Origin of the sequence: Hymenobacter canadensis, from assembly GCF_027359925.1 — a bacterium.
GTDB classification, from domain to species: domain Bacteria; phylum Bacteroidota; class Bacteroidia; order Cytophagales; family Hymenobacteraceae; genus Hymenobacter; species Hymenobacter canadensis.
The window spans coordinates 4,464,470-4,522,140 of record NZ_CP114767.1 but is presented as its reverse complement, the minus strand read 5'-3'; the positions used below and the strand labels follow the sequence as shown (position 1 = coordinate 4,522,140).

The 57,671-nt window shown below is 62.0% G+C and carries 46 protein-coding genes and 1 tRNA gene (2 of these 47 running past the window's edge); 15 read left to right on the top strand and 32 right to left on the bottom strand.

Annotated features, from left to right (window positions below; all coding sequences use genetic code 11):
- From O3303_RS19350 to asnB, 7 genes are all read right to left on the bottom strand, one after another.
- A protein-coding gene (locus O3303_RS19350; RefSeq protein WP_269560009.1) for a hypothetical protein crosses the window boundary here: on the bottom strand, window positions 1-662 show its 5' end (the start). Its footprint begins 877 nt before the window's first position; 662 of the gene's 1,539 nt are visible here — the first part of the coding sequence; it begins with the start codon at window positions 660-662; its stop codon lies beyond the left edge, outside the window.
- A 293-nt stretch (window positions 663-955) separates the two neighbouring features.
- The gene (locus O3303_RS19345) at window positions 956-1,909 is read right to left on the bottom strand and encodes a hypothetical protein (RefSeq protein WP_269560008.1); all 954 of its coding nucleotides are present in this window, start codon (window positions 1,907-1,909) and stop codon (window positions 956-958) included.
- Window positions 1,888-2,286, bottom strand: a complete 399-nt coding sequence (locus tag O3303_RS19340) for a sugar 3,4-ketoisomerase (RefSeq protein WP_269560007.1) — start codon at window positions 2,284-2,286, stop codon at window positions 1,888-1,890. The genes O3303_RS19345 and O3303_RS19340 overlap by 22 nt, the downstream gene beginning before the upstream one ends.
- 518 nt (window positions 2,287-2,804) lie before the next feature.
- A complete protein-coding gene (locus tag O3303_RS19335; protein WP_269560006.1) occupies window positions 2,805-3,380 on the bottom strand; it encodes a hypothetical protein in 576 nt (191 codons plus the stop codon).
- 74 nt (window positions 3,381-3,454) lie between these two features.
- Window positions 3,455-4,441 (bottom strand): UDP-glucuronic acid decarboxylase family protein, encoded by a 987-nt coding sequence (locus O3303_RS19330; RefSeq protein ID WP_269560005.1) that lies wholly within the window; start codon window positions 4,439-4,441, stop codon window positions 3,455-3,457.
- A gap of 105 nt (window positions 4,442-4,546) precedes the next feature.
- Complete coding sequence (locus O3303_RS19325; protein ID WP_269560004.1) at window positions 4,547-5,887, bottom strand: UDP-glucose dehydrogenase family protein; 1,341 nt, start codon at window positions 5,885-5,887, stop codon at window positions 4,547-4,549.
- Window positions 5,888-5,940: 53 nt separating this feature from the next.
- Window positions 5,941-7,851: an asparagine synthase (glutamine-hydrolyzing) gene (gene asnB / locus O3303_RS19320; protein WP_269560003.1), complete on the bottom strand. Its 1,911-nt coding sequence runs from the start codon at window positions 7,849-7,851 to the stop codon at window positions 5,941-5,943.
- A 126-nt stretch (window positions 7,852-7,977) separates the two neighbouring features.
- Here asnB and O3303_RS19315 point away from each other — a divergent pair, with 126 nt between their 5' ends.
- Window positions 7,978-8,463: an acyl-CoA-binding protein gene (locus O3303_RS19315; RefSeq protein ID WP_269560002.1), complete on the top strand. Its 486-nt coding sequence runs from the start codon at window positions 7,978-7,980 to the stop codon at window positions 8,461-8,463.
- Window positions 8,464-8,576: 113 nt separating this feature from the next.
- Complete coding sequence (locus tag O3303_RS19310) at window positions 8,577-10,550, top strand: peptidylprolyl isomerase (protein WP_269560001.1); 1,974 nt, start codon at window positions 8,577-8,579, stop codon at window positions 10,548-10,550.
- A gap of 87 nt (window positions 10,551-10,637) precedes the next feature.
- On the opposite strand, the gene O3303_RS19305 is transcribed toward O3303_RS19310, so the two are convergent.
- Window positions 10,638-10,976: a cupin domain-containing protein gene (locus O3303_RS19305; protein ID WP_269560000.1), complete on the bottom strand. Its 339-nt coding sequence runs from the start codon at window positions 10,974-10,976 to the stop codon at window positions 10,638-10,640.
- Window positions 10,977-11,171: 195 nt separating this feature from the next.
- Between O3303_RS19305 and O3303_RS19300 the strand changes: the two genes are divergently transcribed.
- Together O3303_RS19300 and cysK are read left to right on the top strand one after the other, a co-directional pair.
- The gene (locus O3303_RS19300) at window positions 11,172-12,011 is read left to right on the top strand and encodes a serine O-acetyltransferase (protein WP_269559999.1); all 840 of its coding nucleotides are present in this window, start codon (window positions 11,172-11,174) and stop codon (window positions 12,009-12,011) included.
- A gap of 124 nt (window positions 12,012-12,135) precedes the next feature.
- A complete protein-coding gene (gene cysK, locus O3303_RS19295) occupies window positions 12,136-13,056 on the top strand; it encodes a cysteine synthase A (protein ID WP_269559998.1) in 921 nt (306 codons plus the stop codon).
- Window positions 13,057-13,161: 105 nt separating this feature from the next.
- On the opposite strand, the gene O3303_RS19290 is transcribed toward cysK, so the two are convergent.
- From O3303_RS19290 to O3303_RS19275, 4 genes are all read right to left on the bottom strand, one after another.
- A complete protein-coding gene (locus O3303_RS19290) occupies window positions 13,162-13,764 on the bottom strand; it encodes a porin family protein (RefSeq protein WP_269559997.1) in 603 nt (200 codons plus the stop codon).
- A 225-nt stretch (window positions 13,765-13,989) separates the two neighbouring features.
- Window positions 13,990-14,066: transfer RNA gene (locus O3303_RS19285), tRNA-Ala, on the bottom strand.
- Between the two features lie 145 nt (window positions 14,067-14,211).
- Complete coding sequence (locus O3303_RS19280; protein WP_269559996.1) at window positions 14,212-17,706, bottom strand: TonB-dependent receptor; 3,495 nt, start codon at window positions 17,704-17,706, stop codon at window positions 14,212-14,214.
- A gap of 148 nt (window positions 17,707-17,854) precedes the next feature.
- On the bottom strand, window positions 17,855-18,460 hold the full coding sequence (locus O3303_RS19275; RefSeq protein WP_269561934.1) for a C40 family peptidase: 606 nt from the start codon (window positions 18,458-18,460) through the stop codon (window positions 17,855-17,857).
- Between the two features lie 105 nt (window positions 18,461-18,565).
- Between O3303_RS19275 and O3303_RS19270 the strand changes: the two genes are divergently transcribed.
- Window positions 18,566-19,987: an FAD-binding oxidoreductase gene (locus O3303_RS19270; protein WP_269559995.1), complete on the top strand. Its 1,422-nt coding sequence runs from the start codon at window positions 18,566-18,568 to the stop codon at window positions 19,985-19,987.
- Between the two features lie 140 nt (window positions 19,988-20,127).
- Here the strand turns inward: O3303_RS19270 and O3303_RS19265 are convergent, their stop codons facing one another.
- The 3 genes from O3303_RS19265 to O3303_RS19255 form a co-directional block, all read right to left on the bottom strand.
- Window positions 20,128-21,180: a glycosyltransferase family protein gene (locus O3303_RS19265; protein ID WP_269559994.1), complete on the bottom strand. Its 1,053-nt coding sequence runs from the start codon at window positions 21,178-21,180 to the stop codon at window positions 20,128-20,130.
- A gap of 241 nt (window positions 21,181-21,421) precedes the next feature.
- Window positions 21,422-22,987, bottom strand: a complete 1,566-nt coding sequence (locus tag O3303_RS19260) for a T9SS type A sorting domain-containing protein (protein ID WP_269559993.1) — start codon at window positions 22,985-22,987, stop codon at window positions 21,422-21,424.
- Between the two features lie 46 nt (window positions 22,988-23,033).
- Entirely contained in the window at window positions 23,034-23,561 is a 528-nt protein-coding gene (locus tag O3303_RS19255) for a redoxin domain-containing protein (protein ID WP_269559992.1), read from the bottom strand.
- Window positions 23,562-23,803: 242 nt separating this feature from the next.
- On the opposite strand from O3303_RS19255, the gene O3303_RS19250 reads away from it, so the two are divergent.
- Complete coding sequence (locus tag O3303_RS19250; RefSeq protein ID WP_269559991.1) at window positions 23,804-24,721, top strand: hypothetical protein; 918 nt, start codon at window positions 23,804-23,806, stop codon at window positions 24,719-24,721.
- Between the two features lie 209 nt (window positions 24,722-24,930).
- Here the strand turns inward: O3303_RS19250 and O3303_RS19245 are convergent, their stop codons facing one another.
- Window positions 24,931-25,686, bottom strand: a complete 756-nt coding sequence (locus O3303_RS19245; protein ID WP_269559990.1) for a TerC family protein — start codon at window positions 25,684-25,686, stop codon at window positions 24,931-24,933.
- 396 nt (window positions 25,687-26,082) lie between these two features.
- Here O3303_RS19245 and O3303_RS22115 point away from each other — a divergent pair, with 396 nt between their 5' ends.
- Window positions 26,083-26,481, top strand: coding sequence for an XdhC family protein (locus O3303_RS22115; protein WP_434086409.1), 399 nt, complete (start codon window positions 26,083-26,085; stop codon window positions 26,479-26,481).
- Between the two features lie 122 nt (window positions 26,482-26,603).
- Here the strand turns inward: O3303_RS22115 and O3303_RS19235 are convergent, their stop codons facing one another.
- From O3303_RS19235 to O3303_RS19200, 8 genes are all read right to left on the bottom strand, one after another.
- Window positions 26,604-27,203, bottom strand: a complete 600-nt coding sequence (locus O3303_RS19235) for a DUF4136 domain-containing protein (protein ID WP_269559988.1) — start codon at window positions 27,201-27,203, stop codon at window positions 26,604-26,606.
- A gap of 104 nt (window positions 27,204-27,307) precedes the next feature.
- Window positions 27,308-27,892 (bottom strand): hypothetical protein, encoded by a 585-nt coding sequence (locus O3303_RS19230; RefSeq protein ID WP_269559987.1) that lies wholly within the window; start codon window positions 27,890-27,892, stop codon window positions 27,308-27,310.
- 35 nt (window positions 27,893-27,927) lie between these two features.
- Window positions 27,928-28,497 carry a hypothetical protein gene (locus O3303_RS19225; RefSeq protein WP_269559986.1) on the bottom strand — a complete coding sequence of 190 codons (570 nt, stop codon included), beginning with the start codon at window positions 28,495-28,497 and terminating at the stop codon, window positions 27,928-27,930.
- A gap of 69 nt (window positions 28,498-28,566) precedes the next feature.
- Window positions 28,567-29,025 carry a GNAT family N-acetyltransferase gene (locus tag O3303_RS19220; protein WP_269559985.1) on the bottom strand — a complete coding sequence of 153 codons (459 nt, stop codon included), beginning with the start codon at window positions 29,023-29,025 and terminating at the stop codon, window positions 28,567-28,569.
- Between the two features lie 45 nt (window positions 29,026-29,070).
- Window positions 29,071-29,334, bottom strand: a complete 264-nt coding sequence (locus O3303_RS19215) for a hypothetical protein (protein ID WP_269559984.1) — start codon at window positions 29,332-29,334, stop codon at window positions 29,071-29,073.
- 99 nt (window positions 29,335-29,433) lie between these two features.
- Window positions 29,434-29,700, bottom strand: coding sequence for an FUSC family protein (locus O3303_RS19210; RefSeq protein ID WP_269559983.1), 267 nt, complete (start codon window positions 29,698-29,700; stop codon window positions 29,434-29,436).
- A 178-nt stretch (window positions 29,701-29,878) separates the two neighbouring features.
- Entirely contained in the window at window positions 29,879-30,577 is a 699-nt protein-coding gene (locus tag O3303_RS19205) for an SH3 domain-containing protein (protein WP_269559982.1), read from the bottom strand.
- Between the two features lie 97 nt (window positions 30,578-30,674).
- Window positions 30,675-32,555 carry an ABC transporter ATP-binding protein gene (locus tag O3303_RS19200; RefSeq protein ID WP_269559981.1) on the bottom strand — a complete coding sequence of 627 codons (1,881 nt, stop codon included), beginning with the start codon at window positions 32,553-32,555 and terminating at the stop codon, window positions 30,675-30,677.
- A 164-nt stretch (window positions 32,556-32,719) separates the two neighbouring features.
- On the opposite strand from O3303_RS19200, the gene O3303_RS19195 reads away from it, so the two are divergent.
- The 6 genes from O3303_RS19195 (at window position 32,720) to O3303_RS19170 (ending at window position 45,846) form a co-directional block, all read left to right on the top strand.
- Window positions 32,720-34,285 carry a hypothetical protein gene (locus O3303_RS19195; protein ID WP_269559980.1) on the top strand — a complete coding sequence of 522 codons (1,566 nt, stop codon included), beginning with the start codon at window positions 32,720-32,722 and terminating at the stop codon, window positions 34,283-34,285.
- A 108-nt stretch (window positions 34,286-34,393) separates the two neighbouring features.
- Window positions 34,394-35,584 (top strand): MFS transporter, encoded by a 1,191-nt coding sequence (locus tag O3303_RS19190; protein WP_269559979.1) that lies wholly within the window; start codon window positions 34,394-34,396, stop codon window positions 35,582-35,584.
- A 129-nt stretch (window positions 35,585-35,713) separates the two neighbouring features.
- Window positions 35,714-37,744, top strand: coding sequence for a DUF3858 domain-containing protein (locus O3303_RS19185; RefSeq protein ID WP_269559978.1), 2,031 nt, complete (start codon window positions 35,714-35,716; stop codon window positions 37,742-37,744).
- A gap of 185 nt (window positions 37,745-37,929) precedes the next feature.
- Window positions 37,930-39,987, top strand: coding sequence for a DUF3857 and transglutaminase domain-containing protein (locus O3303_RS19180; RefSeq protein WP_269559977.1), 2,058 nt, complete (start codon window positions 37,930-37,932; stop codon window positions 39,985-39,987).
- Complete coding sequence (locus tag O3303_RS19175; protein ID WP_269559976.1) at window positions 39,984-41,948, top strand: DUF3857 domain-containing protein; 1,965 nt, start codon at window positions 39,984-39,986, stop codon at window positions 41,946-41,948. The genes O3303_RS19180 and O3303_RS19175 overlap by 4 nt, the downstream gene beginning before the upstream one ends.
- A gap of 274 nt (window positions 41,949-42,222) precedes the next feature.
- Entirely contained in the window at window positions 42,223-45,846 is a 3,624-nt protein-coding gene (locus O3303_RS19170; RefSeq protein ID WP_269559975.1) for a reprolysin-like metallopeptidase, read from the top strand.
- A 220-nt stretch (window positions 45,847-46,066) separates the two neighbouring features.
- Here O3303_RS19170 and O3303_RS19165 read toward each other — a convergent pair whose 3' ends face one another.
- From O3303_RS19165 to O3303_RS19155, 3 genes are all read right to left on the bottom strand, one after another.
- The gene (locus tag O3303_RS19165; protein ID WP_269559974.1) at window positions 46,067-48,253 is read right to left on the bottom strand and encodes a ComEA family DNA-binding protein; all 2,187 of its coding nucleotides are present in this window, start codon (window positions 48,251-48,253) and stop codon (window positions 46,067-46,069) included.
- Window positions 48,254-48,318: 65 nt separating this feature from the next.
- Complete coding sequence (locus O3303_RS19160; protein ID WP_269559973.1) at window positions 48,319-49,173, bottom strand: PorV/PorQ family protein; 855 nt, start codon at window positions 49,171-49,173, stop codon at window positions 48,319-48,321.
- A 249-nt stretch (window positions 49,174-49,422) separates the two neighbouring features.
- Window positions 49,423-51,729: a S46 family peptidase gene (locus O3303_RS19155; RefSeq protein WP_269559972.1), complete on the bottom strand. Its 2,307-nt coding sequence runs from the start codon at window positions 51,727-51,729 to the stop codon at window positions 49,423-49,425.
- A 137-nt stretch (window positions 51,730-51,866) separates the two neighbouring features.
- Here O3303_RS19155 and yidD point away from each other — a divergent pair, with 137 nt between their 5' ends.
- Entirely contained in the window at window positions 51,867-52,088 is a 222-nt protein-coding gene (gene yidD, locus O3303_RS19150) for a membrane protein insertion efficiency factor YidD (protein ID WP_269559971.1), read from the top strand.
- 103 nt (window positions 52,089-52,191) lie between these two features.
- Window positions 52,192-53,127 carry an SdiA-regulated/phytase-like domain-containing protein gene (locus O3303_RS19145; protein ID WP_269559969.1) on the top strand — a complete coding sequence of 312 codons (936 nt, stop codon included), beginning with the start codon at window positions 52,192-52,194 and terminating at the stop codon, window positions 53,125-53,127.
- A 112-nt stretch (window positions 53,128-53,239) separates the two neighbouring features.
- Here O3303_RS19145 and lgt read toward each other — a convergent pair whose 3' ends face one another.
- The 5 genes from lgt to rnc all read right to left on the bottom strand — a co-directional run.
- On the bottom strand, window positions 53,240-54,136 hold the full coding sequence (gene lgt, locus O3303_RS19140; RefSeq protein ID WP_269559968.1) for a prolipoprotein diacylglyceryl transferase: 897 nt from the start codon (window positions 54,134-54,136) through the stop codon (window positions 53,240-53,242).
- Window positions 54,137-54,229: 93 nt separating this feature from the next.
- Window positions 54,230-54,469, bottom strand: coding sequence for a hypothetical protein (locus O3303_RS19135; protein ID WP_269559967.1), 240 nt, complete (start codon window positions 54,467-54,469; stop codon window positions 54,230-54,232).
- The gene (locus O3303_RS19130; RefSeq protein ID WP_269559966.1) at window positions 54,462-55,088 is read right to left on the bottom strand and encodes an RNA polymerase sigma factor; all 627 of its coding nucleotides are present in this window, start codon (window positions 55,086-55,088) and stop codon (window positions 54,462-54,464) included. The genes O3303_RS19135 and O3303_RS19130 overlap by 8 nt, the downstream gene beginning before the upstream one ends.
- Window positions 55,089-55,418: 330 nt before the next feature.
- Window positions 55,419-57,353, bottom strand: a complete 1,935-nt coding sequence (nadE, locus tag O3303_RS19125) for an NAD(+) synthase (protein ID WP_269559965.1) — start codon at window positions 57,351-57,353, stop codon at window positions 55,419-55,421.
- Window positions 57,354-57,516: 163 nt separating this feature from the next.
- A protein-coding gene (gene rnc, locus O3303_RS19120) for a ribonuclease III (RefSeq protein WP_269559964.1) crosses the window boundary here: on the bottom strand, window positions 57,517-57,671 show its 3' end. 469 nt of this gene lie beyond the right edge of the window; the window shows 155 of its 624 coding nt (coding positions 470-624); its start codon lies beyond the right edge, outside the window; the stop codon is at window positions 57,517-57,519.

Here is a 57,671-nt window from a genome sequence, read left to right as displayed (position 1 = left end):
GCACAGGCTACACTACAACCCACAGCCCATAGGATACTCAACGGCTTGTTATCCTTTGTTGACAAACGCGTATTCGCCGGCACCAGCAATAACACCAGATTACAGAAGAGAGCCGTTGGCCATACTGCCAGAGAAATCAATGCCGTAATAAAGAGAAGGCCATTGCGCCCGGCCAGATGATAGTACACACTCATAATGCCTACTAGCAGTGCTGTGCGGTCATAGGTGAATGGTACGTACGTATCGTATTTCAGAGTAGCGAAATTGCAAAGCAGCCCCAGGTATCCTATCCACGTAGCCGCATCACTTAGCTTCAACAACCGGGCAGTGCGGTGCCAGTAGCCAATAATCAGCCCGGCTATAAGAATATTATATAGCTCAAAATAGCGAAGCATGTTGCTATCAGTGAAAGGCAGTCCAGTTAAGCGAAACACATAGTGCAGCAAACCAAACGGCAGCACCCGCTGAATGCTGTAGGAATTTGTGCCATCAATGAAAATGGATTTATAAAAATCCTTGGCAACAGCCTCATAAAACATGGCTCCCTCAAATCCCAACCCTCGATTAATTGGGATGATATCTGGGAAAAAGATATACCAGCCTGAAACGAACAGTATAACAACCGCGAAAAACGTTCCTGGCCGTTGATAGAATAGTTGCATTGAAAAAGGGCGTGTAACCATTACATGAGCCGCAAGGCTGCTTCTACTAGTCTTGCAGCTATTAGAGCAGTCTATATCGGTTTCGCGAACAGTGTACTCCATCAATCCGCTACGTAGCCCAGGGCTTCAGCCCTGGGAGGCCTGAGTCAAGGTACATGGTTCGCTAAACCGCTATAAGCAAGCTGACAGGGCGCTGTTGTCGCGCGGGAAAACCATACAGCAGTCGGCCGCTGGGCGGCCGAATCCCCTGCTCGCAAAACGACTATAAAACTTGTTCTTTATGCAAAAAGACGTTAGTACTCTGCGGGCAACGGGCAGGAAAGAATGTGCGAAACGGAGCCTAATGAGAAACCTAGCTTCTCCGCGTTTCGCACTACAGCCCCATTGGTTGCCTGTGTGGTCATGAGCACGAATTGGGCGTTCTGCTCCCGGGCCCGGTGTACTATTTCGCTAACCAGACGCAGGTGCCAGCCCCGGTTTGCCGGGCCCACTGCTGTCAGCACCACCCGCGACAGGCCCACGCCCAATAGCGCGGCATCTTCTGCCAGGTCGCTGATGGCCAGAAATGAATCTATCGGTACGCCCTCAACAGCGGGTACCAGCACAGCATCGCAGTAGCCTTCGGTGGCACTGGTGGCATAACGCGCCAGAAAAGCATCCGCCTGCTCGTCGCCAAACCACGGGTCGGCATGGAACCTGTCGTGGTCGTTGCGGGCGGCAGCGGCCACTTGACCGATATGAGCGGCCTCCATTGGCAATGCTGTCCGAACCGGATAACGGGGCTCGGCGTAGGTGGCTAGGTTGGCGCGGTAGTAATGCAGACGGGTCTCGTTCCAGCGCCAGCTAGCCTGCGTGAGGGCCTGCAGTAAACGGATGTCCTCGGGCGGCACCTCCACAAAACAGTAACCCTGCCCTCGCTGTGCCAGTTCTGCCTGGAATGCCTGAACAGCGCGTGTCAGCTCGAGCAGCGTTGTAGCAGAACCAAACAACACCGAAAACAACCGGAAGACAGGTGCGCCAAAAAACGCTGAGTCCCAGGCTAGCTGCTCGTACAAAAACTGTACAGATTGAATACTGAACACTTCTTCAGCTGGCTTCTGCCCAAACCTGACAGCCCGGCCTGTGCCGAAGCGTTCCTGTTGCACGTCTGCAGACAACTCCCGCAGAAAGTGATAGGGCGAATGCCGCAGCAGTATGGCAGCTCGCTGGCCTACCAGTTCGGCATCTATCGCTGCAGTGTGTTCCATATCTCCTTGAACTTCTCGTAATTACGGATATAGTCTTTCTCGTCGTAAGGCAGCGAGGCGAAAACCAGTTGCACTGCAGAGTGCGAATATTGCATAGTGTGCCACGCATTCGGGGGCACATACAGCCCGACATAGGGGTCCTCCAGCCGGTACACGCTGACAGTGCCATTTGGCATTTCCGTTGTCACAGTAATACGGCCCGCTACCGCAACCAGTACCTGCTCAGTGGCATGGTGTGCATGGCGGCCGCGCACGATGCTTTCGGGCGTGTAGTACGTCCAGAACGTACGCTGCACTTCGAACGGCAGCTGCTTCAACTGCTCGGTAACAGAAATGTAGCCAATCTCGGGAGCCCCTAGCTTGGGAAACTCAATCAAATGTGGACTAGGATACTCAGGCATAAAAAGTTGAATTTATACCGCTTCGTGCAGTCACGGGGCTGGTCAGGCAAAGGTAGCAGATCACAGCCAACTCCCACATTCGTTTAGTTTCAGCAGTCTCAACGGTAATCATCTGCCTATGGCTACGTGGGATGGCTGAGATGGTCGATAACCTATCGGAGCGTGCATTTTCAGTTATTAGCAGCGGCAAATAAGACTTGTCGCTTTCCATCCCAGCCAGATCACCTCAATAAATTATGTAAAAGAGTCAAGGGAGTGAGATACTGGCTTACTCCTACAAATTCCCCAACAACTTACCGCCCCACTCACCATTCATAATGATGAGCAGACGCCAGGAAAGAAGGCTATCCTGATACCAACAGCATGCCCACCCATTAGTACATTTCCCTGCTGCCTCCTCCGCCCCAACCCCCTGTCTGCTACAGCCTGCCTACAGGCTCGCTACAGGCTAATGCTCATTAGCTCCGATTAGAGAAAGACAAACCAGTATAGCACTATTTCAGGTCTACCACCATTTCAACCTCATTGCCCGGCTGGTCCTGGGCCAGTATCCGCAGCTGCTGAGCGGCGGCAACTTGATGAGTCTGCTGCGTTTTATAGGCCCACCAATTGTCTCCTACCGGCCCGGCCTCCCCTTCTTCCAGTACTTGTCCGGTAGCCGCCAGCACCTGCACCCTCACCGATGTCACTCCGCAGGGCTTGTGAGCCTGCACACGTAAAAGCTCGCCCATCTGGCCCTGATAACTACCCGTCTCCGCAGCCAGCAGCTGCGGCGGCTTGGTGAAGTCGGCTAAAGCCGTACGGTACACACTGCCAAACCTACCCGGTTGCACAAAGGGCTGGTAATAGGCCCGCCCTTCTGCGCTGGCCTGCTGCTCCCGGCCATACCTGGCCGCCACCCCGAACACCCGTCGGTATTCCTGCTGCGCCGCTGAGCCGGGCTGCTTCTTGCCGGCCGGAGCCTGCTGCAGGTAAGTGGTGCCATCGGCACTCATCCGAAATACCAGATTGCCAACACGCCCGCTGATGCCGGAAATGCCCGAACCTGCTTCCACCTTCACCCTTGCCATATCTTGTAGCCTTTTAACAGGCTACAAGATATAGCGTCAGGAAGTGAGCTCAAAAAGCATGGAATACTGAAACGCTAGAAAGTGCGTGGCGTGTTATCAATCGACCCAGCGGTTACCTCGCTGATGTGCTCTTTGAAGTATTCCAGCGTGCGACGCAGGCCTTCCGCACGGTCTATTTTGGGCTCCCAGCCCAGAATCTCGCGGGCCTTGCTGATGTCCGGCTTACGCTTCATCGGGTCGTTCTGGGGTAGCTCCTGGTAGGTGGGCTTGAACTCTACGTTCATGAGCTTGGCAATTTCTTCGCCGAACTCCTTGATGGTGATTTCGTCGGGGTTGCCGATGTTCACGGGCAGCGCGTAGTCGCTCAACAGCAGGCGGTAGATACCGTCCACCAAGTCATCCACGTAGCAGAACGAGCGGGTCTGTGAACCGTCGCCGAATACGGTCAAATTCTCGCCGCGCAGGGCCTGGCTCAGGAATGCCGGCAACACGCGGCCGTCGTTGAGGCGCATCCGCGGGCCATAGGTATTGAAGATGCGGACGATACGGGTTTCCAGGCCGTGGTGATTGTGGTAGGCCATGGTAATAGCCTCCTGGAAACGCTTGGCCTCATCGTAGCAGCCACGGGGGCCAACGGGGTTTACGTTGCCGAAGTACTCCTCTACCTGCGGGTGAACTTCCGGGTCGCCGTACACTTCCGACGTGCTGGCAATCAGCATCCGGGCACCTTTCACGCGGGCCAAGCCCAGTAGGTTGTGCGTACCCAGGGAGCCTACCTTCAGGGTCTGGATCGGAATCTTTAGATAGTCGATCGGCGAAGCGGGTGAGGCGAAGTGCAGGATGTAATCGAGCTTGCCGGGTACGAATACGAACTTCGACACATCGGCGTGATGGAACTCGAAGTCCTCGCGGCCGAACAGATGCTCGATATTGCCTAAATCCCCGGTGATGAGGTTATCCATGGCAATAACATGGTAGCCTTCAGCCAGAAACCGCTCACACAGGTGAGAGCCTAAGAAGCCGGCCCCGCCGGTAATAAGTACGCGCTTTTTATCAGACATGATGCAGTTGTTTAATGGTAGTAGTCAGTTGTCACAAGAGATGATAGGCTACTGCTGTCGACCGTCAGCTTGGCTGAGATGCGGCAGCAACAACCTATCTGACAACTAAACAGTCGGCTCGTGGTGGGCCGTACGAATACCGATGCAATGGTAGGCAAAGCCCGCCTCCTGCATCTCCTTGGGGTCGTAAATATTACGGCCGTCGAAGATAACCTTCTGCTTGAGCAGCTTACCCACTACTTCGAAGCTGGGCGAGCGGAACTCCGGCCACTCGGTCACCACCAGCAGCGCGTCGGCGTCTACCAATGCTTCAAACTGATCCTTGGCGTACGTGATGGTGTCACCGAGCGTGTGCTTGGCTTCGGGCATGGACACCGGGTCGTAGGCCGACACAGTGCAGCCTTCAGCCAGCAGCTTCTCGATAATCACCAGCGACGGCGCTTCCCGCATGTCATCGGTCTTGGGCTTGAACGACAGGCCCCAGATACCGAGCTTCTTGCCTTTCAGGTCGCCGCCGAAGTGCTTCTTCACTTTGTCGAACAGCACTTCCTTCTGGGCCTCGTTCACGCTTTCCACAGCCTGCAGCACCTGCATCTGGTAGCCGTTTTCCTGAGCCGTCTTGATTAGCGCCTTCACGTCTTTGGGGAAGCACGAGCCGCCGTAGCCGATGCCGGGATAAATGAACTTCGTGCCGATCCGGGCATCAGAGCCGATACCCTTGCGCACCATGTTCACATCGGCGCCCATGATTTCGCACAGGTTGGCAATGTCGTTCATGAACGAAATTTTGGTCGCCAGCATGGAGTTGGCAGCGTATTTCGTCATCTCCGCCGACGGAATGTCCATGAAGATGATGGGGTGGCCGTTGAGCAGGAAGGGCTTGTAAAGCTTGCTCATCACCTCCTGGGCCCGCTCCGACGATACGCCCACCACAATGCGGTCAGGCTTGAGGAAGTCGTCGATGGCAGCGCCTTCCTTGAGGAACTCCGGATTGGACGCAACGTCAAAATCGATAGATGCGCCACGCTTGGCCAGTGCCTGCTCCAGCTCTGCACGCACTTTGGCAGCCGTGCCAACTGGCACCGTGCTCTTGGTGACGATAACGCCGTAGTCGGTCATGTGCTCGCCAATGCCGCGCGCAACGGCCAGCACGTATTTCAAATCGGCAGAGCCATCTTCGCCGGGAGGGGTACCTACAGCAATAAAGGCTACATCCGCATTCTTGATGCCTTCAGCTAGGCTAGTGGTGAACTGAAGGCGGCCGGCGGCCACATTGCGGCTCACCATTTCTTCCAGGCCGGGTTCATAGATGGGCAGAATACCCTTCTTCAGGTTATCAATCTTTTTCTGGTCAATATCAATGCAGGTTACTTCAATGCCGACTTCGGCGAAGCAAGTGCCAGTAACCAGACCGACGTATCCGGTGCCTACTACAGCTATTTTCATGGAATCTGGAAGAGCAGAAAATTCTTGTTGAATAACAATTTTGGCAGCCTGTGCTACTGAGCCATCATGTAGCGCTTGTACCAGTGCTGAAACACGATGAGAGCCCAGATACGGGCGTGTACGTCACCGGGGCTGCGGGAGAACAGCTGGATTTTGAGGGCGCGGATGGCATCTACGTCGAACACACCTTGGGCTTCGATGAAGGCATCGGAGAGTAGGTCATCCTCGATGAGTGGGCGTAGCTCGCCGCGGAACCACTTGAGCAGTGGCACCTCGAAACCGTGCTTGGGGCGCTTGTACAGCTCTTCAGGCAACAGTGGGCGGAAGGCATCCTGCACGATGCGCTTCTTCATCTTCGCGTCGATTTTGCTTTCGACGGGCAGCGAGAAGGCAAAGCGAACCACGTTGGGGTCGAGGAAGGGCGGGCGCACCTCCAGGGAGTTGGCCATGCTCATCATGTCCACCTTGGCCAGCATGTCGTAGGGCAGTACCAGCGTGGTGTCGGTGAGCAGCACCTCGTTCAGGTCGCCGTCGGCGTGGATGCCCTCGAGGATATCCTTACGGCGCTTCTCAGCCAGTTTCTTGCCCACCTTGCGGCGCGAGGCGGCACTGAGCAGGTTGCGGGAGTCCTTTTCCGACGTGAATGAGGCCCAATCGTAATACCGGTCTTTGGGGCCGCTGAGCATGCCGCGCGAGAAGCGCTGAAACTGCCGCACCCGGTTGCCGAAAAACGTATTGCGCGACTTGGGCAGAATGTCCCAGAGCAGGTTGAGGCCCGTTACGGCTTCGGCCTTGAAGCCGCCCTGCCGCACCTGGAACTCGCCCATGTGCTTGTTGTAGCCGGCAAACAGCTCGTCGGCACCGTCGCCGCTCAAAGCTACGGTAGCCTTTTCGCGGGTGCGCTTGCTGAGGATGTACACGGCCAGCGCCGAGGAGTCGGCAAAGGGCTCGTCGATGTAGTCCAGCACATCGAAAATATGGTCGTAGAGGTCCTGGTTGGTGAGCGAGAAGACCGTGTGGTTGGTCTTGTACTTCTCGGCTACCAGCTTGGCGTACTTGGTTTCGTCGAAGAACGGCTCATCGGCAAAGCCAATGCTGAACGTATTCAGGTGGTCGGTATGGCGCGTGGCCAGGGCCACGACTACGCTCGAATCAATACCGCCGCTCAGGAAGGCGCCAATCGGCACGTCGGCTACGAGGCGGCGCGCGGTGGCGTCGTCCATCAGCTCCACCAGCTTGGTTTTCTGCTGCTCGTAGGTGGTCTTGTTCTTCTCAACGCGCTTGGCGTCGTACGGAATCTTGTACCAGCGCTTGCGCACCACTTTCTTGCCCTTGATGAACAGGTAGTGGCCGGGCAGCAGCTTCTTGACGCCCTTGAAAATGGTGGCGGGCCCGGGGATGTAGTTCAGCTGCAGGTACTGGCTCAGCGCCACGTAGTCCATCTTGCGCGGGATGCCCAGCGCCAGCAGCGACTTCATTTCCGAAGCAAAGAACAACTTGTCCTCGTCGCGGTAGATCAGCACGGGCTTCTCCCCCATCCGGTCGCGGGCAATGAAGAGCGAGTCCTCTTCCTTATCGTAGATGGCCAAGCCGAAAAAGCCGTTCAGCTTCTTCAGAAAGCCACGGCCTTCGGTGATGTAGAGCCGGAGAATGACTTCCGTATCGGTCTGGGAATGGAAGTGGTAGCCCTTCTTGATCAGGCGCTGGCGCAACTCGCGGAAGTTGAATATTTCCCCGTTGAAGACGATGGTGTAGCGCCCCGACTCATCGGTCATGGGCTGGTTGCCGTCGGCCGAGAGGTCGAGGATGGCCAGGCGCCGGAAACCCAGGCCGCAACGGTCGTACACAAAGTGTCCCTGCGAGTCGGGGCCGCGGCTGACAATGGCGTCGGTAGAGGCCGGCAGGGCGGCCAGCGCGCTGCGGCCCGTGTCGGTGAAGGCAAATAGTCCGGTAATTCCACACATAGAGCGGACAAAAGTACGAAGGATCGGCAGACTTGTTGACGGAAAAGACGAACAAGCTCGTCGCGCAACCAAACCCACGCCAGCTTAGTACACCCCTTAGTTTTCACCCTCAGCTTTCTGACTGTTATGAATCTGCAAGAAAATATGACCCTCCTGAAGCAGTTTGAAGCCGCCGTAGCGCGCGTAGACACCCTGCCGGCTGACAAAGCGGCCGCCCACATGACGGACCTTTACGGCTTGTATAAGCAAGCTACTGAAGGCGACCATGACACTGAGAAAGACGTGGTAGGCGATGATACCCCCTCCAACCCCAGCGGCCCGGAAGGTATGTCGCAGGCCCAATGGGATTCGTGGAGCAAGTTCAAAGGCGTAAGTGAAGAGGATGCCCGCCGCCAGTACGTTCAGAAAGTAGAAGAAATAGCCGGCCCGGTAGGCGAAAAAGCCACCATCATCACCGGCAGCGGCCAGCCTGCTACCGGTTCACAGATGAACAGCAGCAGCCCCGCCGCCGAAGCGCAGCAGCAGGCCGGCGTATCGCAGGGCGGCCTGCGCGGCGACCTGTCGGGCGGTGCGCCCTACGGCGGCGAAGACCAGCTGAAAGACCAGCAGTAGTCTACCGCAATTACGCTACTAGCGCCCGTTCTGCAGCTTGCGGAGCGGGCGCTACTTTTTTGGAGGCTGGACGGTAGGCTGTGAGCCGGGATTTTGGCTATTTTCGGCCAGCCATGACCCAACTTCTCCCTCCGTACGCCGGCCTGCGCCTGCTTGGTGCTGCTTGCCTGTTCAGCGCCTGTGCGCCGGCCGTACCCCGCCAGATCACAACTGCCACCGCACCACCCAACCAGTTTGCCGACGCCACACTTCGCCTGATCGGCACTGCCCAGGACGAGCGCAATACCCCTACCCTCCTGCCCTACCTCACCAATCCCGCCGCCCGCTACCGGGCGGCAGCCGCTCTGGCGCTGGCTTCGGTGCAGGACAAGCAGGCCACGGCTCCGCTGCTTCCCCTGCTCCAGGACCCGGACGCGGCCACCCGGCGGGCGGCCGCCTACGCCCTGGGCCAGACCGGTGACAGCACAGCCGCCGAGCCCTTGGCGCTGCAAATTCCGGCAGCCGGCAGCGCAGCACAGCGGCGATACCTGTATGAAGCGCTGGGCCGCTGCGTCACGCGCAGCTCTTTGCGGCTGCTATGGCGCAATGCGGCCCCGGCTGATACCAGCTTTTCCACCGGCCTGGCCTGGGGGCTAATGCGGGCAGGGCTGCGCGGGCTGACGTCGGAAGCGGCGGTAGCGCGGGTGGTGGCGCTGCTGCAGCCGCGGCAGCCGCTGGCGGCGCGGCAGGGCGCGGCCTTTGCACTGGCCCGCACGCCCCGCCTCGACCTCACACCCTACCAGACGGCCCTCACAGCCGCCGTGGCTGACCCGGATCCGGTGGTGCGGGCGGCCACCGCCAGCGCTCTGGGCAAAGTAAAAAGCCCCACTATTGCGCCCACGCTTATCGGGCTGGTGCGGCAGGATACCGACTACCGGGTGCGGGTGAGTGCGCTGCGGGCCATGAATGCCACGATGTACGCGCCGGTGAAGGAAACCGCCTGGGATGCCCTTACGCAGCCCAACAGCCAAGTAGCCGTGACGGCTGCCGAGTTTTTCCTGGCCCACGCCAGCGGCGAGCCGGGCGGGCAATTCCTGGAAAAAGCCGCCCGCATCACCGACTGGCGGGTGCGGGCTACTCTGCTGGCAGTAGCCCTGAAGCTGGGCGGGACCGAGCAGGGTGCTATCCGCACGGCCATTGAACAGCGGTTTGCGGCCGCTACCGACCCGTATGAGAAAGGCTATCTGCTGAAAGCGCTGGCCGAAGATCCGGCCGCCTACGCTTTTGTGGAGCAGGCGACATTTGCGACGGGCCAGCCGCTGGTGGTGGGCTCCTACGGCATGGAGGCCTTGGTAGCCATGCGTCGCCTGCCGGCTTTCCCCGAGGCGCAGCACGGCGCGTTTGCCCTCACACTGCGCCGGGCGCTGCGCGGCGGCGACGTCACGATTATGGGCACGGCCGCCGAGGCCCTGCGCGACCCGCAGCTTAACCTGCGCCGCCTGCTGCCCGACGCCGGTTTTGTGGTGGAAGCCCGCGACAAACTGCTATTGCCCCGCGACCTGGAAGCCTGGCAGTCGTTGCAGCAAACCATCGACTATCTGCAGAACCGGCCGGCTACGCCCGTGCCAGTAGCCAAGGCTGCTGCGCATCCCATCGACTGGGCCTTGGTACAGCGGATTCCGGCGCGGCAGCGGGTGCTGGTGCGCACCAGCCAGGGCGACATCACGCTGCAATTACACATAGAAGACGCGCCGGGCTCGGTGGCCAGCTTCGTGCAGCTGGTGGAACAGGGATTTTATGATGGTAAGACCTTCCACCGGGTGGTGCCCAACTTTGTGGCACAGGGCGGCTGCCCCCGCGGCGACGGCTCGGGCAGCACCGACTACAACCTGCGCTCCGAGTTCGGCGACCTACGCTACGGCGAAGGCGCCGTGGGGCTGGCCTCGGCCGGCAAAGACACCGAAAGCTGCCAGTGGTTTATCACCCACGGCCCCACGCCCCACCTCGATGGCCGCTACACCATTTTCGCGCAGGTAATGCAAGGCCTGGATGTGGTGCCTAAACTAGCCATCGGCGACAAAATCCTGAAAGTAGAGCTGGTGCGCTGATCCGGTGCCGCTACCCACCAGAAAGCCCCCGAAACGCCTGCAGTATCCTGCGGGCATTTCGGGGGCTTTCTGGTGGGTGAGAAGCGCTTACTTGTCGCGGCCGTGCACCTGAGCGGGTGGTGCGGTGGCTTCCACGGCCGAGAAGGTTTCCAGAATCTTGTAGGTGTGCGAAGCACCGTTGCCTACCACCCAGGAGTTACCCGGCTCCAGGATTACTACCTGACCTTCCAGGTGCAGCTCGGCGCGGCCTTTCAGCACGTAGCCGACCGTTTCGTAAGGACGGGTAGTGGGTTCCTTGGCGTCGCCGGGCTCTTCGTTTTCCCAGAGGCGCATGGAAACCTGCGCGCCGGAAGCCAGGTACTTTTCGCCCTCAGGGCCTTTAGGCGAATGCGCGGAGTCTACTTTGGTGATGGATGTATCAGCCATAATACAGAAGCAAAAAAGAGGAATAACTACACAGGGCTAACCAACCGGCCAGCTGCTTTTGCAAACGCAGGCCCTGGCTCGCTGGTTGTCGCCAGTGGCCAACTATAGCGGAAACCTTCCGGGCAACGCCCGGTTACCCTACCTTGCGGCAGCTGCGCCTTCGGCGCCCCGGCGTGCCTGCTTACTTGCTCTCCTATGTCGTTTTCTTCTGACTCTCCTTTTGTGCGGACGCTGGCCCGGGCGCACCAGCAGGTAGCGGCGGCACTGCCGGGCGCGGCTTTCTGCCAGCTCACCGAGCAGCTGCTGCAGGTGCTGTTCCCGGAACGTACCCCGCAGCCCCTGCGCCACCCCGATGCCGTAGCTGCCACGCTCACGCAGCTGCAGCACGATCTGGCGGCCCTGCTGTCCCACGTAACCCTGCCCGATGCGCCGGCTGCCGTAGCGGCCGCCTGCATGGCCCGCCTGCCCGCCCTGCGCGACCTGCTGCTGCGCGATGCCGCTGCCATTCTAGCCGCCGACCCTGCCGCCCAAGGCCTCGACGAGGTTATCAGCACCTACCCCGGGTTCTATGCCATTGCCCTGCACCGCATGGCCCACGCGCTGTACCAACTGCAGGTGCCCCGCGTGCCGCGCCTGATCAGCGAGTACGCCCACCAGCGCACCGGCATCGACATTCACCCAGGGGCCCGCATCGGCTCCTCGTTCTGCATCGACCACGGCACGGGCATCGTTATCGGCGAAACGGCCGTTATCGGGGCGCACGTCAAGATATTTCAGGGCGTGACGCTGGGGGCGCTAAGCGTCACGAAGGCACTGCAGGGCATCAAGCGCCACCCCACCATCGAAGACCACTCGGTTATTTATGCCGGCGCCACTATTTTGGGCGGCAGCACCGTCGTTGGCAGCCACAGCATCATCGGCGGCAATGTGTGGCTCACGGAGAGCGTTCCGTCGCATTCGCGCGTATATCACCGGGCCCAGTTGCACGTCACGCGCACCGAAGACCCCACCGCCGACCTCATGTTTTCTATCTAGACCTGAGAGAATGAGAAGTACGACATGAGACTTCTGTTTAAGTGACGAGTTGCCAGCACGAAAGTCTCATATCTCGCTTCTCATTCTCTCACTTCTATCTTTCTAACTTCTTACCTCTCCGAAAATGAAAGCCAACACCATCCTCGATACCATCGGGCGCACGCCGCTGCTGCGCCTCAACAAGCTGTTCGCTCAACGCCCCGACGTGGAAGTGTGGGTGAAGCTGGAACGCGCCAACCCCGGCGGCAGCATCAAAGATCGTATTGCCCTGAGCATGATTGAGCAGGCTGAGCAGGACGGCATCCTCACTTCCGACTCGCTGATTGTGGAGCCTACGTCCGGCAACACCGGCGTGGGGCTGGCCATGGTGGCCGCCGTGAAAGGCTACAAAATCACGCTGGTGATGCCCGAGTCGATGTCGATTGAGCGGCGGCGCCTGATGGCCGCCTACGGCGCCAACCTGGAACTGACGCCGCGCGAGAAAGGCATGAAAGGCGCCATCGAGAAGGCCCACGAGTTGGTGCGCGACACGCCCGGCGCCTGGATGCCCATGCAGTTCGATAACCCGGCCAATATCCGCGTGCACGTGGAAACCACGGCCCAGGAAATTCTGGAAGATGCCCCCGAAGGATTCGACTACTACATCACCGGCGTGGGCACCGGCGGCCACCTCACCGGCGTGGCTGAGGTACTCAAGCCCAAGTTTCCGAACATGAAGACCTTTGCCGTGGAGCCCGAAGCCTCGCCCGTTATCAGCGGCGGCGCGCCGGGCCCCCACCCTATCCAAGGCATCGGCGCGGGCTTCATCCCCGAAAACCTGCACACCGACATTCTGGACGGCACTATCCAGATTTCGCAGCAGGAAGCCTTCGACATGGCCCGCCGCGCCGCCCGCGAGGAAGGTATCCTGGTCGGCGTATCGTCGGGCGCTTCGCTGGCCGCCGTGGCCAAAAAGCTCGACGAGATACCGCAGGGTGGCCGCGTCCTCACCTTCTGCTACGATACCGGCGAGCGGTATCTGTCGGTGGAAGGTTTGTTCGTGTAGTCAGGCCCGCACAGTCGGTTCAACAAAAAAGCCGCTCCAAGGAGCGGCTTTTTTGTTGAATCGACTGTGCGGACCGATGGCCGGCGTGGCACAGGGCTCTTTTAACTAGTTACCTTGTGGCAGCAGGAAGCCCAACTGAACAAGGAACGCGGAGTTGTAGGCTTTGATTTTGGTGCTGGCCACGTTTGGCAGCACAGGGTTCAGGCTACCGCTGTAGCGGCCCGTCAGGCTCAGCCCGTTTTCCAGCTGATAGCCGATGCCAGCCGCGAAGCCCCAATCAGCATTCGTGAAGTTATTGCGCGATTTGTCTTCGGATGCCTCGCCGCCGTTGTTGGGAGTCACTTCCAGCTTGGCTGCGACCAGATAGCCTACCTGGGGGCCGGCTTCCACAAATACGTTGGAGAAGGTGGCGCGCAGCATAACGGGCAGTTCTACGTAGTGCAGCGTCGTCTTGCTGTCAAACGCATCTGAATTGAATCGGCTGCCTTTCACTGTGTACAGAAGCTCGGGCTGCACCGAAAGCATCTCAGTCAGCTTGATGTTGTACACCAAGCCACCTCCGGCACTAAGCGTATTCGACTGGTTGGTCACGTCATCCCCCCGGAATTTGGCAATACCACCGGAAATCTTGACACCAATACGGCTGTCCTGCGCCTGGGCGGCTACTGCACCGAAGGTAAGAGCCAGAGCTACTAGAATTCTTTTCATGAAAAAAGTGGAGATGAAAACGGACGCGTGAAAGTTTGCTGCGCAAAGATAGCTATTACACGCTAGATGCTGAATCAAGTATTTGTTATCACCAGAGGCAGACTGCCGGTCAGCAGAAAGCGCGCTGTGCCAGACACTGCCGCGCCGAAAGCAAAACCCTATGCCTTGCCCCACCATTTAAAAACGGGACCAAAAAAAAGGCCTGACATAATTGTCAGGCCTTTTTGGTGGAGAATATCGGAGTCGAACCGATGACCTCTTGCATGCCATGCAAGCGCTCTAGCCAGCTGAGCTAATCCCCCGTTTGGTGTGTGCCATCCGCCGGTTGCGTTTGGTTTGACAAAAGTACGGCGCGTTTTGGAATACGCAAGCATACCCGCAAAAAAAACACAAAAAAAGTGGGTTGCCGGACCCGGCAACCCACTTTTTGTCTTTCAATCAGCTGATTTAGTTGAAGATATAGCGTACGCCAATCTGCATCTGCCAGCGCGAGCCAATGCCGCCGGTATCGTCGCGGAAGGTTTCCGTCAGCTTCACCCCCTGACGCACCGTGTTGTCGGCGTTCAGCGAAGGATTGGTCAGGTACGGGAACTGGTACACAGGCTGGCCCTGCGGGTTGTAGCCCGAGAACGTGAGCGGGTTGGTACGGTTGGTCGTACGGAACGTGCCCCAGTCCTTGTTGATCAGGTTGCCGAAGTTGAAGATATCAACGCTCAGCTGCAGCGTGTTCTTGTTTTCGCCTTCCATCGTGAAGATGTCCTGGAGCAGGCGTACATCGAGGCGGTTCTGCCACGGACGTACGGCCCCGTTACGCTCGGCGTACTCACCGCGGTGCTCACGCAGGTACTTGTCCTGGTTGATGAAGTTGTTGAGGTCGGTCCACTGATCAGCAGCCGAGTACACACCACCACCTTGAGCATTCGTGAGCGTGATGTCACGCAGGTTGATTTCGCTTTGCGAGCGGGGAATGTACATCAGGTCGTTCGACGTCTGGTTGTCGCCGTTCATGTCGCCCGAGTATACATACGAGTAGCGGCCAGCCGGAGCGGCTTCGTAGAACATCGAAATCGTGGTACCCAGGTGGCCCAGGTACTCCTTGCGGTACGACAGCGAGCCGATGACACGGTGCTGCTGCAGGAAGTTGGAGTAGCTCAGAGCCTCCGCGTTCGGGTCGCCGGACACGGAACGGTCGCGCCAGATAGACTGGGCAATCGAGCCACCGTCGTTTACCGAGCGCGCATCCGAGTAGGTGTAAGCAACGCTGGCCGACAGCGCATTGCTGAAGTATTTCTGCAGCTGACCGGTCACGGCGTACGAGTAGCCCTTATTGGTGTTGCGCATCACGATGGCATCACTGATGTTGGGGCGGGCCGCCGTGTTGCCACCTTGTGCAGTGGGTACCGGGCCGTAGAGCTGGAAGTTACGGGTGGTGGTTACCAGACCGGCGTTAGCACCCGTCTGAGCTGCGCCGAACGTGTAGAAGATCGGGCGGTTATCAGCACCGTTGGCCCGTGCAAAAGGCGTGGCTTCGCTGCCTGGCAGGTTCACGTTCTGGTGATACACGGCGTTCAGGTCGCGGGTGTAGAAGGCTTCCAGCGTACCGATGATGCCGCCGGGTAGTTCCTGATCTACAGCCAGGTTGGTGCGCCATACCTGTGGGAATTTGAAATCCGAGGCCGTTACGGCCAGGTTGTAGGCCGTGTTAGCCGTTGCGTTCTGCGGACGGTAGGCGTCTACGTTCGGATTGAAGGGGTAAATGGAGGCGTTAGGGTTGGTGCCGGTAGCTACCGAGCCTGCGGTGCTGAACGAGCCAAACTGCACACCGTTGTTGCTGGCCTGGTTGGACAGCCATACGAACGGAATACGGCCCGTGAAAATACCCGTACCACCACGCAGCTGGGTTTTCTTGTCGTCATTCACGTCCCAGTTGAAACCAACGCGTGGCGAGTAAAGCACCTGCTTTTTGGGTACGTTGCCGGTGTTGATTTGCACTCCGTCGCGGAAGGTCAGGGCAGCAGCGTTATTGTTCTGCTGCAGATCAGAGTTGAGGAAGGGCAAGTCAGCGCGGATACCGTAGGTAATACGCAGGTTGCTTTCCGGCGACCATTCGTCCTGCAGGTACAGGCCCAACTGAACCGCTTTCAGATCAGCAAACGGGAATTCGCCACCCGGCAAAGCCGAGTACTGCAGGTTGTAACGCGCCGGGCCAGGGCGGGGAGCGCCAGCCGCCAGCGGCGAATACGTAGCCGTAGTACGGTCGTAGTTAAAGCCAGCGGAAGCGTAGAAGTCTTCCAGCGAGTTGAACGAGTAATTGCCGTAGTAGTTTGGCGCAAAGCCGTTACGGAACTTGTAGAATTCGTTGTAAGTACCTACCGTCACGTTGTGCTTACCCAAATAAGCCGTGAAGTTGTCACCGATCTGGGCTACGTCGGAGTTGAGTACGTTGAAGGCCGAGAATGGCTCATAGCCGAACGACGTAAGTGAGTTGGTAGCGTTGATGCCACCTAGCTGCGCCGTTGTGGTGCTGCGGCCGACGTTGGTACCGATATCCACCAGCGGGAAAATACCGCCGCTGCTCTCGCGGAAGTCACGGAAGGCCGAGAAGCCACCGGTCAGGTTGTTGGAGTAGCGCGTACCGAACGTGCTGTTGAGTTCAGCAATAACCGAGTTCAGGTTGTTGTTGATTGTGTAGTACGAAGACGAGAACGGCAAGCCAAACTGCGACTGGGAACGTTGGCCGGCAATAGCACCCGAGGTGCTCGGTGGAATGTCGGAAAACGACTTGAGATAGTTGTACTTGATGTTGAAACGGTGATTGTCGGAGATGTTCCAGTCAATCTTAGCCGTAATCTTGTCGCTGTTCGAACGCAACACATAGTTTTCGTAAGAACCGGCGTTGTAGCCGTACTGCTCTTGCAAGAAGTTGGACAGCGCGTCGAGGTCACGGGCACGGGCCTGAGAGACCTGCGAGCCAGTTGGCGGCGGCGTATCGTTACGGTTAGCGGTGAAGTTGCCGGTTGGTGGGTCGTTGCGGCGCTCCAGCTCCCCGTTGAGGAAGAAGAACACTTTGTCTTTCACAATCGGACCACCTACGCGGAAGCCGGTGTTCTTGAGTTCGAAGTTGGGATAGTTCTGCTCGAAATCACCCACTTTGCTACCCACCAGGTTTTGGTTGCGGTAGAAACCGTAGAGCGAACCGGTGAACTTGTTGGAACCCGAGCGGGTCACAACGTTGATGCCGGCACCCGTGAACGAGCCCTGGCGCACGTCGAACGGCGCGATGCTCACCTGAATCTGGTCGATAGCGTCCAGCGAGATAGGCTGAGCGCCGGCCTGGCCACCTACCGTGGACTGCAGACCGAAGGCGTTGTTGAAGATTGCGCCGTCAACGGTTACGTTGTTGAAGCTACCGCTCCGGCCGCCAAAGCTGTTGCCGTTGGATTGCGGAGTGAGACGGGTGAAGTCCTGCAGCGAACGGTTCAGAGTGGGCAGACGCTCGATCTGCTCGCGCTGTACCGTAGTGGCAGCCCCCGTGCGGCCGGCATTGATTATCGGGTCTTGGTTGGCGGTTACCGTTACGCCGGCCAGCTCCGTGGTGGCTTCGCTCAGGTTGATGTCGAGACGCTGGTTCTGGCCCAAGCTCAGGAAAATACCCTCCCGGCTGGCATCCTTATACCCCACAAAAGTGATGCGGACGGTGTAAGGACCGCCCACCCGCATGTTCTGAATGTTGAAACGACCTTCAGAATTGGTTGGAGCTACGTACTGCGTATTCGTTGGATTATGTACGGCAATTACCGTAGCACCCGGCAGACCACCACCATCCTTGTCGGTAATAATACCGTTCATGGCGGCGGTGGTGGCACCCTGGCTCCAACCGGTGTGCGCTGACAGCAGCGTCAGCAACAGCACCAGAAGATGGAGTAAACGTTGGTGTTTCATAAAAGGGGGTATTGGTGAGAAAAGAGGGGAGCGTCTTAAATCCGGCGCAAAAATACGGTTATAACCGCTAGAATTCCATTATTGAATCGTTATGATTCACAACCTGGAAAAAAGTTCGTTTTGCCAAGACAAAGGTAGCTGGGAATTTCTACAATACCGGCCGTACTGCTTTGATGTAGCGACTTAAGTAGTAGTCGGTTTCCAGGCTATTTTCCACTACTCCCGACGAACTGGATGCGTGAATAAACTGCACGCCTTCCGGCGTGGCTTCCGTCACGAGGCCCACGTGCGTGATGGTGGAGCTGCCCGGCGAGGCCCCGAAAAATACCAAATCCCCGGCCTTCAGATCCTGGGGCTTTACGGGCGTGCCCCACACGGCCTGCTCGTTGCTGGAGCGCGGAATGGCCACGTCGATGGCGGCAAAAGAATTGTAGAGCAAGCCCGAGCAATCCATGCCCAGGCGCGAGGTGCCGCCGTACTTATAAGGAGTGCCCTGAAACGAGCGGGCCGTTTCGATAACCGTGACGATGGCGCGGCTGGCGTTGGCCGGCGTGCTGCGGTTCTTGGTCACGATTTTGGCCTTGCCGGCAGGCGTGGTGGTTTTTGCTTTGGATTTTGCCACCGGCCGGCTGCCGCGGCGGCGCTCCTCGGCTTTGATGCGGGCCATGTCGCGCGCCGAGTGGTAGCGGCCGTTGCGGTAGTTTACTTTCTTGGGGGCGCTGCAGCCCGCCAGCCAGCCCACCAGCGCCATCATCAACAGTGGCCACCAGACGCGTCTGTGCGTCGTATACTGTACCTTCGTTCCAGGGTCCCGCATTGGGTCAAAGATAGGCAAAACAGCCATTTGGCGTTTCTATATATGGATTTCAACTCCCTCACCCCCGAGCTGCTCGTCGCCTTCGAGGCCATTGTGGGCCCGCAGCATGTCCTCACGGCCCAGCGTGCCGAAGCTGCCGCCACCGCCGACACCTACGCCGACTACGGCCGCGACCATACCGAGGACTTGCACTTTGCCCCCGACGTGGTGCTGCGCCCGGCTAACGCCGAAGAGATTAGTCAGATTGTGCGCCTCTGCCATCAGCACCACATTCCGGTGACACCACGCGGCGCGGGCACCGGCCTGAGCGGGGGCGCGCTGCCCATCCACCACGGCGTGGTGCTGAGCACCGAGCGGCTCAACCAGATCATCCAGATTGATGAGCGCAACCTGCAGGCCACCGTGGAGCCGGGCGTGGTGAATGAGGCGTTTCAGCAGGCGGTGCAGGCGGTGGGCCTGTTCTATCCGCCCGACCCGGCCAGCAAGGGCAGCTGCTTTCTGGGCGGCAACCTGGCCCACAGCAGCGGCGGCCCCAAAGCCGTGAAATACGGCACCACCCGCGACTACGTGCTGAACCTGCAGGTGGTGCTGCCCACCGGCGACATCATCTGGACCGCCGCCAACACCCTCAAAAACTCCACCGGCTACAACCTCACCCAGCTTATGGTGGGCTCGGAGGGCACGCTGGGCATCATCACGAAAGTGGTGTTCCGCCTCCTCCCCTACCCCAAGCACAACATTTTGATGCTGGTACCTTTCCGGCAGGTGACGCAGGCCGCCGAGGCCGTGTCGGCCGTATTCCGGGCGGGCATCATCCCGTCGGGCATGGAGTTCATGGAGCGCGAGGCCATTGCCTGGTCGTCGGAGTACCTGAAGATTTCGCTCACGCTGCCCGAGGATATTGCGGCCCACCTGCTCATCGAGCTGGACGGGCAGGATCTGGACGAGCTTTATAAGGAGGCCGAGCAGGTGTACGGCGTGCTGGAACACTACGACGTAGACGAAATCCTGCTGGCCGACAACGCCACCCAGAAAGACGAGCTCTGGCGCATCCGGCGCAACATCGGCAATTCGGTGCGCTACAACTCCGTGTATAAGGAAGAAGACACCGTGGTGCCCCGCGCCGAGCTGCCCACGCTGTTGAGCGGCGTCAAGGAAATCGGCGCGCGCTATGGCTTCAAGAGCGTCTGCTACGGCCACGCCGGCGACGGCAATCTGCACGTCAACATAATCCGCGGCGACCTGGACGACGAGATGTGGAACGTGGGCCTGCGCCAGCCCATCACCGAAATCTTCGAGCTGTGCGTGAAGCTGGGCGGCACCATCTCCGGCGAGCATGGCATCGGGCTGGTGCAGAAAGGCTACATCGGCATTGCCCTGCCCGATACCAACCTGGAGCTGATGCGCGGCATCAAGCGCGTATTCGACCCCCACGGCATCCTGAATCCCGGCAAGATCTTCTAATATATCGGGAGCAGAGCTAAGCCTTGGTTTGGAACGTCATTCCGAGCTTGCCGAGGAATCTCGCTAGCGTAGTAATCATGTAGTATTACAACGTCAGCTCGCGAGATTCCTCGGCAAGCTCGGAATGACGTTCTTTTCGTTTACAGCCCCGCCAGTGCTTCATCCAGCTGCCGGAACAGCTCCTGGTTGCCATCCTGCTTGTATGCGCCTAGGGCCGCCTCAAAGCCGGACAGGTCGTAGAGAAATGCTTTCAGGTTGTCGGGGGTCAGGGTTTCGAAGTGGCGGCCGTAGCCCAGCTTCTGCACTTGGGCGGCGTTGAGGAACTGCTCGAACTGCACGGGGATGGGCACGGCGCAGATGGGCTTGTGCAGGTACACCGCTTCGCTGATCAGCGAGAAGCCCCCATTGGTGACGACGGCGCGGGCCGAGGCCAGGTCCTCGATGAAGCCCTGTTCGCTGAAGGCCTTGAGCTGCACGTTGCCGTGGCTTTCCTCTTTGTTGAAGCCGTACACCCGAAACTCCTGCCCCGGCAGCGCCTGCAGCAGCGGCACCAGCCCCTGCTGCGTGGTGGCCGATTGGTACACCAGCACGTGTGCGCCGGCTGTGGGGCGCGCTGCCAGAATCTCGGGCCGGATGATGGGCGGCACCAGCGTGGTGGCCGGCCGCACCACCGGCAGCGGGAAGAACGTGCTGACAAAGTAATGGTGGCTGCGCGGCAGTTTGGCCCGCACAATGCCGCGCGCAACCTCGAAGTTGCCCCTCTCCCCGGCCGGCACCGCCACATCCAGCCGCGCCCGGCTGATAATCTGCATGTTGTCGATGCTGATAACCGGCAGCTGCTTCCAGCGGGCAAACAGGTAGCTGAACGACTCGAAGTCTGAAATCACGCAGTCGAACTGGTCGGCGCCGGGCAGGTTGCGGTAGCGACGGAAGTTGGTGAGCAGGCTGTCGGGCGCGTTGCGCAGGGTGAGGGCGGCGGTGCGGGCCTTGCTCACCACCACATCCTTGTAGGCCAGATGGAAGCCCCGGATTTCGTGCACCCGGCCCGGAAACGTGTGCGCCAGCAGCTGGTATGCGCGGCTGCTGCTCACCACGCTCACCTCGTGCCCCTGTGCCAGCAGATGCGCAATAACCACCTTGCTGCGGGTGGCGTGGCCCATCCCCTCGCCGGGCACTCCGTATAGTATGTTCATTGGGTCGTCAGGAATTGAGCGCTAAAAGTGCGGAATAAAAACCTGCCGACGAACCAATACGCAGGCGTATCCTGGCTCTTTGCAGCCGTAGTGCCACCGCCATGAGACCAGGCAGCCGTATGCAACGACGGTGCCACCACGCCCGCAAAGAGCCGTACCCCCGCTTCGGTCTGTAACGCAACAAGCTCTGCCGATTGGCAGAGCTTGTTGCGTTAGAAAAGATACAGCACCAGAATGGCGGTTATTTGAGCAGTACCAGCTTCTGGGTCTGGGTGAAATCGGGCGTTTGCAGCTTCACCAGATAGAGGCCGGCGGCCAGGCCGGTAGTGGGCAGCTCCAGCGTGTGGGTGCCGCCGGCGTAGCGCTGACCTTGGGCCGGCTGGCGTACTACGCGGCCCTGCGCATCGGTCAGCAGCACCGAAACGGCCGCGGCATCAGGCAAACTGAAGCCGATGGAAACCACGCCGGCTGCGGCCGGATTCGGATACACCGGATACAGCCGCGCCTCGGGCCGCCGCAGCAGTTCCTGCGCCGACTGGTTGCTGAGCACGATGTTCTCGTCGCCGGGGCGGTAGGGCACCACGTCGAGGTAGGCCAGCAGCATTTCGGCCGTGGTTTGTTCGCCCCATTGCACGGTTTGGGGCGGCGAGAACGGGTTGCGGGGGTTGTTGGCGGTGTTGTCGTAGGTGGCGTCGGCCATGAGGCGCGAGCCGGCCGGGATTTTGAGCAGGCGCGGGAAGCGGTAGGCGCCCTGCCAGTTGAAGTCCCAGTCGTTGATTTTGATGATGCGGATGGTGTCGCCGGAAGGCTTCACGGCCCAGATACGCCACTTCTTGCCCAGCAGATGCGCGTGGGGCAGCACGCTCACCAGGCTTACATCTACGGGAACCTGCAGCTCGGCGTGGAAGGTTTTCACCTGCCCGGCCGGGATGATGAACGGCCCGTTGGTGAGATTGAGCGGCGACAACGGGAACGTCTGGACGTAGCGCTGCACCGGCTGGCGGCTGAAAAACACGTTCACCACCGACGAGTCGGTTTGGGTGAGGGCCGTGGGGCCGTAGTGCACCTGCACAAGGATGCTGGCGTTGCGGGGCAGCTTTTTGCCCAGCCCGTTGGGGAAATAGCGGGCCGTGGAGCCCGGCACCCAGCCGGCCCAGTTCTCCTCGGTAGCCGAAAAGCCGAAGCCCCCGAAGCGCGTGTAGCCGTAGCCAGGGTCCTGGGCATCCAGCACCTGGGCACGCTGCGTGGTGTCCATGCCGATGATGGCGTGGTGGGTGATGCGCTTGTTGCCGGCCCGGAACTCCACGGCCGCCACGTCGCGGCCGGCGGGCAGGCGGGTGGGCAGCACAAACACCCGGTACAAATCCTGCAGGTTGCCCTGGTGGGTGAACTTCTGGGCCATCGGCACCACCAAATCGGGCGTGCCCAGTTGCGAGCCGGCCGGAAACGTGGGCAGCGCCGGTTCCAGGGCCGGGTTGCCGCGGGCCATACCGCCATCTACCCACTCCCGGATTTTCTGGATTTCGGTGTCCGTGAGCGTGTTTTCGTCGAGGAAGTGCGAATAGTTAGGGTCGGCCTTCCAGGGCGGCATATACCGGATGCCCGTCACGAACTTAATAGTGGGCGCGTGGCTGACGACATCCTGGTAGCTGACCAGCGGAAACGGCGCCACCTCGCCGGTGCGGTGGCAGGACGTGCAGTGCTGGTAGATGATGGGCGCAATATGCTCGCTGAATGTGAGCTGCGGCTGCTGGGCCAGCGCCGGGCCGGCGAACAGCAGCAGCGCAAGGCGTACAAGGTGTTTCATAGGAAATGGTACGGGTTTCGGATAGGCAAATTTTTCAGGATAGGGTTCAGCGGCTACCCAGACCCGTGGCCACAAAGCAGCCCACGGCCTCAGTGCGCGGCACCGGCACTGGCTGGCGGCTGACGATGGCGGCCAGCGCGTCGCGCAGCTCGTGGTGCTGCACCACGGTGCGGCGCTGGCCCAGGCGGGCGTAGGCATCATCAATGCGGCCCTGGTAGAGCACGGTGGCTTCGTCGGGGGCCAGCACTACCACTTCGGGCGTGATGCGGGCGCCCAGGCGGCGCGTGAGCTGCTGGCCGGCATCGAGGCGCAGCAGAAACGGCAGCGGGTACTGCTTTTGGAACAGTACCACGTCGGCCGGGCGCATCTGCGGGGCCGGAAACACGCCCACAAACCGCACGCCGCGCGGCCCGTACGCCGCGTGCAGGGCCCGCAGCGTAGGCGTGGCGTTCTGGCTGATGGGGCAGGTGTCGGCCAGAAACACGTAGACCGTGGCCACCAACGGTGGCGACCCGCCGGCCCACAGCACCGGTGGCAGCAAAAGCAGCAGAAGGATGAGTAGGAGTCGGGGCATAGGCAGCAGGCCGAAAGGCGGCATCAAGTAGCTGATGCTCAAACTACCAATAGGTTTAATCAGCAGTGCTTTCGCCAGGGAAGATACCATGCGCTGCGCGTTTTCGTTCCGACGGCCGGTGGGTGGCGCCCGGCTTATTTTGGCGGGAGGCAGGCAGAGCACCCCGCATGTCCCTAACTTTCGGCCCGGTTTTGGCCGTTGCGCCGCCGCTTCTCTCCTCATCTGCTTTCTTCTGCCTGCGTATGAAACGCCTTGCCTTTTCCCGTCCTGCCCTGGCCCTGGCGGCCGCTACGTCGCTGCTGGCCGCGTCTTGCTCGGCTCCGCGCAACATCATCAGCACTGGCAAGGTGACGCCGCGCGGCGAGTTTCGGGGCGGCGGCAACGTGTCGTTCAACATTGCCTCCGAAACCATCAGCCAAACGGGCGCCACGCTGAAATCGGCCGCCGAAGCCGTTGGCAACAAAGACACCGTCGGCTACTCCCGCACCATCGACAACCTGCAGCTGGCGGCCCTGGCCTACACCCTCGACCCGCTGCGCGCCTCCCCCGACCTCTACCTGCGCTACGGCATCTACGACCGATTCGACGTAGGCTACAAGTACGCTTTCGGCTCGCACATCTTCGATGCCATGTACCAGTTTATGGGCCCCACCGGCACGCCGGAACGGCCCCAGGGCGCGGCGGGCGCCACGTATGGCAGCATCGGGCTGCAGTTTGCCACCCAGCGCGCCAAGCTTCCGAGCATCCCGTACCTGAGTAATATTTCCGACGTCCTGGGCTTCAGCGCCTCACGCAAAGACCTGATTGTGCCGCTGGTTATCAGCCACTCCTTCGGGCCGGAAGAGGAAATCGGGGCGTTTTCCTACGGCCTGGTATACTCGCGCTCCTTCCTGCGCTACGGCTTCAACACCGACCGAGTGTACACCCCAAGCGGCATTGTGCCCAGCCTGCCCGAGCAGCGCGTGAGCTACAACTCGTTCGGGGCGTTTGCCAGCGCCAAAATTGGCTACCGCTACGTGTACTTTCTGCCCTCGATGGGCGTGTACTACCAGAACTACGGCACCTATCAGCTACTCAACAATGCCACCGGCAAGCTCAGCGGCTTCACGTTCGTGCCCAGCGTGGGCGTGCAGTTCCGCGTGCCCAACAGCCGCCGGTAGCGGCAACGTGACTTAAGCAAACGGCCTGGTAGCTAATGAGCTACCAGGCCGTTTGCATTAGCCGTAAAAGATGTAGAGACGCAATACTTTGCGTCTCGTCGTTGCTGATGTTGTTTGTTCAAACGGCGTGGTCGTTATCGTTCAACGACGAGAAGCAAAGTATTGCGTCTCTACATCGTTCTTACAGCTTCCTGCTGTAAAACAGTTGGCTACCGCGGGATACTACGCTTGGTTTTCAGCCACGACGCCAGCAGCGGCACCGCAAAGACAGCTACCGTCAGCACGGTCAGGCCAGCGTCGGCGGCCTCGCTGCCCAGGAAGCGGCTGAACGCGGACTCCGGCTGGAAATGCTCCACCAACGACAGCAGCAGCTTCAAACCCAGCAGCGCAATAACCACGAAGGCGGCCGTTTCGAGGAACGGGTATTTGGCCATCAGCAGCACGAATGCCTGCGCCACCAGCCGCATGGCCAGAATGCCGATAAACACGCCGGTACAGATCAGAATCAGGTTGTCGGTGAAGGCCACCACGGCAAACACGTTGTCGATGGAAAAGGCCAGATCCATCAGCTCAATCAGGGCCACCGTGGCCCAGAACGGCCCCAGCAGCCCCAGCGTGTAGCGGTACACCAAGCTCTGGCGCTTGTCGGGGCCGTCGTCGGCAGCAGCGTGGCCCCGGAAATGGTCGTAGGCCAAGTAGAGCAGGTAGAGGCCGCCAAGAGGCTTGAGGTACCAGAACTCAATCAGGAACGAGGCAAACAGGATGCACACGCCCCGGAACACATAGGCCCCGATGATGCCGTAGCGCAGGGCCTTCTGCCGCTGCTCCTTGGGCAGGTCGCCGACCATCGTGGCCAGTACGGCCGCGTTGTCCACGGAAAGCAGGCTTTCGATGATGACCAGATTGCCCACAATGGCCAGCGCGGCCAGGGGATTGTCGAGGATTTGCTGCAGGTGTACGTTCATGCCGGTTGGGCAAGATAACGACTCCGGCCAAAGCCGGGTTTCGGCCTAGCTGCACACCTGCCCGCTATTGGCCCGGCGCCGCCCTGACAATGGCCCTGATTGGCTTTCAGGACCATTAATCCAATGGATAATGTAGTATAGGATCTGAGCGCTGAGGGCCATAAAAACAGCTAAACCTGTGTGTCTTGTCTGCCCAGCTCCAGAAAATCCCCCGATTATGCTTGAATTTCTCCTCAACGACCAGCTCACCCGGACCACTGAGCCGGCGGCCGGCCACTGCCGACACCCAGTACCGCCCCGGCCCCGACTGGCACTACGTGGAGCGCCTGGGCTTCCACGACCAGCTCACCATCGGGGGGGGGGGGCGGGCACGTGGCGCTGGCCCTGTCGCGGGTGATGAGCACGCTGGATTTCGGCCTGACCGTGCTCTACTATAGGCCCGGGCTGCCCACCCAGCTCCGCAACCACTACGCCCATCATAACCGCACGGTGCCCTATGAACAGCTGGCCCGCGAAGTGCCGGCAGGCCCGCACCAGTATAATTATGATCGTAGGCTACCGGACCGACGCGGTAGCGGTGCGCCAGCCGCTGCACCACCCGGTGCGCTACCTGAGCCTGATGGGCAGCACGGCCAAAATAGCGCACCTGCTGCAGAGCTGCGCGCCGCCAGTTTCGACGAAACAGCGCTGAGCCGCATACATGCCCCCATCGGCCTGCCCATCCGTAGTCGCACACCCGAGGAAATAGCCATCAGCGTAGCCGCCGAGCTGATTCAGGCGCGGAATGGCGGTTGAGGTGCTGATAGCAGAACGTCATTCTGAGCAGAGCGAGGAATCTCGCTAGTTTGGTAGAATTACTACTCCAGCGAGATTCCTCGCTCCGCTCGAAATGACGTTCTTATGTTGTCGTTTTCAACCTAATTCTCCGTCATCTGGCTGCCTTCGAGGTAGCCTTCGGTGAAGACGCGGTACTGGTCGAAGATGGAGCGCACGGAGCGGCGCAGCACCAGCTCGCCCTGGGGGCCGTTGGGCACCGTAACGCCCGAGGCGTAGCCGTTCCAGACGGCGCGGTTGGTGCGGTTGTCGATGAGGGTGATGAGCAAGGTGCCTTCGGCCAGCAGGATGCGCTGGGGCTGGTAACCCTGCCGGTTGTCGGTGGGCGTTTCCTCGTCCTCCACCTTTTCCTCCTTCACCCAGCGGCTGATATCTTCCTGCAGGTAGCCCCGGAATTTCATGTCGCCTTCAAACACGCGAAAGTTCACCAGCAGATCGGGGCGGCGCTTATTGGACTTGTAGCCCTGCACCTTGAGGCGCGTGCGAATGGCGTCGCGGACGGCTTCTCCCAGCCGGCTGGAGTCGGCCGACAGGCCGTCGCCGGTCACGAATTCGTAGGTGCGGTAGCGGCGGAAGTTGCCGGTGTAGCTGTAATCAGAATCGATGCGGGCCTGGCGGGCGGCAAAGCAGCCGGAAAGTGCCATGGCCAGGCCCATTCCCAGTAGCGTAAGAGTTGGTTTCATGCGTAACGTAGAAATGGGTGACACCATTTTCAAGTTACGAAACTTGGGGCAGGTTACGTCTTGATAATCAGAAAGAAGGAGACGTACAAAATTTTGGCGTTGCGTCAGCGGCTCAGCTGCAGCACCGTCGTTTGTGCAGTGTACACCGTACCATCCGCGAAACGGTAGCGCACTACAAATTGCTGAGCGCCGGCGGCGGCAGGCGGCACCCGTAGCTGCAGCTGCGGCTCGGTGCTTCGGCTGGCGCGGGCCGACAGCGGCTGGCCGGTGCCCGTTTCCAGCAGCAGGTCATTGAGGGAGGCCCCGGCCGGATGCTGCGCGTCGTAGGCGTAGCGGCTGCGCACCACCACGGAGTCGAGCCGCTGCAGCGTGCCCAGATAGCCGGGCGCCGGCATGGGCGGGCAGGCGTAGGCTGCGGGCAGCAGGTGCCGGCGCCTGGATGGCTGGTGGCCATAGTAGGTTTTCTGAAGTCGCACAGCCAGCAGCAAATCAGCGGCGGCCACCGGCTCGTTGGCCGCCAGGACTTGGCCCGTGCGCTGGCTGCTGGCTGCCAACTCCACTGCCTGCGTGCTATAATAACGCGGCACGTTGTCGTAGCCGCAGGCCTCTTCGTCGGCACAGCTGAGCAGCAACGCCCCGGCAGGCAGTCCACTACATGCCAGAAGCAGCAGGCTCAGGTGCTTTCTCATGGTTCGGGAATAACCGTTGATGTACTGGCGGCCGATCAGGGCTGAATCGTTACCGGCACCGTTTCGGCGGTGTACACTTCGCCGTTGGTTTGATGGTAGCGCACTCGAAATTGCTGCGTGACCGAGCTTGTTGGGGTCTGGCTGAACTGCAGGTTGCGCCGCGTGAGCACGGGCACAGACTGCGGCATGAGTAGAAGCTCGTTTAGTGTCATGATGCGCCCATAGCCGTTGTCGAGAAGCAATAAGTCGTTGAGCGAGGTGCCGGCCGGGTGCTGCGCGTCGAAATCGTAGCGGCTGGTCACCCTGATGGAATCAATCATCTCCGTGTAGGTAGGGTCAGCCGGGTCGCAGGCCACGGCCGCGAAGCCGCCGGTGCGGGCCGGAGCGGCGCTGTAGAGCCGGGTATCGGGGTTGAGCAGCAGTTTCAGCTCGGCTACGGGCGAGGCCTGGCCGGCCGTAAGCACCTGCGCCGTAGTGCCTGCCGCCTGCCGCAGCGCCACCGCCGACAGCCCTATTACATCGAAATACTGTCGCTCAAAGGGCCCACATGTATCACAGGCCGGCAGCCCGACTATCACCAGAGCACACAGCAGTAGCTTTTTCATATCCAATAGATTTGTATTCATTACTATGATACTTACCTGCTACAATAGGTTGCAAGTCTGAAACCGGTATTACAGCTCGGCCGCCAGCTCCTTTTCCAGCACAATCGTCAGCCCACGGGGGCCCTGAATGGTGCCGATGATGTCGAAGCCGTGGCGCAGGTTAAGCAGGAGCATGGCGCGCCAGCGGTTGTAGGTGTGGGTGCGCACGGCGCGGTAGCCCTGCGCCTGGCACCACGCGTGCTGGCGGCGCATCAACTCGGCGGCAACGCCCTGGCCCCGGAAATCGGGGTGGACGCCGCCCAGCCAGCTGTAGTAGTGGCCCGGCTGGCGCTCGTAGCCCAGCTTGCAGCCGACCACGTTGCCATCGGCCAGGGCCAGCCACGCCTGCACCGGCTGGCGCTGCTGCTGGTAGCGAAGGTCGGCGAGCAACTCGGCGGCCGGGCTTTGCAGGGCAGTGGCCAGCAGCGCGACAATAGTGGCCTGTGCTTCAGTGGAAATATCCGGGTGGAATAGATAAGTGGTTGTCATACCCGGAGGTCGGTTCGGCGCCGTTTGAGGCGGCGGCGCTGGTAGCTACTGGACTGGCGGGCGGGCGTGTATTTCCCGGTTTATCTTATTCAGCACGATAACGCTAGGCATCAGCGAGAGAAACATGGCCGGCAAAGTAGCCAGCAAGGCATACATCTTATTGTGCAGCACTACATACAGCACAATAATCAGGGCCACGACCATCACAATTCCGAGGCCGATAATTGCCCCTTTTAGCTTGTTTTTTCTGGAGTGAAGCTCTGCTAGGCTAAGCTGCGCGAGGTCTCCGCTGATACTGTTTTTCGCCATTTGATTTCTCGTGGAAGTTCAGAGAGTCAGGTAAACTCACAGACCGTTCATGCCTGCCGCCGGTCTGCGCCCTGGCTGCTGCGCAATATACAGCCTGCACTATCCCCGGTTTCGGAGGCTGATTTCCGCCCGGACCTGCTGCAGCACCTGTTTCTGACTTTGCGAATTCCGGTAAATCCCCACTATCATAGCCAGAGGAATTGCGACATACAGAAAGCCAAACCCGTTTCTCACGACCCCATACACCATAACCCCCACCAGAAAGCCTATGCTTGCAGCGGCGAAGATTTCATTTCGCTTGAGCTTTTTTTCCTCACCCAACAATTCTTGGAGCGTGAGCTTCGAGTAATCTTCCTGGGCCGACATATATGTTTGACGCTTGGTGTTAAAATGTGCAGTCAGCTGGTGCTGCTAACAGCCGTGTTGCCGCAACACATGCCGCCCCAGGTTTGGCAAGCAACCTGCTACCGGCACGCTTGCCGAAACTTACCCACATTCCCCGACTTCGCCAATCCACAACAGCCCCGACAACCACTGACTATTGTCAGGTGCAGTCGTAGGAAGAAATAACGATGCTACCGTTTTTGTTGACGGTGAGCTTCAGTTCCTGGGCAGCGTCACTGCTGCCAAATCCGCAAGTGAAGGTGTAGACATTTCCTTTCCTGGAAATCAGCGTAGGCTGCACCAGCTTCTGGCCGTCATAGCCGGAATAGCTGTTTATCATCTGGTGATAGACTTCGTGCAGCGCAAGCTTTCTGAAGGTGTAGTCATGGTCGAAACAGCTATCGAAGGAAGTGTAGACATAGGTGCTGTTAGCGTACTCCGTGATGGTGCGCAGCTCGCCGGTTTTTGGGTGTTCTTCGCGGGTACCTTTTTTAGCACCCAGAAGATTTATGTGCCGCAATCCGTCTATTCCTTTTTCAATTACCGGCCTTATTGCGGTTAGGTCGGCGCTGAAAATGTACCCAGCAGAGGAGGGCGTAGTCACCTTCATCCACCTGCCTGGCAACCCAAAACCGGCACTTATCGGTTGGGTAACGGTAGAAGCTAAGGTTTCCTGAATTTCCACCGCAGACCCAACGGGGATAGTCCGCACTGTGGCCGATTTAAAGGACGGTTGCTTATGCAGTACCGCCCCCGACACATTGATTACGTAGCGCCTTTCCTTGCTAGCGGATGAGGTACTGGAACTGGCTCCCAGCAGCATAAAGGCACCTATTGCAGCAAGCACTGTTTTTTTCATAATCCATCTATGAAATAATGAGTTACCCTCTGACCTGTCCGCCTTTGCAGCAGGCAGTCAGGCCGCCAAGGTAGCCAACCGAATCGAAAGCATCATCCTACTGATACCCGGCGGCCTGCAGCCGGAACAGCTCGGCGTAGCGGCCGCCTTTGGCCAGCAGCTCCTCGTGGCTCCCGATTTCCTGGAACTGCCCGTTTTCGATAACCAGAATCCGGTCGGCCATGCGCACAGTGCTGAAGCGGTGGCTGATGAGCACGGCGGTTTTGCCCTGCGTCAATTCCTTGAAGCGCTGGAACACCTCGTACTCGGCGCGGGCGTCGAGGGCGGCGGTGGGCTCGTCGAGGATGAGCAGCTGGGCGTCGCGCATGTAGGCGCGGCCAAGGGCAATCTTCTGCCACTCGCCGCCGCTCAGGTCCACGCCGCCGTTGAAGCGGCGGCCAATCATCTGCTCGTAGCCGCCGGGCAGCTTGGCAATGACCGAGTCAGCGAGGCTTTGCCGGGCGGCCTGCTCAATGCGGGGCTGGTTGCCCTGCTCCTCAATGCGGCCCACCGCCAGGTTCTGGCCGGCCGGCAGCTGGAAGCGCACAAAGTCCTGGAAAATCACCCCGATTTCCTGGCGCAGCTCGGCCGGGTCGTACTCGCGCAGGTCATGGCCATCGAGCAGGATGCGGCCTTCGGTAGGGTCGTAGAGGCGGGCCAGCAGCTTGACGAGCGTGGTTTTGCCGGCGCCGTTTTCGCCCACCAGGGCCAGCTTTTCGCCGGCCTGCAGCTGGAAGCTGAGGTTGCGCAGGGCCCATTTCTCGGCGTTGCGGTACTTGAAGCCCACGTTTTCAAACTGAAACCCCTGCTGAATAGGCCGCGGAAACGGCCGCACCGTACGCGCATCGTCGGCGCGGATGATGCGGGGCTTTAGCCGGAAGAAATCAAAGAAATCCTGCAGGTACAGTGCCCCCTCGGCCACCGCGCTGAACCGGCTCAGAATGCCTTCCAGCAGACCGCGCATCCGGGCAAACGAGCCCGCCAGAAACGTAAGCTGCCCGATGCTGACGCGCCCGCGCACCGTTTCGCTGATGATGTAGACGTAGGCCGCGTAGTAGCCAGCCGCGCCCACCGCCGCGAAAAACGCGCCCCAGCCCGCCCGCCGAATCACGAGGTCCTTGTTCTTAAGGTAGAAGTCGTCGGAGAGCGTGCGAAACCGGTCGATGAGAAAGCCTGAGAGCCCGAAGATCTTCACTTCCTTGGCCGTTTCGTCGGAGGCGCCGGTCTGGCGCAGGTAGTCCAGCTCGCGCCGCTCGGGCGTCCAGCCGTGCACCAGCGAGTAGCTACGCTCGTTGAAGTGGCTTTCGCCCAGAAACGCCGGCACCACCGCCACTAAGAGCAGCAGCAGCAGCCAGGGGTTGAAGGCCGTGAGGCCCACGGCCAGAAAGCCCATCGTAATGAAATCCTGGGCCTGGCTGAGCACCTGCGACATAAGCACGGTGCGCGACAGAGTCTGGCGGCGCGCCCGCTCCAGCTTGTCATAGAAGGCGCTGTCCTCGAACTGGTCGAGGTCCAGCTCGGCGGCGTGCTGCATCAGCCGGATAGAGCTTTGGTTGGCGAACAGGTCGCCGAGCAGCGAATCCAGCAGGGCCACACCACGGCCCAGCACGTCGGAGAAGACGGCCAGCCCAAACTCCAGCGCCACCAGCGTAAGCACCGGCGTAAGCTGCCGCGCCTCGGCGGGCTGACGGCTGAGCTGCACCACGCTGTCGAGAATCAGCTGGCCCACGTACAGCATGGCCACCGGCAGGGCGGCCCGCAGCAGGCGCAGCGCCATGTTGCCGAGGGCCAGCGCCGGGCTGGTCTGCCAGATCAGGCGCAGGAAGGCCGGCAGGTTTTTGAGGGCCGAAAACCGTTCGCGCACCGTGAGGGCCGGCTTACCGTCGGGGCGGGGCTTTTTGGCGGAAATCGTGGAAAAGAAAGAGTCAGAACGAGCCATATAACCGGTGTACGGCACACTTCGGGCCGGAGTGCGGCGGCGGCCGTTTTGGCAGCCACCGGGCGGGCTTTGCGGCGCCGGCCGGTCGCACTCCACTCGTGCCGTATAGCCGAAACCGGCCACCCTGTACTTTTACGCCGTTTTTCGTCGTTTCTTTGGTTGCTATGCTGCACAGTCTTCTATTTGAACCCTACGCCAGCCCGGCAGCTGAAGCCCGCGCCGAGGCCCTGCAGGAAAGCTTCTCGGCGTTCGACGAAGGCGTGCTGCTGCTGAACCTGGCCCTGGAAGACGAGCTGCTGGATGCCGTGCTGCTGATGCCCCGGGGCGTGGCTGTGTTGCAGCTGCTGCCCGGCGGCCGGCACCTCAGCGGCGATAATCCGACGCGTGGCCCGTGGCTGCTCGACGGCCAGCCGATTCCCGGTTTCGTGGGTTCCGACAACCCGTACCAGCAGCTGCAGCGGCAACGCCCGGCACTGGCGGCCTGGCTGGCAGGGCAGCCGCTGTTGCCGGCTATTGCGCCCGAAACCATCGGCGCTATGGCCGTTTTCCAGGACGTTCTGCATCTCACGGCCGAGCTGGAAGAGCAATTGCACCAGTTGCCCACCGAAGACCGGTTTCAGTTGGTGCGCCAGCCGCAATCAGTGCTCCGGGACTTTCAGCAGATGCCGGCGGAGAAGTCGCAGTGGCTGCCGAATGACACGCTCGATGCCTGGGCCACGGCGCTGCTGCAGCCGGATGATTTGCCGGAGGAAAGCGCGCCGGAAGCCGACGACGACAACGACGACCTGCTAACCCGCAAAGCGCGGCAGCTCTGGCGCTGGCTGGGGGCCGAAGACGTGCCCGCCGACCCGCCGTACAGCGCCGCCGCGCCGCCAACCGTTGCCGAAACCCTGGCCGACAGCCAGCAGGAGAAAGCCCGGCTGGAACAGATCCGGCAGCAGATCCGGGCCGAGGTGACGGAGCAGACCCAGGCCCTGCAGACCCGCGAAGCTGCTCGCGACCAGACCATTGCCCAGCTTCGGCAGCAGCTGACCGAGGCCTCTGCTGCCGCCCCGGAAACCGCCCGCCTGCAGGCCCAGCTGGCCGCCGAAGCCCGCGAAAAAGCCGCGTTAGAAGAAGCCATCCGGACGTCCCGCACCGAATCGGAGGCCCGCAACCGCGACCTGGACGACCGAATCCGGCAGCTCAGCCAGCAGCTCCAGCAGCTGCAGGCCCGGCCGGCCCCTACTCCACCGCCCGCTGCCCCGACGGCTCCACTGTCTGCTTCACTAATGGCTGCCAGCAATGCCCCCGCACCGGCCCAGGCAGCGGCGCCCGCGACACGCCTGGCAGCCCGGCAGCCCGCGGCACCTCGCCGCCCAACGACGGGTACGTCGTGGCGGCTACAGTGGCCGCGGGTGTTGCTGGCCGGAGCGGTGGCGCTGCTGGCCGGGGCTGGTATCTGGGGCGCGACGCAGCTGCCGGCGCTGTTGCGCAAACCCACCGCGGCCCCGGCGGATACGCGCCGCGCCAGCCAGACCGATGGCAACGAGGAAGCCGCCGCTCCTACCCTGTCCGACATCCGGCCCGATACCATCCGGCTGACCCCAGCCGAGGCCGCCACCGCCGACTCCCTTATTGCCGCGGAGGAACTGGAGCAGCTCGTCACCGAGCCGCAGCCACTGCCGGCGCCCACCGACGAAGCCACCGAAATGATGGATTCGCTGGTTTCGCCGACCGGGGACCTGTAGCTGGTAGTAACGGCCGGGGTAGAGCGGAGGTAACTCAGCTGGCTTCCGAAGCCCGAATACCAGCCAGGCAGGCGGCGCACCCGCGCCCAGGCCGTACCTTTGCCGCCCATGCCCGCTACCACTCCCCGTACTTATAGCGCCGGCTTCTGGCTGATGTGCCTGTCGTCGTTCTTCTTTTTCATGAGCTTCAACATGCTGCTGCCCGAGCTGCCCGCGTACCTCACGCGGCTGGGCGGCGGCGACTACAAGGGCTTCATCATTGCCCTGTTTACGCTCACGGCCGGCCTCTCACGCCCGTTCAGCGGCAAGCTCGCCGACACCGTGGGCCGCATTCCGGTGATGGTGTTCGGCTCGCTGGTGTGCTTCATTTGCGGCTTCTTTTATCCCTGGACCACCACCGTGGCGGGCTTCCTGGGGCTGCGGCTGCTGCACGGCTTCAGCACCGGCTTCAAGCCCACCGGCACCGCCGCCTTCATCGCCGACATCATTCCGCTGGAACGACGCGGAGAGGCTATGGGCCTGCTGGGCGTGGCGGGCTCGCTGGGCATGGCGGCCGGCCCCGCCCTGGGGCCGCTCATCACGGCCGCTACCTCGCTCAACACGCTGTTCTACTGCTCGTCGGGGCTGGCGCTGCTGAGTCTGGCGGTGCAGGGCACCATGACCGAAACCCTGCCCCAGGCCCAGCGCCAGAAATTCAGCTGGAGCTTGCTGCGCCTGAACTGGGGCGAAATCCTGGAGCCGCAGGTGATGGCCCCGGCCGTCGTGACGCTGCTGTGTTTGTTTCCGTTCGGGGCTATCCTGACGGTGGTGCCCGACCAGAGCGAGGCGCTGGGTTTGGCCGGCAGCAGCAAGGGCCTGTTCTATACTTGCTACACGCTGGCTTCGCTGGTGGTGCGCCTGCTGGCCGGCCGCGCCTCCGACACCTACGGCCGGGTGCCGGTGCTGCGCTGGTCGTCGGCGCTGCTGGCCGTGTCGTTGGGGCTGATGACGCTGGTGGAGCACTCGGTGCCGCTGTTTCTGGGCGCGGCGGTGCTGTTTGGGTTTGCTACGGGCCTGCTGTCACCCACGCTCTACGCCTGGACCATCGACCTGAGCCACCCGGAGCGGCGCGGGCGGGCCGTGGCCACTATGTACATTGCCCTGGAAGCCGGCATCGGGCTGGGCGCGCTGCTGGGCGGCTGGCTGTTCAGCAACCAGCTTTCGCGCCTGCCCTACGTGCACGCCATGAGCCTCGTGCTGGTGCTGGGGGCACTAGTATATCTGCTGGTGGGCGTGCGGGCCAAGCAGCCGGTGGCATAGAGCCGGGCGCAATTATTCCGGGCAAACCACACTTCCTTTGGCTTAGGTAAATCGGCCTGCTATATTTGGAGAGTACAATAGTGCTATCGGCAATCAGGCCGCTTTGTATTCTTATTCTACTCTTATCTAATGCTCTTATTCGTAATCCGCTACGCGGCCTTACTCTGCCTGAGTTTGCTGCTGGCCGGGCCGCTCAGCGCCCAGAAAGCCCCAGCTCCACCCATCAAGTTCGGCAGCGTCGGGCCCGCCGATTTCGTGCCGGCGCCGGCCGCTTCCGATACTGCCGCCGCCGTGGCCGAGTATCTCTGCGACTATGGCACCTCCCGCATCGTGGGCAGCCGCGACCAGTTTCAGGTGGTGTTCGAACGCACCACACGCCTGCAGATTCACCGCAAAGCCGGCTACGACTACGCCACTGTGCGCGTGCCACTCTACACCCGCGACGGCCGTTACGAGCGCCTGACCAATGTTAAAGGCAGCACCTACAACCTGCAGGATGGCCGGGTGGTGCAGACCAAGCTGGCCGCCGACCCCACCTTCCGCGAGCAGCTCGACAAAAACCACGTGCAGATGTCATTTACGATGCCGGCGGTGCGGGAAGGTGCCATTGTGGAGTTCAGCTACACCATCACCTCCGACTTCATCTTCAACCTCCAGGACTGGCAGTTCGAGCATACCATTCCGGTGCGCTGGAGCGAGTACCGGGCCACGCTGCCGCAGTTCTATCAGTACAAAACCATCACCAACGGCTACCTGCCGTTTGCCGTGAAAGAGGAAACGGTGGTGCCGTATTCCACCACCTACACCGCCGGTACCACGGGGCTGGCGCCCGGTCAGGAGAGCCGCATATCGGCCTATGCGCTGCTGCTGCGCTGGGTGATGAAGGACGTGCCGGCGTTCCGGACCGAGCCCTTCCTGACCACGCCCCACGACTACATGCGCAGCGTGCATTTCGAGCTGGCCGGCACCGATTTCACCGGCCGCGACTACCACGATATGACGGGCAAATGGCCCGCCCTTTGGCAGCTGCTGCAGAAGGAAGAGCAATTCGGCCAGCTGCTTGGCAGCCGTTCGCCGCTGGCAGCCGAAGCCGAAGCGCTGTACCGGCAGCACGAAGCCCCCAAGGACCGGGCGGCCGCCGTGCTGGCCCTGGTGCAGCGCACCGTGAAGCACAACGGCAAAATTGACCTGTTTGGCTCGCAGCCCCTGCGCCGCACGCTGGAGCAGCGCCTCGGCAACTCCGCCGACCTCAATCTACTCCTGGTTAGCACTTTGCGCGCCGCCGGCCTGACTGCCACGCCGCTGCTGCTGAGCACCCGCAGCCACGGCCAGATGCAGCAGCTGGTGCCGGCCCTCTCGCAGTTCAACTACGTGGCCGCCCACGTGCAACTACCCGACAGCACCGACCTGCTGCTGGATGCCACCGAGCCCGAGCTGCCGGCCGGGATGCTGCCCGAGCGCTGCCTCAACGGCGCGGGCTGCCTGGCCAATGCTACCGGCCGCTGGCTTACCATCAAGCCGGCGGCGCGCTACCTGGAATTCCGCACCGCTAAACTGCACCTCACGGAGCAAGGGGCCATCGAAGGCAGCCTGAAGCTGGAATACGACGGGTATGCCGGTCTGGAGGCGCGGCGGCGTATCCGCCAGAATTCGGCGGCCGACTACCTGGCCATCCTGCGCCGGCAGTGGGCCGACTGGCAGCCTGCGCCGCCCACGCTGGCGCTGCCCGATGTGGTGCAGCTACCCGTGGCCGTGGAAATGGCCCTGCACCTGCCCGCCCCCGACAACCCGCCGGCCACGCTGCTGTATTTGCCCGTGATGCGGCTGCTGGGGGCGGTTCCGTACCAGTTTCGCGCCCCCGACCGCCATTACCCTGTCGATTTCGCCATGCCCCACGAGTATACCTCGCTCGTGACGCTCACGCTGCCACCGGGCACCACGGTGCAGGAGCTGCCGGCCAGCGTGGTGCTGGCGCTGCCCAACGCTGGGGGGCGGTTTCAGTACCAGGTAACGCAGCTCAATCCAGAAACCGTGCAATTTATGGCCCGCCTGCAACTCAGCCGCACCGAGTACAGCCCGGCCGAGTATGGCGCTCTGCGCGAGCTACATCAGCGGGCCGCCGCCAAGTGCGGCGAAATGCTGGTGCTGAGCCGAAAATAGCCGCGCTTCAGTATTTCTTCATCTGAATATTGGCCGATATTCTAAAAATGCGGAGCTTTATAATTCCGTTATTCTGCTCCGCTCCTACCTGCCACCTAGTACTATCCTTTTATCTGCTTTTTCCCGCGGCCGGCGGGCAGGAGCTGTGTGCTCGTTTCGTTTACTTTTTCTCTATATAGCTTACCATGCTAACACCTTTACTCCGCCGGCTTTTGCTGCTGGCAGTGCTGGGTAGCGCCGCCACGGCGCCCGCCCTGGGCCAGAACGAGCCCATCAAATTCGGCAAGCCCGACCTCAAGGACTTCGACCCCAAAAACTTCGTGGCCGACAGTGCCGCCGAAGCGGTGGTGCTCTGCGACTTCGGCCGCTCCCGCTTCGAGGTGGGCGCTTCCGGCGAAGGGTTCCAGACCGTGTTTGAACGGGTTACGCGCATCAAGATTCTGCAGAAGGCCGGCTACGACTGGGCTACCGTGGAGGTGCCGCTGTATCACAAAAACAACAGCGAGGAAAAGCTCACTAACCTGAAGGGCTTCACCTATAACCTCGTGAACGGGGAGATGGTGAAGGAAAAGCTGGAAAGCTCCTCCACTTTCCGCGAGGAATCCGGGCCCAACACCACCACCCGCAAGTTCACGCTGCCCAACGTGCGCGAAGGCGCCGTGATTGAGTACAGCTACACCGTTGTGTCGGACTTCCTGTTCAATTTCCAGGACTGGCAGTTTCAGCAGTCCATTCCGGTGCGCTGGAGCGAGTACCGGGCCCAGGTACCGGAGTATTTCGACTACAAGATGCTGATGCAGGGCTACCTGCCGCTGGCCGCAAGCGAGCATCCGCAGGGCCAGGGCCAGTACACGGTGCGCTGGAGTTCGTCCATTGAACCCGGCTTGAACGGCGGCCGCACCTCGGGCGGCTCCGAAACCGTAACGGCCCAGGTAACCAACCACCGCTGGGCAGTGCAGAACGCGCCGGCCTTCCGCGAAGAGCCGTTCATGACGTCCTCCCGCGACCATCTGGCGCGCATCGACTTTGAGCTGGCCGGCCTGCAATGGCCCGGCCAAGGCTACAAGGCGGTGGCCGGCACCTGGCAGAGCATCAACGACGAGCTGCTGGCATCCGACGGGTTTGGCGCCCAGTTGCGCCGGGCAGGCTTTCTGAAAGACCAGCTGACGCCGCTGCTGGCCCAGGAAAAGGACCCGGCTGCCCGCGTGGCGGCCGTGCACGCGCTGGTGCGCAAAGCCGTGAAGTACGACGGCCGCGACCAGTACAGCTCCGCATCGGTGCGCAAAGCCTACGACCAGCACCGCGGCAATGCCGCCGACGTGAACCTGCTGCTGATTGCGGCCCTGCGCGAGGCCGGCTTCCAAGCCAACCCCGTGCTGGTAAGCACCCGCGACCATGGCGCCGTCAATGCCGACTACACGCCCATGCTTTCGCGCTTCAACTACGTGGTGGCCCATGTGCCGCTGCCCGAAGGCAAGGAAATGCTGGTAGACGCCACTGAGGAGCTGCTGCCCTGCGGCATGCTGCCCACGCGTTGCCTCAACGGCCAGGGCCGCCTGATTATGCCCAACGCCGCGGAGTCGCGGTGGGTGAGTTTGCTGCCCTCGCAGCGCCTGACCGAGTACCAGCAGATTCAGCTGGTGCTGGACGAGAAAGGCGGCTACACCGGCAAGGTGCACTCCGAGCACGGCGGCTACGCGGGCTCGGCCCAGCGCGACCGGCTGCGGGAGAAAGGCGAAAAGAAGTTTGTGGAAGACATGCTGACCGGCCGCGAAGGCTGGACCATGAACAAGTACCAGTTCGGCCAGCGCGACGAGCTGGCCAAGGCCCTGAGCTTCGACTACGAGCTGACGGCAGCCGGGGGCGATGCGCCGGCGGGCCTGCTGTACCTACGGCCCCTGCAACACTTTGGCAACAGCAAAAACCCGTTTGTGCACGAGTCACGCCAGTTTCCGGTGGACTTCGGCTGCCCCGTCGACGAAACCCTGGTGATGACCCTGACGCTGCCCGCGGGCTACGAGGTGGAGGAGCTGCCCAAGCCCACGGCCATGAGCTTGCCCGATAACGGGGGCCGCTTCCTGTTCCAGGCCCAGCCCGCCGCTGATGGCACCATCCAGATCATGAGCCGCCTGAACCTGAGCCGCGCCGTGTACTCGGCCGAGGAATACGTGAGCCTGCGCGAGTTCTACCGGCTGGTAGTGGCCAAGCAGGCCGAGCAGCTTGTTCTTAAGAAGAAATCGTGAGCTACCGCCTGAATTTCCCGCGCGTAGCCGCCTGCCTGGGCGCGCTGCTGACTGCCGGCCTGCCCGGGCAGCCCGTGTTGGCCGGCCCGCCCGCCAGCTACCCCGTAGCCGATATTGCAGCGGCGCTGCGCGAAAACGCTCACGCCGTAGTGCGCCGCGCCGATGAAACGCTGGTGGTAAAGTCCGCCGGACGCACCGTGGAAACCGTGCGCCGGGCCGTCACCATCTTCGACGAGGCCGGCGCCGACTACGCCCGCAAGCTGGTCTACTACGACCAGCTCAACACGATCAGCTACCTGCGCGGCACCGCCTATGCCGCCGACGGCCACGTATTGCGCACGCTAAAGGCGTCGGAAATCAAGGACATTTCCCTGTCCGACGGCTTCAGCCTGGCCAACGACGGCCGCGGCCGTGTTGCCGATCTGCGCCAGCCGGTGTACCCCTACACCGTGGAATTCGAGTACGAAATCAGCTCCACCAACACGCTCTTCTACTCCACCTGGAAGCCCCAGCCCGACGAGCAGCTGGCCGTGGAGCACGCCACGTTTCGGGTGCTGATGCCCGCCGGCCTGGCGCTACGCTACCAGGAACGCGCCCTGCCCGCCGGCGGCGCCGCCGTAAAGACCCCAACAGCCGAGGCCGGACAGACCTACGAGTGGCAGGTGCACAACCTGGCCGCCGTGGAGGCCGAGCCCGACGGGCCACCTGTGGGCGAAACCACGCCGGCGGTGTACACGGCTCCCACGCAGTTTGAGGTGCAGGGCCACCTGGGCACTCTCACCTCGTGGCAGACGCTGGGTTTGTGGAACTACCAGCTCAATACCGGCCGCGACGAGCTGCCGCCCGCCGTGCAGACCAAAGTACAGGCCTTGGTGCAAGGCGAAACCGATGAGCGGGCCCGCATCCGGAAAGTATATGAGTGGCTGCAGGCCAACACCCGCTACATCTCGGTGCAGCTGGGTATTGGCGGCTGGCAGACGTTTCCGGCCAGCAGCGTGGCCGCCAACGGCTACGGCGACTGCAAGGCCCTGACCAACTACTGCCAGGCGCTGCTGAAAACGGCCGGTGTCACGGCCTTTCCGGCGTTGGTGCGCGCCAACGAGGAAGACATCCGCACGGAGTTTCCCAGCCAGCAGTTCAACCATGTGGTGCTGTGCGTGCCGCTCAGCAAGGCCGCCAAGGCCGACACCGTGTGGCTGGAATGCACCAGCCAGACCAATCCGTTCGGCTACATGAGCAGCTTCACCGGCAACCGCCATGCGCTGCTCGTGACGCCCCAGGGCGGCCGGCTGGTGCGCACGCCCCAGTACTTGGCCGCCGACAACCGCCGCGAGCGGCTGGCCGACGTGTACATGGATGCCCAAGGCAGCGCCACGGCCAGCATCCGGACCCGCCTTTCGGGCCTGGAGCAGGACGCCTACGCAGGGCTGGCCGGCTCTCAGAACCTGGCCGACCAGAAAAAGGCCGTGGCGGAGCATCTGCCGCTGGCCAGCTTCAGCATCAGCAAGCTCAGCTACCAGCACAACCAGCAGCAGCCGGTACCGGTACTCACCGAAAACCTGGGCCTCACGCTGCCGGGCTGGGCTTCGGTGTCGGGTAAGCGGGCCTTTCTGACGCCCAACCTGCTCAGCCGCTGGGGCGCGCTGCCAGCCACCGTGGGCGAGCGGCGCACGCCCATCTGGCTCGACAACGCGTTCAGCTACGCCGATACCGTCCGGATTCATGTGCCGGCCGGCTTCAAGCCCGAAAGTCTGCCGGCGCAGGTGCAGCTCACGACGGCATTCGGCACCTATTCCAGCCAGGTGCAGGCCCTGCCCGACGGCACGCTGCTGTATGTGCGGCGCCTGCTGATGCCCCGCACCCGCTTTGCCCGCGAAGAATACCCGGCGTACCAGGAATTCCGCCGCCGCATCAGCCAGGCCGATAAGGCGCAGGTGGTGCTGGTGAAAACCGACGCCTGATCCAACCAGCCGCATTACAACACCAAAGGCCCGCCGGAAGTAGTTCCGGCGGGCCTTTGGCTTTGCGTGGACGGGCAGGGCCAGGCATACCACCAGCTTTCATCATCCTAATTACGTGCTGGTTACGCCTTGACAGGCCTGATCTGATAGCGTGCATTTGATTGAGGCTGCTTCCGGGCAAAATCCCGGTCCAAACGCATTGCTCCTACAGCAAAACCAGTACCTTAGGGCACCATACTCTTGTTGACTTCCTTTTTTTTCAACCCATCCTTCTATGTTGCCAATCTTTACTCTGCCAAGGCGCACATGGCGGCCGGCCCTGCTGGGCGGTCTGCTACTGGCGGCTACCGGCCTGCCGAACGTGGCCTCCGCCCAACGCGTGCTGTGGGCCGATGCTACCGGGGCCCAGCCCACTGCCGCCCGCACCACCACCCAGGCCCTGCGCCAGTACCGCCCGATTACGGTGCAGCTGCCCGCCATGCGCGACGCCTTAGCCAACGCCCCCCGGGAGGCCGGTGCCGGTGCCCGCAACTCCAGCACGGTAGTGTCCCTGCCGATGCCGGATGGCACTTCGCAGCGCTTCCGCATCGTGCAGGTGCCCGTGATGCTGCCTGAAATGGCCGCTAAGTACCCGCAGATCCGCACCTATGAGGCCCAGGGCATCGACGATCCGGCGGCCACGGCCCGCCTGGACGTGTCGCCGGCGGGTTTCCACGCCATGATTATGAGCGGCACCCGAACGGTGTTCATCGACCCGGTGCAAGCCGGCAGCAGCGCCCACCTGGTGTTTGACCGCACGGCCATGAACAAGGACAACGTGCGTTTCGAGTGCCTCACGCCCGGCGCTATCGGCTCGGCCGGCTCGGTGCTGACGCCGCCGCTGCCCGCCGCCATTCCCAACGGCGCAACGCTGCGCACCTACCGATTGGCCGTGTCCTGCACCGGTGAGTACGCGGTAGCCGTTTGCGCGCCGGACGCTCCTACGGTTGCCCTCACGCTGTCGAAAATTGTTGCCTCAGTGAACCGCGTAAGCGGGGTGTATGAGAAGGAAGTGGCCGCCCGCCTGGTGCTGGTGCCCAAGAATGACACCCTGGTTTTCCTGGACGGCACCACCGACCCATTCACCAACAGTTCCTCTACCACACTGCTGACCGAAAACCAGGCCGTGGTAACGGACCGGATCGGGCAGGCCAACTACGACATCGGCCACATCTTCGCCACCGGCGACGGCGGCGTGGCCCAGCTACGCAGCCTGTGTGCCGCCAGCGGCAAGGCCCGCGGCATGACCGGCCGGCCCGCGCCTTTCGGGGATGCTTTTGACATCGACTACGTGGCCCACGAAATCGGCCACCAGTTTGGCGGCAACCACACGTTCAACGGTACGGTAGGCTCCTGCGCCGGCGGCAACCGCTCGGCCAACGCGGCCTATGAGCCCGGCTCCGGCACCACCATCATGGCCTACGCCGGCATCTGCGGTACGGATAACACCCAGCCCAACTCCGACCCGTACTTCCACTCCTACAGCTTCGACGAGCTGGTAGCGCACATGACCAACGGCGGCAACTGTGGCGTAAACACCGCCACCGGCAACAACGCCCCCGTGGTGAATGCCGGCGCCAACTACGCCATTCCGCTCAGCACCCCATTCGAGCTCACCGGCTCGGCCACCGACCAGAACGGCGACGCGCTGACTTACAGCTGGGAGCAGTTCAACCTCGGGCCCGGCGGCGCTCCAAACTCGCCAACCGGCAATGCGCCCATCTTCCGCGTGTTCTCGCCGGTAGCTTCGCCTGCGCGCACGTTCCCGGCTACCCTCACGCCAGCCGGCGCGCCGGGTGCCCTGCTGACCAACGTACAGGTGCGCGGTGAGATTCTGCCTTCGTATGCCCGCAAGCTCGTTTTCCGCCTCGTGGCCCGCGACAACCGCGTGGGTGGCGGTGGCGTCGATTATGACTCGATGAACGTGGCCGTTATCGGCACGGCAGGTCCATTCATCATGACGCTGCCGAACACCTCGGCCGCCTCGTGGCAGGCCGGCGCACCGCAGCAGGTAGCCTGGAACGTGGCCAACACCACGGCCGCGCCCATCAATGCCGCCAACGTAGACGTGCTGCTATCCACCGACGGCGGCCGCACGTTCCCGACGGTACTGCTGGCCAACACGCCCAACGATGGCTACGAAACCGTGACGATACCCACTTCGGTGGCGGCCAGCACCACGGCCCGCCTCAAGGTGAAAGCCTCCGGCAACGTGTTCTTCGACCTGTCCAACCAGGATTTCACCATCACCAACTCCGGCCAGCCCACGTTCTTCCTGTCGCCGACGGTGGCGCAGCTGCCGGCCCTGTGCCCCGGCGCGGGCTTCTCGTTCCCGCTGGCCATCGGCCAGATTCAGTCGTTCAGCGGCGCCGTAGCCCTGTCGGCTACCGGCCTGCCCGCCGGCATCACGGTTTCGTATGAAAATGCTACCCCGGCCGCCGGCACCACGGTGCAGGCTACGGTGAACGTAGCGGCTGGCACCGCCGGCGGCAACTACACGATTTCGTTAACGGGCGTTAGCGGCAGCATCACCCAGACGCAGCAGTTCACGTTTACGGTGCTGCCAAGCGCCTCGGCAGCGGCGGTACCGGTTAGCCCGGTTAGCGCCCAGCGCGTAGGCAACCGCCCCCGCCTGACCTGGAACGCCGTGCCCAACGCCACGTCCTACGAGGTGCAGGTAGCCACCGACGCTGCGTTCAGCACCGTACTGCTCACGCAGGCCAACATCACGACGACCAGCTTCACGGTGGCTACGCTGCCCCTGACGCCGGGCACGACCTATTTCTGGCGCGTGCGGGGCATTAGCCCCTGCAGCACGGCTCCGTATTCGGCTGCGGCTTCGTTCCTGGTAGGCTCGGTGACGTGTGCTCCGATTGCCGCCACCCAGGTACCGGTGAGCATTCCGTTTGGCACCACGCCCACGGTTACGTCCACCATCAACGTGCAGAACGCCGAGCGTGTCGGCGACATCCGCATCCGCAACCTGGCCATCACCCACCCCAACGTGGGCGAGCTGACCATCTCGCTGACCAACCCTGCGGGCCGGACGGTAGTGCTGCTGGCCAACGTGTGCCCCGGCACCGCCGACCTGAACCTGAACCTGGATGACGCCGCCGCTACGGCCGTGAGCTGCCCGCTGGCCAGCGGTGCTACGGTGCGGCCGGCCAACTCGTTTGCGCCGCTGCTCAACGACCCGGCCAACGGCAACTGGACGCTGACCATCTCGGACAACAACGCCAGCAACGGCGGCCAGCTGACCGGCTGGAGCTTGGAGCTGTGCACGCTGGCCGAAATACCGGCCGCACCTTCTACACTGCTGACGCTGCTCAACGGCGTGACCAACAACCGTGCAAACGTGAACCTAGTGTGGGCCGACAACTCCAACAACGAAACCGGCTTCCAGATTGAGCGCACCGGGGCCAACAACACCACGTTTGCCTTGCTGGCCACCGTAGCCGCTAACACCACATTCTACGCCGACCAGATTGCCGGCGCCAACGGTACGTATTGCTACCGGATCCGGGCTATCAACCCCACCGGCAGCTCCATCTACACCAACGAAAGCTGCGTGAGCATCACGACGCTTTCCAGCCAGAACGCGGCCCTGCTGCGCGGCGTGGAGGTGTTCCCGAACCCGAGCACCGGCCAGTTCCAGGTGAGCGTCGACAACGCCCAGCGCGGCCTCGTGACGCTGCGCGTGACGGATGCCGTGGGCCGCACCGTGAGCAGCATTGCCCTCAACAAGGGCGGTGCCCCGCTCAAGCACTCCCTCGACCTGAGCAAGCTCAGCACCGGCGTCTACCAGCTCCACCTCGACATGCCGGAAGGCACCGCCGTAGTGCGCCTGCTGAAGCAATAGTCGGCACCGAGTATCACTAGCTAAAAAGGCGGCTCCCGAATCGGGGGCCGCCTTTTTTTATGCGTTGGAACGGGTCAGTCTGCGCTACCTGAAATCCTGGCGCACGTCATGCTGAGCTTGTCGAAGCATCTCTACCTCTGGCTAATCATTACCAGCACAACGAAGCGGTAGAGATGCTTCGGCAAGCTCAGCATGACGTTCTAAATAGATTGTACAAGCCTCAAAACCGGTACCGCGCTTGGGCCTTGAACTCAGTGCGGCGGGGGCCCTGGATTTCTTCGAGGCCGGAGCCGACGGTGGTTTGGTGGCGGTAGTGGGTTTCGGCCAGGCGCAGCCAGAGCGTGAGCTGGCGGGTGCAGCTGATTTCGGCAATGCCGTAGACGCGCGTGCCCTGCCCTGAAAGGGCCGGCACCGAAAACGCGTAGAGCACGTCCTGCTCGAACACGTACTGGCGGGTGTCGTAGCTGTCGGTATCGAAGAGGGCGTAGCGGGCGGTGAGGCGCAGGCGGCGGCCGACGGCCACCGAGGCATCTTGGGCCAGCACGTAGCCACGCTGCCAGGGGCTGGCGTCGGTGGCGCGGTAGCGGCTGCCCTGCACGCGGGTGCGAAGGCCCAGCGTGGGGGTGGGGTTGGCGTCGTAGTAGAGCAGCACGCTGTGGCGGGTAGTGGGCTCGGGTTGCGGGATGGGCTGGCCGGAGGACGGGTTGTAGGCTTTCTGGCGGGTGCGCAGCTGGGCGTAGAGCAGGCTGGTTTTGGTGGGCGCGTACGTCACGCGGGTCAGCCAGTCGTGGCCGCGCGAGGGGGCGCCCACGTCGTATTTCAGCCACGGAAACCAGAACTGGTCATAGTACGCCGATACTTCCCAGCGGGCCACTGGCCGCACTTTCAGGCCCAGGTACAGGCCGCTTTCGTTGATGTTGCGCGTGTTTTCGCTGAGCGCGTTGCCGTAGAGCGTGTGGAAGTTGCGGGTGTAGTGCCGCACCAGCGCCGACACGTCGACGGTGGGTGCGAGGCTGGCCAGCAGCCCGTTGACGGTACCCCAGCCGCCGCTGCTGCTGCGGGCCGTTTCGCCAAACACCAGCACGTTGCCGCGCACGTAGGTGTAGTGCGCGCCCAGCGCCAGGTTGTGCGTACCGCGAAACTCGTATTGATTATACAGCTCGGGGCGGCGCTGAATGGCTTTGTCGAAGTGGGTATCGACGGCGGTGAGGCCGGCGGCGAGGTGGCCGCTGCGGCTGGTGTAGCTGAGGTTGCCGCCGGCCACGGTTTCGCGCAACGTCTGGCGGTTGGCCCGCTCCGACGGCGTGCGGTGGAAGCCCGTCAGCAGAAACCCCGACGAAAACTCGTCGAACTCGGCCAATGAGTCAGCCGCCAGCTGCACGTTGGCATCCACCCGCTTCCGCGACACGAAGGCCGTGGCCCGCACCGTGGGCGCCACTTCCACGGTGGCGGCCGCGCCCCGGAAAAACGTGCTTTCCAGAATCGAGGAGTACGGCCGCACCCCGATGGAGCTGCGCCGCAGCGTGGTGATGGTTTCGGCACCTTTGCCCACCTGCAGCCCCGACGACAGCAGCAGCCCCTGCCCAAACTGCAGCTGGTAGTCGCCAACAGCCAGGGTTTTCAGCTTGCCCCGCTCCTGCACCACAAAGTGCGCCGACAGAAAATCGGCGCCGTACTGGCGGCCGTTGGGATTCCAGGTGAGCTGCTCGCCGGCATCCTTTTCGGCCGTGACGCCCAGGCTGAAGTCCTTGGCGTGGCTGACGCGGTAGCGTAGCAGCAGCTTGTCGGGCGAGCCGAGGTAGCGCGTGGGGCCGCGGCCGAGGCTGTCGAGCGGGGCGGCGGTGTAGCCGGTGCGGGTTTGCAGCACCCGCTCGTAGCGCAAAAACAGGGCGTTGTTGTCTTCCTTAAACACGCGCTGCCACAGCGGGCCGCGCAGGCCGTTGGTGCCGCCGGCGGTCTGCACCGTCACGAAGGGCGCGGCCCGATAGATGGTGCGCAGGTCGAAGCCGGGCACGGCCTGCAGCTCGTAGAGGCTCAGCAGCGGCCCGCGCTGCTGGCGGTACGTGAGCAGCTGGCTGATCTGGTTTTCGGAGAGCAGCAGCAGGCCCCGCAAATCTTCGCGGGTGGCGGTATTGAGGCTGATTGGGGTCTGGTAGTACTGCAGCAGCGTTTCGTAGAGGTCCTCGGAGGGCACCTGGTCGCTCTGGATTTCGGCAAACAGCTCCTGCGTCAGCCGGTCGAGGTCGGGCGTGGGGCGCACGTATTCCTGGGCCTGCGCCGTACCGGCTGCCAGCAGAACGGCCGTCAGGATAGCCTTGAAGCGCCGTTTTTGCGGGTAGCGCGAAGCTTTTGCTTCGTGCGTAGTTGAACCGTAGGCTGCTGAATCGTTTAGCGGTACGCGAAGCAAAGGCTTCGCGCTACACTCGCCCGACAGTTCTCCCGACTGTGATACGAAAGTGCTCCAACCGGACCTCATGGCTGCTTGGCGTTGAAGCTCAGCCCAATGCTCAGGTGCTGGCTGAGGCCCAGGGCCGCGTGCCAGGCGGCGGCGTAGTCGATTTGCAGCGCGCCGGCCCGAAAGCCCAGGCCGCCGGTGGTTTCCTCGGTGAGCGTGCGCAGGCCGGCCCGCAGCGCCAGTGCGTCAATCACGCGGTACTCAACGCCGGCCTTGAAGTCGGCCGACTGCTCCACTTCCTTTTCGGTTTCAATGTTGAGCATCACCTTGGCCGTGGGGCGGTACGAGATGCCGGCCTTGAGCACCGTGGGCACCCGCTCCTGCTGGTATTCGGCCAGCTTGGCCTGGTTGAGGTTGTAGAGGTAAGCCCCAAACACCAGCCGCTTGGGCACCAGCTCGGCCTGCCCGCCCAACGACACGGCCACCGCCCGCCGGCTGCCCAGCCCCTCGATGCTGAGCTGTAGCAGATCCACCCGCGCCCCGATGCTGACGAGGCCGCCGCGGTAGCCGTAGCCGGCCCCAATGCGCTGCTCGTTGTAGAGCTTGCCGCCGAAGCGCTGCACCTCCAGGCCCACCACGCCGCGGCGGGCCAGCCCGTTTTCCACCTTGCCCAGCGGCGCGGCCACCGCCAGCGCCACAGTATTGAGGGCACTAAGCAGGTAGCGGTTTTCGGCGTACACGGCCGCCGTGGGGGCGCTGAGCTGGCCGAGGCCGGCGGCGTTGTTACCCACGGCCCACACGTCGTTCAGAGTGACGGAGGCGTGGCCGAGGGCGGCGGCGCGGGCCCCGCGCACGCCGGGGCCGCTGCCCTGCGCGTGGCTGATGAATCCGGTTAGCAATAAGACACTCAGAATCGGGTAGCGTTTTGCCATAAAATGCTTTTCCATCTTTTACAAGTGATGAAAATTACCGGAAAGGCGGCAACTCCACAACTATTCATAGCGCACAGCCAATATTTATTTCCTGTGAGAAATCCAGCCCCACCAGACGCGAAAACGCCCCGGTGCCGTGTTGGCACCGGGGCGTTTTTGGGTATCATTCCGACCACCGTGGGAAGTCTGCAGCAAGCCCTATGGCGGGATTGCGCAGATTCCGCGCTTCACTCGGAACGGTAGGCGGACTTACATGCCGGCGGCAGTGGTTTCCTTGCCTTTCTTCTTCTTGACTTTGGTTTTCTGGCCGTCGTCGGTTTTCACTTTCATCTTCTCCACGTCGCTCATGCCATTCACCGAGGCGGTGGCGGCACCCACGCCGGGGTTGGGGCCGTTGTTGACGATGGTCATTTCATCGACGATGTGCTTGGCGTTGCCGAGCTTCTCGATGCACCAGAGCACGTAGCGGATGTCGGCGTTGATGCAGCGCTTCAGCTCGGGGTCGTAGGCCAGGTCGCCGGTCATGGCTTCCCAGTTGCCGTCGAAGGCCAGCCCGATCAGCTCGCCGCGGCCATTGATAACCGGCGAGCCGGAGTTGCCGCCCGTGATGTCGTTGTCGGTGATGAAGGCCACGGGCAGGTTGCCGTCCTTATCGGCGAAGCGGCCGTAGTCTTTCTGCTTCAGCAGCTCCAGCTCTTTCTGGGGCACCACAAACTCGGGGTTGGAGGCGTCTTCCTTCTCCAGAATGCCCTGGGCCGTGGTTTTATAGTCGTAGCGCACGGCGTCGCGGCCTTTGTAGGGGCGCACGGTGCCGTAGCTGAGCCGGATGGTGGAGTTGGCATCGGGCGAGTACACCTTCTGGCTGTTCTTCTCGCGCAGGGCGGCTACGTATAGGCGGTTGGCGCGGGTGAGGCCGCTTTGCAGGGCCTGCATCTTGGGCAGAATGTTCTGGGTGTAGTTCAGGTACACCGAGTTGAAGGTCTTGAACCCGGGGTCGGCTTCCAGCTTGGCCAGCGTGGGCGCGGCCAGGAAGGCCTTCACCTTGGCTTCCGAGGTCAGGAAGGAGTTGGCAAACACGTAGTCGGCGTACTTCTGCATCGAGCCACCGTACTGCTTCTGCACGGTCTGGAACACGTCGGGCAGCTGGGCGGCGGGCACGTCCTTCATGTAGAGGCTCATCAGCGCGGCAAACACCTTTTTGTCGGTGCTGGCGCTGTAGTCCTTGAAATACTCGGCCACGGGCTCCTGCAGGTCGGCGGTGGCTTTGCTGAGGGCGGCTTTGTCGGTGGGCGTGGTTTTCAGGGTCATGTAGAGCGGCATCATGCGCGAAGCCAGCGTGATGATTTCGGTGCCGAAAGCGGCTTCGTTCACGTACTGGCTGCTCAGGTTGTACTCCCGCAGGCCGGCGTAGGCCTGGTTGATGCTGGTGAGGGCCTCGCCGTACTGCTGCTGGCGGGCGGGGTCCTGGCTGATCCACTGGGCCAGGGCAGCTTCTTCGGCTTTCTTGGCGTCCACGGTTTTCAGGCGGTTCATGCCCTCATTCTGGCCGATGAAGTACTTCCAGTAGTTGGCGATGTTGGCGTACTTGGAGGCGTACTGCAGACGCAGCGTGGGATTCACGTCCATGTCCTCCTTCCACAGCTTGAGGCGCGTGTCGCGCAGCTTGATGCGGGCGGGGTTGCTCTGGTCCAGGGTCATCTGCAGGCCGGCGGCGGGCAGGAAGCGCTGGGTGCGGCCGGGGAAGCCGAATACCATGGCGAAGTCGCCTTCGCTGATGCCCTGCAGGCTTACGGGCAGGTGCTTCTTGGGCACGTAGGGCACGTTGTCGGCGCTGGGGCCGGCAGTAGGCTTGTTGTCTTTGGAGGCGTACACGCGGAACATCGAGAAGTCGCCGGTGTGGCGGGGCCACATCCAGTTGTCGGTGTCGCCGCCGAACTTGCCCACGGCTTCCGGCGGGGCGCCCACCAGGCGCACGTCGCCGAAGCGCTGGTACACGAACAGGTAGTACTCGTTGCCGCCGAACATGTCGCGCACGTAGGCTACGTACTGGCCGTTTTCCTTGGCCGCGTCGGCCATTTCCTTCTGGCGCTTCTGGATGGTGGCCATGCGCTCCTGCTCGGGCGTGGCGGCCGTGAGGCCTTCCAGCACCTTGCCGCTCACGTCTTCCATGCGCACCAGAATGTCCACGAACAGGCCGGGGTTGGTCTTTTCTTCGGCTTTGGTGGCGGCGAAGAAGCCGTTCTGCAGGATGTTGTTTTGGGGCGTGCTGTGGGTCTGGATGGCGTCGTAGCCGCAGTGGTGGTTGGTGAGCAGCAGGCCCTGGCTGCTGACGAACTCGCCGGTGCAGAAGCCGCCGAGCTGCACCACGGCATCTTTGAGGCTGGCGTTGTTGACGTCGTAGATTTCTTCGGCCGTGAGCTTGAGGCCTTTTTTCTGCATGTCGGCCTGGTTGAGCCGCTTCACGAAGAGCGGCAGCCACATGCCCTCATCGGCGCGGGCCGTGAAGGGCAGCAGCAGCGTCAGCAGCAGGGCCTTGGCCCAGTGATTGGTGCGCATAAAACTGTGGGGAATGGGGAAAGGAAGGAATGAGACGCCGGGCGGGTGCACCGGCCTTCAAACTTACAAAAAGGCGCTGCAACGCGCCGCCCGCCGGGCCCGGGATTTATTCCACGGGGTTTACGGTTCTTTGCGCTATGTCTGCCGTCTTCCGCCAGCTACTGCTGGGTTTGCTCTGGGTGTACCGCCACCTGATTTCGCCGCTCACGCCGGCCAGCTGCCGCTACACGCCCACCTGCTCGGCCTACGCCGTGCAGGCCATCGAAAAGCACGGACCCTGGCGGGGCGGGCGGCTGGCGCTACGCCGCATAGCCCGCTGCCACCCTTGGGGCGGCCACGGCCACGACCCGGTGCCGTGAGGTAGCGCGACACATCATCTGCCCGATTTTTTCCGTACAAGTAGTGTTTGCGCTGCCCGGGCTCTACGAGTCGGGCAGCTTTTTTCATCTTCGCTGCTCTCTGATGCCCAGAATATTCCTGCTGACCCTTGGCCTGGCCACCCTGCTCACTACCGCTTGCTCGCAGGCCCAATCCGACACCGCCAATGACCTGACTACCGCCAACGCCTCCGAGGATGGGGCGGATGAGCAGAAGTCGGGGAAGAAAGGCAAAAAGGGTAAGAAGGACAAAAAGGGTAACGCCGAAAACGCCCCGCTGGCTAATCTGGAGACGCTGGGCGAGCTGCAGGGCGGCATTCCGGAAAGCTCGGGCCTAGCCCACGGCGGCCGGCCCGGCACGTTCTACACCCACGGCGACGCCGGCACCGCGCCCACGCTCTACCTGTTCAATGAGAAGGGGGAGAAGCTGGGGGAGCGGGAGTTGCCCGTTACCAATGTCGATTGGGAAAGTATGGCTGAGGATGGCAAAGGGACCCTATTCGTGGCCGATGCCGGCAACAACAACAACTCCCGCCAAGACCTGACTATCTACCGCTTCAATCCTGACCAGCCCGCTAGCGTTGGCAAAATCCGCTTCCGCTACCCCGACCAAAAGGACTTCCCACCGGCCAAAGATGAGCGCAACTTTGACTGCGAGGCTTCGCTCTGGAGCGCTGGCAAAATCTATCTGTTCACGAAAGACCGCGCCAACCAGACTACCAGCAAGGTCTACAGCGTGTCGGACCAGCCCGGCTCGCACGTGGCCGAGCTGCTGACCAAGCTCAGCATTGCCGGCGAGGTAACCGGCGCCGACCTCAGCCCCGACGGCCGCCACCTGGCGCTGCTGGGCCGCGAAGAGCTGTACCTGCTGGAAGGCTCCGACCTGAGCAGCGCCCTGAAAGCCACTCCCAAAACCGTGTCGCTGAAAGGCGCCGGCCAGACCGAAGGCATTCTATTTCTCGACAACGGCACGCTACTTATCAGCACCGAGCAAGGCCCGCTCTACCGTTACAAGCTGTAGCAGCTTATAGAAGTTAGTACCAAGAAGTGAGAGGTGAGCCTTTCGTTCTGATTGCCCGAATGGGTTGCAGAACGAAAAGCTCACCTCTCACTTCTTGGTACTAACTTCTATGCTATACTTTGACGGCCTTTTGGTCGGGGGCTTCGTCGGCTTCCAGGTCGCGCGGGGCGTGGCCGTAGGGGTTCTTGGGGTCTTTGCCGGCGCGCAGCAGCACCCACAGGCCCATTATAATCAGGGGCAAGCTCAGCAGCTGGCCCATGTTCAGTGGCAGCCGGTCTTCAAAGGCTTCCTGGTTTTCCTTTAGGAACTCCACCAGCACCCGGAACGAGAACAGCAGCACCACAAACAGGCCAAACAGCTGCCCGCGCGGCGTGCGCTCCTTGGTGCGGTTCCACATGAAGTACAGCAGCACCAGCAGCACGATGCAGAACAGCGCCTCGTAGATCTGGGTGGGGTGGCGCAACTCAAACGGAATGTTGCTGTTGCCGCCGTGGATTTCGTTGTAGCGCGCAAACTTGAATGCCCACGGCACGTCCGTGACGCGGCCGATGATTTCCGAGTTCATCAGGTTGCCGATGCGGATCATGCAGCCGCCCAGCGCCACCACAATCACAATCCGGTCGAGTACCCAGAGGTAGTCGAACTTGTTGTTGCGGGCAAACAGCCAGGTAGCCAGCAGGATGCCCAGCGTGGCGCCGTGGCTGGCCAGGCCGCCTTCCCAGATCTTGAAAATCTCCAGAAAATGCTCGCTGGTGAGGTAGTAGCTGGGGTCGTAGAACAGCACGTGGCCCAGCCGGGCGCCCAGAATGGTGCCCACCAGCATGTAGATGGTAATGACATCCACCCAGCGCGGCGACACCCGCTCCGACTTGTAGATGTGCGACAGCACAAACGTGCCCAGCACGAAGCCCGACATGAACAGCAGCCCGTACCAGCGCAGCGTGAGCGGCCCTATTTTGGCCAGAATCGGGTCAGCGGTCCAGGTGATGTAGGAGAGAAAAGAAAGCATGGTTACGAAATATAGAAGGGACTCAAAGGTACTCACACATTCCACTTGCCGCTTTGCAGGCTACTTCTGCTGCAGATTGTGGGCAGGCGGCAGTTAGCGCAGCAGGGCGCCGTCGCCGCTCAGCAGCAGCAACATGCCCAGCATCACGGCATAGCTGGGCCAGCGCAACCAAGCAGGCAGCAACTGGCGCTCCGCGGCGGCCTCGGCCACCAGCCGGGCCCGCACGCGGCTGTAGAAGAACGGCCGGGGCTGGGCATTGGGCTGGGTGCGCCACTGGCGCAGCAGGTTTTCCCATTCGTCGTCGGCTGTGGGCCGGGGGGCAGGATCAGTCATGGCGCAGGGAAAGATGGTGGCGAAGGGTTTTGCGGGCCCGGAACAGCAGGGATTCCACGGCCGACACGGTGGTGTTGAGCACCGCGGCTATTTCATCGTAGCTCAGCTCCTGCTCGTGGCGCAGGGTAAACGCCACCTGCTGCTGGCCGGGCAGCCGGGCAATGTGCGCTAGTAGCAGCGCCAGCTGCTGCTGGCCTTCCAGCTGCGCCTGCGGGTGCGCATGGTCGGGCGGCTCGTGCAGCACCTGGTTGTCGAAACCCAGCAGGCTGGTGAAGTAGGCGAAGCGCTTCCGGGCGCGGGCCCGCTGCCGGTGCTTGAGCGCCCGCGAGGTAGCCAGCCGGTAGAGCCAAGTGCTCAGCGCCGCTTCGCCCCGAAACCGCCCGATGGTTTGGTAGACTTCCACAAACACCTCCTGCGCCACGTCTTCGGCCTCTTCCGGCGACTGCAGCAGCGCCAGCACCGTGCGGTAGATCCGGTTTTGGTAGCGCTCCACCAGCGTCCGAAACGCCGCCTCGCTGCCCTGCTGCAGCTGCGCTACCAACTCGGCATCGGGCGAGACGGCAGCGCAGAGCGCGGGAGACAGAACGCCGGGAGGAGCAGGCAGCGGAAGAGTATACACCAGTGCGGCAGGAATTGAAAGATGAAAACGACACCTGCCCGACGCCCGGCCTTCGCCGCGCCTGCTGAGGATACAACTGCTTAGGCCCCATCCGGCACACAAAACTTGCGCACCGGCTGAAGAATATTCTTCAACAAACTGTCTGACAGTTGATAACTTGTTGAAATCCCGCAATCCGTCGGCACTTTCATAGATCCAGAATCCTCGTACAACCGCAACTGGCCGGAGGTGGCAGCCGCGCCGTGCTGACGACGACCGGCCCGACGGCTGAAAGAGCCGCCGGACCGGAGCCACTACCTTACCCCAGCGCAGCCAGGCACCGCTCTACCACTATAGTGCGTTCAGCTCCTCGGTATAGCCGCCGCTCAGGATGGGGAAGCGCAGCCAAGAGCGCGGATCTACGTTGTAGTCGTCGAGGTGGAAGCTGGGGGCGTACCGCTCGCGCTTCCATTGGTTGCGGCTCCAGAGGCTGTAGAAGCGCTTCACGTAGGTTTTCAGCTGCTCGGGGTCGGCGGCGGGGTCTTCGTGGCGCAGGGTGGCCAGCACCTGCTTGGGCGCCAGCCGGTCGTAGAAAGCCAGCCGCTCGATGCGGTTGAGCAGCACGTAGGGCATCAGGTCCCGCTCGTCGGTCTGCTTGTCTTCGAGGGGGCGCAGCTCGGCGGTGGGCTGCAGGCTGTTCACGTGGCGCAAAGCCGGGTAGTTCAGCTCGGTTTCGGCCCAGCGCAGCCACTTTTTCACGAAGTCCTTGTCGACGCCCGCAATAGGCGAGATGCTGCCGGCCGTGTCGCCGTCCATGGTGCAGTAGCCCACGCTGGCCTCCGAGCGATTGGATGTGGTGATGAGCAGGCAGTTCTGCACGTTGGCCAGCAGCCAGATGGCCGGGGCCCGCACCCGCGCCTGAATGTTCTGCAACGCCAGGTCATCGGTCTGCCAGGTCAGGTCACGGCCCAGCGCGTGCTCGATCTTGCCCACGTAGCCGCTCACTTCCGCGTCAATTTCCCAGTTGTGAAACACGGCCCCGATAGACTCCGCCAGCTCCTGCGCCGAGTTGAACGTGTCGTCGGAGGAGTTGACGGTGCCCTGGTAGGCACAGGTGAGCAAACGGCGCGTGATTGCGCGGTTCGCGGCGCGTTGCTCGTTGTCTGGAGTCGACGCCGAGGCGTCGTTGGGGCCCGGCGCATCCTGGTCGGCTACGGCCGTTACGGAGCCGGCCAGCTGGGCTATTTCCTCCGCGGTAAAGCAGCCGGCGCGGCGCATGAACTCGGCCGTACCCAGCTCCGCCGTGCCCAGGCGCACCATTTCGGCCACCGCCACGGCGCACAGGCAGGAGTCGGCGCCGCCGCTGAGGCTCAGCACGAAGCCCCGGCTGCGGGCCTTGCGCAAATAGTCGAACAGGGCCAGGCTCAGGGCCTGGTTCAGCTCGCGGTACTCATCAGGAGCGGGCAGGGGTGCTATGTCGGCGGCCGGGGCCAGCGGCGCGCTGAAATCCACGTCCACGTATTCCATGTCCACTTCCTTGAAGCTGAGCAACTGGTTACGCAGCAGCAGGTGGCCATTGCGAGCCACCAGAATCTCACCGTCGTAGGTGATGCGGCCGGCCTCGTTGCCGAGCAGGTTGGCGTAGAGGTAGGTGCAATTGAACGTGCGCGAGGCCTCCGTCACGAGGTGATAGCGCACATCGGTCTTGCTCATGGCGAAGTGGCTGGCTGAGGGGTTCACAATCAGATCTACGCGGCCCATCAGGCGGCAGGCGGGCCGCACGTCGTTGGGCCGCCACGCATCCTCGCAGATTTCAAACCCGAACTTCACGCCCTGGTGCTCAAACGTTAGGTCGCCCAGCGTCCACTCCTCCCCTTCCCACTGCACGGCGGTGGTTTCGCCGGCCGGCCAGGGCGCAAAGAAGCGGGGCTCGTAGTGCACGCCGTCGTTGGCCAGAAACTGCTTGGCCGCAAAGCCCAGAATCTGCCCGTCGCGCAGCACGGCGGCCGTGTTGTAGGTGCGCTGGTTGAGCCGAATGGGCAGCCCCACCACCACGCAGATGCCCTCGGTCCAGGGCCGGATCTGCTGCAGGTGGGCTAGCGCGGCTTCAGGCAGCCACTCACTCAGAAACAGGTCTTCGCAGCCGTAGCCGGTGAGGCACAGCTCCGGCAAACACAGCAGCTCCACGCCAGCCGCTTTAGCCTGCTCGATGGCCTCGCGGATGGTGCGCAGGTTGTGGGTCCAGTCAAACGGTATCTGGTTGAGGGCGGCGCCGGCTATTCGCATGGGAGGGGTCAGTAGGTTTCTGCAAAACAACTCTATTTCCCCGGATTGGGTTGCCAAAACACTGCGTCCTCTGCGCAAAACACTGCGCCCTCTGCGGGCTACCATCGTAACAACGACGTAGCCCGCAGAGGGCGCAGTGTTTTGCGCAGAGGACACAGTGTTCCTACACGCCCAGCGCTGCCAGCGCCCGCTCGGCGGCCAGCTGCTCGGCCTGCTTTTTACTCAGGCCCATGCCGGTAGCCACCACTTCGTCGTCGAGCACCACAGAGGCCGTAAACTCCATCACGCCGCCGGGGCGGGCCTCACCGTTGAGGTCGT

Bases quoted from the DNA above. Each gene is read 5' to 3' on its own strand.
- nadE (WP_269559965.1), bottom strand. From the start codon at position 57,353: ATGCGAATAGCCGGCGCCGCCCTCAACCAGATACCGTTTGACTGGACC.
- O3303_RS19250 (WP_269559991.1), top strand. From the start codon at position 23,804: ATGAAACGCCTTGCCTTTTCCCGTCCTGCCCTGGCCCTGGCGGCCGCT.
- O3303_RS19265 (WP_269559994.1), bottom strand. From the start codon at position 21,180: ATGAACATACTATACGGAGTGCCCGGCGAGGGGATGGGCCACGCCACC.
- O3303_RS19180 (WP_269559977.1), top strand. From the start codon at position 37,930: ATGCTAACACCTTTACTCCGCCGGCTTTTGCTGCTGGCAGTGCTGGGT.
- O3303_RS19300 (WP_269559999.1), top strand. From the start codon at position 11,172: ATGTCGTTTTCTTCTGACTCTCCTTTTGTGCGGACGCTGGCCCGGGCG.
- O3303_RS19310 (WP_269560001.1), top strand. From the start codon at position 8,577: ATGACCCAACTTCTCCCTCCGTACGCCGGCCTGCGCCTGCTTGGTGCT.
- O3303_RS19290 (WP_269559997.1), bottom strand. From the start codon at position 13,764: ATGAAAAGAATTCTAGTAGCTCTGGCTCTTACCTTCGGTGCAGTAGCC.
- O3303_RS19160 (WP_269559973.1), bottom strand. From the start codon at position 49,173: ATGGCAAAACGCTACCCGATTCTGAGTGTCTTATTGCTAACCGGATTC.
- O3303_RS19335 (WP_269560006.1), bottom strand. From the start codon at position 3,380: ATGGCAAGGGTGAAGGTGGAAGCAGGTTCGGGCATTTCCGGCATCAGC.
- O3303_RS19205 (WP_269559982.1), bottom strand. From the start codon at position 30,577: ATGAAAAAAACAGTGCTTGCTGCAATAGGTGCCTTTATGCTGCTGGGA.
- O3303_RS19155 (WP_269559972.1), bottom strand. From the start codon at position 51,729: ATGCGCACCAATCACTGGGCCAAGGCCCTGCTGCTGACGCTGCTGCTG.
- O3303_RS19345 (WP_269560008.1), bottom strand. From the start codon at position 1,909: ATGGAACACACTGCAGCGATAGATGCCGAACTGGTAGGCCAGCGAGCT.
- O3303_RS19315 (WP_269560002.1), top strand. From the start codon at position 7,978: ATGAATCTGCAAGAAAATATGACCCTCCTGAAGCAGTTTGAAGCCGCC.
- O3303_RS19235 (WP_269559988.1), bottom strand. From the start codon at position 27,203: ATGAAACCAACTCTTACGCTACTGGGAATGGGCCTGGCCATGGCACTT.
- O3303_RS19245 (WP_269559990.1), bottom strand. From the start codon at position 25,686: ATGAACGTACACCTGCAGCAAATCCTCGACAATCCCCTGGCCGCGCTG.
- O3303_RS19185 (WP_269559978.1), top strand. From the start codon at position 35,714: ATGCTCTTATTCGTAATCCGCTACGCGGCCTTACTCTGCCTGAGTTTG.
- O3303_RS19190 (WP_269559979.1), top strand. From the start codon at position 34,394: ATGCCCGCTACCACTCCCCGTACTTATAGCGCCGGCTTCTGGCTGATG.
- O3303_RS19260 (WP_269559993.1), bottom strand. From the start codon at position 22,987: ATGAAACACCTTGTACGCCTTGCGCTGCTGCTGTTCGCCGGCCCGGCG.
- lgt (WP_269559968.1), bottom strand. From the start codon at position 54,136: ATGCTTTCTTTTCTCTCCTACATCACCTGGACCGCTGACCCGATTCTG.
- O3303_RS19255 (WP_269559992.1), bottom strand. From the start codon at position 23,561: ATGCCCCGACTCCTACTCATCCTTCTGCTGCTTTTGCTGCCACCGGTG.
- O3303_RS19305 (WP_269560000.1), bottom strand. From the start codon at position 10,976: ATGGCTGATACATCCATCACCAAAGTAGACTCCGCGCATTCGCCTAAA.
- O3303_RS22115 (WP_434086409.1), top strand. From the start codon at position 26,083: ATGAGCACGCTGGATTTCGGCCTGACCGTGCTCTACTATAGGCCCGGG.
- O3303_RS19275 (WP_269561934.1), bottom strand. From the start codon at position 18,460: ATGATGGCGCTGGTGGGCTGGCTGGCGGGCTGCAGCGCCCCCAAGAAA.
- O3303_RS19270 (WP_269559995.1), top strand. From the start codon at position 18,566: ATGGATTTCAACTCCCTCACCCCCGAGCTGCTCGTCGCCTTCGAGGCC.
- O3303_RS19280 (WP_269559996.1), bottom strand. From the start codon at position 17,706: ATGAAACACCAACGTTTACTCCATCTTCTGGTGCTGTTGCTGACGCTG.
- O3303_RS19225 (WP_269559986.1), bottom strand. From the start codon at position 28,497: ATGAAAAAGCTACTGCTGTGTGCTCTGGTGATAGTCGGGCTGCCGGCC.
- O3303_RS19215 (WP_269559984.1), bottom strand. From the start codon at position 29,334: ATGGCGAAAAACAGTATCAGCGGAGACCTCGCGCAGCTTAGCCTAGCA.
- O3303_RS19145 (WP_269559969.1), top strand. From the start codon at position 52,192: ATGCCCAGAATATTCCTGCTGACCCTTGGCCTGGCCACCCTGCTCACT.
- O3303_RS19170 (WP_269559975.1), top strand. From the start codon at position 42,223: ATGTTGCCAATCTTTACTCTGCCAAGGCGCACATGGCGGCCGGCCCTG.
- O3303_RS19220 (WP_269559985.1), bottom strand. From the start codon at position 29,025: ATGACAACCACTTATCTATTCCACCCGGATATTTCCACTGAAGCACAG.
- O3303_RS19135 (WP_269559967.1), bottom strand. From the start codon at position 54,469: ATGACTGATCCTGCCCCCCGGCCCACAGCCGACGACGAATGGGAAAAC.
- O3303_RS19325 (WP_269560004.1), bottom strand. From the start codon at position 5,887: ATGAAAATAGCTGTAGTAGGCACCGGATACGTCGGTCTGGTTACTGGC.
- cysK (WP_269559998.1), top strand. From the start codon at position 12,136: ATGAAAGCCAACACCATCCTCGATACCATCGGGCGCACGCCGCTGCTG.
- O3303_RS19230 (WP_269559987.1), bottom strand. From the start codon at position 27,892: ATGAGAAAGCACCTGAGCCTGCTGCTTCTGGCATGTAGTGGACTGCCT.
- yidD (WP_269559971.1), top strand. From the start codon at position 51,867: ATGTCTGCCGTCTTCCGCCAGCTACTGCTGGGTTTGCTCTGGGTGTAC.
- O3303_RS19210 (WP_269559983.1), bottom strand. From the start codon at position 29,700: ATGTCGGCCCAGGAAGATTACTCGAAGCTCACGCTCCAAGAATTGTTG.
- asnB (WP_269560003.1), bottom strand. From the start codon at position 7,851: ATGTGTGGAATTACCGGACTATTTGCCTTCACCGACACGGGCCGCAGC.
- O3303_RS19195 (WP_269559980.1), top strand. From the start codon at position 32,720: ATGCTGCACAGTCTTCTATTTGAACCCTACGCCAGCCCGGCAGCTGAA.
- O3303_RS19200 (WP_269559981.1), bottom strand. From the start codon at position 32,555: ATGGCTCGTTCTGACTCTTTCTTTTCCACGATTTCCGCCAAAAAGCCC.
- O3303_RS19330 (WP_269560005.1), bottom strand. From the start codon at position 4,441: ATGTCTGATAAAAAGCGCGTACTTATTACCGGCGGGGCCGGCTTCTTA.